The sequence below is a fragment of the Thioalkalivibrio sp. AKL6 genome (assembly GCF_000376905.1).
Classification (GTDB): domain Bacteria; phylum Pseudomonadota; class Gammaproteobacteria; order Ectothiorhodospirales; family Ectothiorhodospiraceae; genus Thioalkalivibrio; species Thioalkalivibrio versutus.
Window position 1 is genome coordinate 510,544 of sequence record NZ_AQXS01000010.1, and the last position, 57,671, is coordinate 568,214.

46 protein-coding genes (2 of these 46 only partly in view) are annotated in these 57,671 nt (G+C 67.0%); 18 read left to right on the forward strand and 28 right to left on the reverse strand.

From position 1 onward, the window contains the following. The 8 genes from D575_RS0110385 to leuC all read right to left on the reverse strand — a co-directional run. On the reverse strand, window positions 1–367 hold the 5' portion of the coding sequence (locus D575_RS0110385) for a phosphoribosylanthranilate isomerase (RefSeq protein WP_018145855.1). 275 nt of this gene lie to the left of the window's left edge; the window shows 367 of its 642 coding nt (coding positions 1–367); its start codon is at window positions 365–367; its stop codon lies off the left edge, out of view. Between the two features lie 71 nt (window positions 368–438). Beyond that, window positions 439–1,290: a tRNA pseudouridine(38-40) synthase TruA gene (truA, locus tag D575_RS0110390; protein WP_018145856.1), complete on the reverse strand. Its 852-nt coding sequence runs from the start codon at window positions 1,288–1,290 to the stop codon at window positions 439–441. Between the two features lie 11 nt (window positions 1,291–1,301). Further along, the gene (locus tag D575_RS0110395) at window positions 1,302–1,964 is read right to left on the reverse strand and encodes a hypothetical protein (RefSeq protein ID WP_018145857.1); all 663 of its coding nucleotides are present in this window, start codon (window positions 1,962–1,964) and stop codon (window positions 1,302–1,304) included. Window positions 1,965–2,161: 197 nt separating this feature from the next. Continuing rightward, complete coding sequence (locus tag D575_RS0110400; protein ID WP_018145858.1) at window positions 2,162–4,639, reverse strand: FimV/HubP family polar landmark protein; 2,478 nt, start codon at window positions 4,637–4,639, stop codon at window positions 2,162–2,164. A gap of 109 nt (window positions 4,640–4,748) precedes the next feature. Then, a complete protein-coding gene (locus D575_RS0110405) occupies window positions 4,749–5,774 on the reverse strand; it encodes an aspartate-semialdehyde dehydrogenase (RefSeq protein WP_018145859.1) in 1,026 nt (341 codons plus the stop codon). Between the two features lie 177 nt (window positions 5,775–5,951). Then, the gene (gene leuB, locus D575_RS0110410; RefSeq protein ID WP_196799820.1) at window positions 5,952–7,025 is read right to left on the reverse strand and encodes a 3-isopropylmalate dehydrogenase; all 1,074 of its coding nucleotides are present in this window, start codon (window positions 7,023–7,025) and stop codon (window positions 5,952–5,954) included. Between the two features lie 399 nt (window positions 7,026–7,424). Further along, window positions 7,425–8,072 (reverse strand): 3-isopropylmalate dehydratase small subunit, encoded by a 648-nt coding sequence (leuD, locus tag D575_RS0110420; protein WP_018145861.1) that lies wholly within the window; start codon window positions 8,070–8,072, stop codon window positions 7,425–7,427. Window positions 8,073–8,075: 3 nt separating this feature from the next. Continuing rightward, complete coding sequence (leuC, locus tag D575_RS0110425) at window positions 8,076–9,488, reverse strand: 3-isopropylmalate dehydratase large subunit (RefSeq protein ID WP_018145862.1); 1,413 nt, start codon at window positions 9,486–9,488, stop codon at window positions 8,076–8,078. Window positions 9,489–9,875: 387 nt separating this feature from the next. On the opposite strand from leuC, the gene D575_RS0110430 reads away from it, so the two are divergent. Further along, a complete protein-coding gene (locus D575_RS0110430; protein ID WP_018145863.1) occupies window positions 9,876–10,757 on the forward strand; it encodes a LysR family transcriptional regulator in 882 nt (293 codons plus the stop codon). A gap of 40 nt (window positions 10,758–10,797) precedes the next feature. On the opposite strand, the gene arsJ is transcribed toward D575_RS0110430, so the two are convergent. From arsJ to D575_RS0110445, 3 genes are all read right to left on the reverse strand, one after another. Continuing rightward, entirely contained in the window at window positions 10,798–12,033 is a 1,236-nt protein-coding gene (gene arsJ, locus D575_RS0110435) for an organoarsenical effux MFS transporter ArsJ (RefSeq protein WP_018145864.1), read from the reverse strand. 7 nt (window positions 12,034–12,040) lie between these two features. Beyond that, complete coding sequence (locus D575_RS0110440; protein ID WP_018145865.1) at window positions 12,041–13,054, reverse strand: ArsJ-associated glyceraldehyde-3-phosphate dehydrogenase; 1,014 nt, start codon at window positions 13,052–13,054, stop codon at window positions 12,041–12,043. Window positions 13,055–13,325: 271 nt separating this feature from the next. Then, a complete protein-coding gene (locus tag D575_RS0110445) occupies window positions 13,326–13,844 on the reverse strand; it encodes a TspO/MBR family protein (RefSeq protein WP_018145866.1) in 519 nt (172 codons plus the stop codon). 135 nt (window positions 13,845–13,979) lie between these two features. Between D575_RS0110445 and D575_RS0110450 the strand changes: the two genes are divergently transcribed. Genes D575_RS0110450 through D575_RS0110460 form a run of 3 tightly spaced genes read left to right on the forward strand, consistent with a single transcriptional unit; the run spans window position 13,980 to window position 19,841 of the window. Then, complete coding sequence (locus D575_RS0110450) at window positions 13,980–15,200, forward strand: efflux RND transporter periplasmic adaptor subunit (RefSeq protein ID WP_018145867.1); 1,221 nt, start codon at window positions 13,980–13,982, stop codon at window positions 15,198–15,200. Next, window positions 15,197–18,271: an efflux RND transporter permease subunit gene (locus D575_RS0110455; RefSeq protein ID WP_018145868.1), complete on the forward strand. Its 3,075-nt coding sequence runs from the start codon at window positions 15,197–15,199 to the stop codon at window positions 18,269–18,271. Before D575_RS0110450 ends, D575_RS0110455 begins: the two co-directional genes overlap by 4 nt. Continuing rightward, entirely contained in the window at window positions 18,264–19,841 is a 1,578-nt protein-coding gene (locus D575_RS0110460; protein WP_018145869.1) for a TolC family protein, read from the forward strand. The genes D575_RS0110455 and D575_RS0110460 overlap by 8 nt, the downstream gene beginning before the upstream one ends. Window positions 19,842–19,886: 45 nt before the next feature. Here the strand turns inward: D575_RS0110460 and D575_RS0110465 are convergent, their stop codons facing one another. Genes D575_RS0110465 through D575_RS0110475 form a run of 4 tightly spaced genes read right to left on the reverse strand, consistent with a single transcriptional unit; the run spans window position 19,887 to window position 21,349 of the window. Then, window positions 19,887–20,465 carry a histidine phosphatase family protein gene (locus D575_RS0110465; protein ID WP_017942129.1) on the reverse strand — a complete coding sequence of 193 codons (579 nt, stop codon included), beginning with the start codon at window positions 20,463–20,465 and terminating at the stop codon, window positions 19,887–19,889. Next, the gene (locus D575_RS14150; RefSeq protein ID WP_081602024.1) at window positions 20,462–20,614 is read right to left on the reverse strand and encodes a DUF2256 domain-containing protein; all 153 of its coding nucleotides are present in this window, start codon (window positions 20,612–20,614) and stop codon (window positions 20,462–20,464) included. Before D575_RS14150 ends, D575_RS0110465 begins: the two co-directional genes overlap by 4 nt. Beyond that, window positions 20,614–21,027 (reverse strand): thiol-disulfide oxidoreductase DCC family protein, encoded by a 414-nt coding sequence (locus D575_RS0110470; protein ID WP_026182120.1) that lies wholly within the window; start codon window positions 21,025–21,027, stop codon window positions 20,614–20,616. Before D575_RS0110470 ends, D575_RS14150 begins: the two co-directional genes overlap by 1 nt. Next, window positions 21,020–21,349, reverse strand: a complete 330-nt coding sequence (locus D575_RS0110475; RefSeq protein WP_018145871.1) for a hypothetical protein — start codon at window positions 21,347–21,349, stop codon at window positions 21,020–21,022. Before D575_RS0110475 ends, D575_RS0110470 begins: the two co-directional genes overlap by 8 nt. 238 nt (window positions 21,350–21,587) lie before the next feature. Here D575_RS0110475 and mtgA point away from each other — a divergent pair, with 238 nt between their 5' ends. From mtgA to D575_RS0110510, 6 genes are all read left to right on the forward strand, one after another. After that, window positions 21,588–22,310, forward strand: coding sequence for a monofunctional biosynthetic peptidoglycan transglycosylase (mtgA, locus tag D575_RS0110480; protein WP_017942132.1), 723 nt, complete (start codon window positions 21,588–21,590; stop codon window positions 22,308–22,310). Window positions 22,311–22,594: 284 nt separating this feature from the next. Further along, entirely contained in the window at window positions 22,595–24,907 is a 2,313-nt protein-coding gene (locus D575_RS0110485) for a mechanosensitive ion channel domain-containing protein (protein ID WP_018145872.1), read from the forward strand. Between the two features lie 107 nt (window positions 24,908–25,014). Then, entirely contained in the window at window positions 25,015–25,701 is a 687-nt protein-coding gene (locus tag D575_RS0110490) for a zinc metallopeptidase (RefSeq protein ID WP_017942134.1), read from the forward strand. Between the two features lie 26 nt (window positions 25,702–25,727). Next, window positions 25,728–26,378, forward strand: coding sequence for a class I SAM-dependent methyltransferase (locus D575_RS0110495; protein WP_026182121.1), 651 nt, complete (start codon window positions 25,728–25,730; stop codon window positions 26,376–26,378). Beyond that, a complete protein-coding gene (locus D575_RS14680; RefSeq protein ID WP_369772572.1) occupies window positions 26,368–26,583 on the forward strand; it encodes a PT domain-containing protein in 216 nt (71 codons plus the stop codon). Before D575_RS0110495 ends, D575_RS14680 begins: the two co-directional genes overlap by 11 nt. A gap of 433 nt (window positions 26,584–27,016) precedes the next feature. Then, window positions 27,017–27,604, forward strand: coding sequence for a hypothetical protein (locus D575_RS0110510; protein WP_018145874.1), 588 nt, complete (start codon window positions 27,017–27,019; stop codon window positions 27,602–27,604). Between the two features lie 107 nt (window positions 27,605–27,711). Here the strand turns inward: D575_RS0110510 and malQ are convergent, their stop codons facing one another. From malQ to glgC, 3 genes are read right to left on the reverse strand one after another with little or no spacing between them, the layout of a single operon-like run. After that, entirely contained in the window at window positions 27,712–29,187 is a 1,476-nt protein-coding gene (gene malQ, locus D575_RS0110515) for a 4-alpha-glucanotransferase (RefSeq protein ID WP_026182122.1), read from the reverse strand. 3 nt (window positions 29,188–29,190) lie between these two features. Beyond that, window positions 29,191–30,939 (reverse strand): glycoside hydrolase family 57 protein, encoded by a 1,749-nt coding sequence (locus tag D575_RS0110520; protein ID WP_026182123.1) that lies wholly within the window; start codon window positions 30,937–30,939, stop codon window positions 29,191–29,193. Then, a complete protein-coding gene (gene glgC, locus D575_RS0110525) occupies window positions 30,929–32,194 on the reverse strand; it encodes a glucose-1-phosphate adenylyltransferase (RefSeq protein WP_018145877.1) in 1,266 nt (421 codons plus the stop codon). The genes D575_RS0110520 and glgC overlap by 11 nt, the downstream gene beginning before the upstream one ends. 96 nt (window positions 32,195–32,290) lie before the next feature. Here glgC and glgB point away from each other — a divergent pair, with 96 nt between their 5' ends. Then, entirely contained in the window at window positions 32,291–34,504 is a 2,214-nt protein-coding gene (gene glgB, locus D575_RS0110530) for a 1,4-alpha-glucan branching protein GlgB (RefSeq protein ID WP_081612123.1), read from the forward strand. Window positions 34,505–34,520: 16 nt separating this feature from the next. Here the strand turns inward: glgB and D575_RS0110535 are convergent, their stop codons facing one another. Continuing rightward, window positions 34,521–35,918 carry a sigma-54 dependent transcriptional regulator gene (locus tag D575_RS0110535; protein ID WP_026182125.1) on the reverse strand — a complete coding sequence of 466 codons (1,398 nt, stop codon included), beginning with the start codon at window positions 35,916–35,918 and terminating at the stop codon, window positions 34,521–34,523. Beyond that, window positions 35,915–37,396, reverse strand: coding sequence for a HAMP domain-containing sensor histidine kinase (locus tag D575_RS0110540; protein ID WP_018145880.1), 1,482 nt, complete (start codon window positions 37,394–37,396; stop codon window positions 35,915–35,917). The genes D575_RS0110535 and D575_RS0110540 overlap by 4 nt, the downstream gene beginning before the upstream one ends. A gap of 211 nt (window positions 37,397–37,607) precedes the next feature. Between D575_RS0110540 and D575_RS0110545 the strand changes: the two genes are divergently transcribed. From D575_RS0110545 to D575_RS0110555, 3 genes are all read left to right on the forward strand, one after another. Beyond that, window positions 37,608–38,186: a hypothetical protein gene (locus D575_RS0110545; protein ID WP_018145881.1), complete on the forward strand. Its 579-nt coding sequence runs from the start codon at window positions 37,608–37,610 to the stop codon at window positions 38,184–38,186. A 92-nt stretch (window positions 38,187–38,278) separates the two neighbouring features. Next, complete coding sequence (locus D575_RS0110550; protein WP_018145882.1) at window positions 38,279–40,399, forward strand: SulP family inorganic anion transporter; 2,121 nt, start codon at window positions 38,279–38,281, stop codon at window positions 40,397–40,399. A 251-nt stretch (window positions 40,400–40,650) separates the two neighbouring features. After that, the gene (locus D575_RS0110555; protein WP_018145883.1) at window positions 40,651–41,121 is read left to right on the forward strand and encodes a PepSY domain-containing protein; all 471 of its coding nucleotides are present in this window, start codon (window positions 40,651–40,653) and stop codon (window positions 41,119–41,121) included. Between the two features lie 64 nt (window positions 41,122–41,185). Here the strand turns inward: D575_RS0110555 and lysS are convergent, their stop codons facing one another. The 4 genes from lysS to D575_RS0110575 form a co-directional block, all read right to left on the reverse strand. Continuing rightward, the gene (lysS, locus tag D575_RS0110560; RefSeq protein WP_018145884.1) at window positions 41,186–42,676 is read right to left on the reverse strand and encodes a lysine--tRNA ligase; all 1,491 of its coding nucleotides are present in this window, start codon (window positions 42,674–42,676) and stop codon (window positions 41,186–41,188) included. A gap of 24 nt (window positions 42,677–42,700) precedes the next feature. Further along, a protein-coding gene (gene prfB, locus D575_RS0110565) for a peptide chain release factor 2 (RefSeq protein WP_155984856.1) occupies window positions 42,701–43,799 on the reverse strand; the annotation gives its coding sequence in 2 pieces (ribosomal slippage) (window positions 42,701–43,726 and window positions 43,728–43,799; 1,098 coding nt in all). 87 nt (window positions 43,800–43,886) lie between these two features. Further along, entirely contained in the window at window positions 43,887–44,675 is a 789-nt protein-coding gene (locus tag D575_RS0110570; protein WP_018145886.1) for a hypothetical protein, read from the reverse strand. Between the two features lie 170 nt (window positions 44,676–44,845). Further along, window positions 44,846–45,310: a phosphate-starvation-inducible protein PsiE gene (locus tag D575_RS0110575; RefSeq protein ID WP_018145887.1), complete on the reverse strand. Its 465-nt coding sequence runs from the start codon at window positions 45,308–45,310 to the stop codon at window positions 44,846–44,848. A 115-nt stretch (window positions 45,311–45,425) separates the two neighbouring features. Here D575_RS0110575 and D575_RS0110580 point away from each other — a divergent pair, with 115 nt between their 5' ends. Next, window positions 45,426–46,979 (forward strand): DUF255 domain-containing protein, encoded by a 1,554-nt coding sequence (locus D575_RS0110580; RefSeq protein WP_018145888.1) that lies wholly within the window; start codon window positions 45,426–45,428, stop codon window positions 46,977–46,979. A 98-nt stretch (window positions 46,980–47,077) separates the two neighbouring features. Here the strand turns inward: D575_RS0110580 and D575_RS0110585 are convergent, their stop codons facing one another. After that, window positions 47,078–48,307, reverse strand: coding sequence for a methyl-accepting chemotaxis protein (locus tag D575_RS0110585; protein ID WP_018145889.1), 1,230 nt, complete (start codon window positions 48,305–48,307; stop codon window positions 47,078–47,080). A gap of 482 nt (window positions 48,308–48,789) precedes the next feature. Continuing rightward, complete coding sequence (locus D575_RS0110590; RefSeq protein WP_018145890.1) at window positions 48,790–50,109, reverse strand: DEAD/DEAH box helicase; 1,320 nt, start codon at window positions 50,107–50,109, stop codon at window positions 48,790–48,792. Between the two features lie 306 nt (window positions 50,110–50,415). On the opposite strand from D575_RS0110590, the gene D575_RS0110595 reads away from it, so the two are divergent. Together D575_RS0110595 and D575_RS0110600 are read left to right on the forward strand one after the other, a co-directional pair. After that, entirely contained in the window at window positions 50,416–51,999 is a 1,584-nt protein-coding gene (locus D575_RS0110595) for a PAS domain-containing methyl-accepting chemotaxis protein (RefSeq protein WP_018145891.1), read from the forward strand. A gap of 17 nt (window positions 52,000–52,016) precedes the next feature. Next, entirely contained in the window at window positions 52,017–54,542 is a 2,526-nt protein-coding gene (locus tag D575_RS0110600; RefSeq protein ID WP_018145892.1) for an EAL domain-containing protein, read from the forward strand. Between the two features lie 317 nt (window positions 54,543–54,859). Here the strand turns inward: D575_RS0110600 and D575_RS0110605 are convergent, their stop codons facing one another. Beyond that, window positions 54,860–55,231 (reverse strand): hypothetical protein, encoded by a 372-nt coding sequence (locus tag D575_RS0110605; protein WP_018145893.1) that lies wholly within the window; start codon window positions 55,229–55,231, stop codon window positions 54,860–54,862. Between the two features lie 206 nt (window positions 55,232–55,437). On the opposite strand from D575_RS0110605, the gene D575_RS0110610 reads away from it, so the two are divergent. Continuing rightward, window positions 55,438–56,085 carry an ERCC4 domain-containing protein gene (locus D575_RS0110610; protein ID WP_018145894.1) on the forward strand — a complete coding sequence of 216 codons (648 nt, stop codon included), beginning with the start codon at window positions 55,438–55,440 and terminating at the stop codon, window positions 56,083–56,085. Between the two features lie 258 nt (window positions 56,086–56,343). Here the strand turns inward: D575_RS0110610 and recD are convergent, their stop codons facing one another. Continuing rightward, window positions 56,344–57,671: the 3' portion of an exodeoxyribonuclease V subunit alpha gene (recD, locus tag D575_RS0110615; protein ID WP_018145895.1), read on the reverse strand. Its footprint extends 784 nt past the window's final position; the window shows 1,328 of its 2,112 coding nt (coding positions 785–2,112); its start codon lies off the right edge, out of view; the stop codon is at window positions 56,344–56,346.

The following is a 57,671-nucleotide window of genomic DNA, read 5'->3' on the forward strand; positions in this document are numbered from 1 at the left end:
CCTGGGCATCCGGGTGCTGCTCCATCGCCGGGCGTGGATCCTGCCCCTTGCCCATGGCGATGGCCTTCAGATAAGGCCGCCCGAAGCGCGCGCAAAACGGCGCCGTCTCGTGCCCGTGAAACTGCAGGCAATCCAGCCCTACCGTCTGCAACACCGTTTCGACTCGTGACGGATCCGGGTCCACGAACAGACCCACCGTGGTCACGAACGGCGGCAGCGCGGCCGCGATGGCCGCGGCCTGCGCCGGCTCAACCGCCCGCCGACTCGCTGCATGAAACACCAGCCCGATGGCATCGGCCCCGGCCGCCGCCGCGGCGCGTGCCTGTTCCGGGCTCGTCACTCCGCAGATCTTCACCCGATAACGCATGCGCCCGCCGGCCTCCTCTGTCCGGTCGCAAAGCCTACCAGAACCCGGCACGCGATCCGGCTTTCCCGCAATCACCCCGGCGCATTCCCCGGGACGCCATCGAGGACCGGCCCCGCGGTGATCGGCAGCTCGAACTCCACCGGATAATCCACATGCACGAAATAGAGCCCGCCGGCCGGCGCGGTGATCCCCGACGCGCGCCGATCACGCGCCGCCAGAACCTCCGCCGGCCAGCCGGGATCGGCGCGCCCATCCCCTACCGCCAACAGCACGCCGGCGATGTTGCGCACCATGTGATGCAGAAAGGCATTCGCGTGGATGTCCAGGATCACAAGGGCCCCGCGCCGGATCACCGACAACGAATGCACGCGCCGCACCGGCGATTTCGCCTGGCAAGCCGCCGCCCGCAGGCTGCTGAAGTCATGTTCGCCGACAAAGGTCTGACCCGCGCGATGCATGCGCTCCGCATCCAGCGGACGCCGCCACCAGGACACTCGTCCGGCCTCCAGTGCCGGACGCACCGCTCGATTCGCAATGACGTAGCGATACCGTCTGCCAAATGCGCCGAACCGGGCGTGAAACGCCCCCGGAACCGGTTGCGCCCAGGTCACGGCAATCGCGTCAGGCAGGCGACTGTTGGCGCCCAGGATCCATGCACGCGGCTCGCGCTCCGCCGGAGTATCGAAATGCACCACCTGCGCCGTGGCATGGACTCCCGCATCGGTGCGCCCCGCACAACTCAACGCGACCGGATGATTCGCCACAAACCCCAGTGCCGCCTCCAACTGCTGCTGCACGCTGGGACCGTCCTTCTGGCGCTGCCAGCCCAACAACCCACGCCCGTCATATTCGACCCCCAGCGCCCAGCGTTGTACCTGCTCACCCGCATCATTGAAGCCCGGTTGTGCGTGCGCCTCACTCAAATGTCCGCTCCTCAAAAAAACCACCAAGTGAGCCAGGCCGCCAGCACCCCGAACCACAAGCCGATGACTGCCCAGCGGGGCACTGCCCGATTCTCCGTCCCAAGGTCGGCCGGGCCGTCCTCCGCCCCGCTCGGTCCGGAAAGGGCCTGATCCAGACGCTGCACCAGCCACTCGCGCACCGCTTCCAGCCGAGCCTTTCTCGCCCCCCCAAGCGCCTCCCGGCGCGCCTTGATCGCCGCTCGATCCCCCTCGAAATACATCAGGGCGAGAAACAGTCGCCGGGCGAAACGCTCGCCCCAGGCACCGAACACCTGCCAAGGTCCGCCCAGCACCAAACCGAGACTGCGTACGAGCACAGGCCTTGAAAACCGCTCGGTAAGCCAGACCACCAGCAGCAGCACCAGGACCAGGGCGAGGATACGAGTCCCGGCCTCCTGGAGCCCAGCGGCAAGATCGCCACCCTCCATCGGCCATAGGCCATAGAAGATCAGCAGGGAGAGGTAGAACCACTTCATGCGCAGGATCAAGCGACCGGCACGGCCCCAGGCAAACCCGCCGGGCCACGCCAGCCCGCCCACGAGCACGGCCATCACCACGAGTACCCGTGGCTCGGCCGATACCAGCGCAGCAGAAGCAGCCAGCACCCCCAGAAACGCCCACACCGCCCACACCACGCCCGGCGGGTGCGGTACCGATTCTGGCGGCAATTCGGAGGTCTGAACCAAGCGTGAACCGCCCTCGCAGCGATTAATGAACCACAAAAAAGGCCCCGCCCGGGGTTTTGCCCCCGGGCGGGGCCGGTCTGCACATTCCGGGGGTCAGCCGAGACCGAACCGGGAACATCCGGTCCGGAACTCCGACTTCCCGACGGTCACGAGCCCTGAATCTGCTCGCGGATCCCCTCGGCCTCGCGTTTCTGATCATCGGTGCCCGAGGTCAGGACCTCGTCGATCAATTCCTGGGCACCTTCCTGATCTCCCATGTCGGCATAGGCCTGGGCCAGACTCAGACGCGTGACGTTCTCGTCCGCGTCCGCTCCTGCGGAACCATCGTCGGTTTCATCCTGACCGGCAACAGGCGCATCGGAACCACCCGGGCCAAGCAGGTTCTCGTCCAGATCCAGGCCAGCTTCCGGCTCCGCCTGTTCCCCGCCACTCGCGGTGGAATCTGTCTCCGGAAGCTCGTTCTCGTCGATGTCGAACGCAAGATTGTTCAAGTCCCCATCAGCATCCGCGCTGGAAACATTACCTTCCGCGGCGTTCGCCAGATCCGCTTCCAGATTCTCGTCGAGGTCGAACGACAGGCCCTGATCATCCGCAACCGGCTCGCTCCCCAGGCTTTCCGCCGCCTCGTCGGTCTCGGGAAGCTCCAGACCCGAGAAATCGATCTCATTGCTGTCGGATTCCGTCGCGCGGCTTCCTTCCGCAGAAGGCACATCACCGAGATCGCCGGCCATCGCGCCACCAGCTGCAGTGGCGCCAAGACCGGCCCCCTCCCCAATCCGGGATTCAAGATCGGACAGGCGATCACGCGTAGCCGTATCACCCGCATCCAGCCGACCGCGCAGCGCACCGGCCGCCTGCCTTGCGCTCTCCTCATCCTCAAGCGCGAGATGTGCCTCGACCAATTTCAGGCGGTACTGCTTGTTATCCGGATCGCGCTCGATCGCCGCATTGAGCGTCTCGACCGCCTGATCGTTCATGCCGTACGCCAGGCAGACATCCACCTCTGCCAGTACGTCATCTGTCGCCTCGCCTCCCTTCTGACTGGTGCTGGCGACCACGACCTCGCCAACCTCTTCCCCCGAATCGGCCGACAGATGGGAAGCGTCTTCCTGTTGCCCATCATCGCGTTCCGCGCCACCCGCCGCCGCGGCCGTGCCAACCACGGTGGCAGCGGCGGCACGGGTCGTCGAGCGATCTGGCGAACCCATCTCCCCGGTCTCGTAACTGCGGGCATCGAAGCCGGTCGCCTGCACCTTGCTGTTGTCCGCACGCGGCTTCAGGCCGGAACCGTGATCGTCGACCATCACCTCGCGGCGGCCGCCGCGGGCAAAAGCCAGCAACACCAGCAGCAGCAGAATGACCAGCGCAATCGCCATCATCAGCAGCAACGGGTCATTCATGATGCGTTCGTGCAGCGGGGCATTGCGTTCAGCATCCGCACGATCCAGACGGGTGCGCAGCTGTTCGCGCTCGGCGCGCAGCTGGCTCAGCTGTTCCTCGAGCCCGGCCATGTTCTCGCTGGAGATCTCGGCCAGACGCCCACGCTCGCCAAGCTCCTCGCGCAATTCGGAGAGCTCGGCGCGCATTCCGTCCATTTCGGCGCGCTGGGACAGCAGGGCTTCCTGCAGCAGCTCCTCGGAACCCCCCTCGGTTGCCCCGGCTTCGGCATCTTCCGGCAGCAGATCGGCGACGATCTCCAGGCGATCCTCGGGCGCCACCGCCTCGGTCGCGGCCTCGTCGCCCACCGCCGTTTCGTCCTCGGTCACGGCCGAGTCCGATTCGGCCACTGCGGATTCGTCGTCCGCAACCGCCGCGGCAGCGTCCTCCGTAACAGCCGATTCTTCGTCCTCGGCGAGCGCCTCGCCCTCGACACCCTCCTCAGCCGCGGCCGGAGCCGGCTCCGGTTCTTCGCGAGCCGCGCGAGTGGATTCCTGCCAGGAGCGCGTCTGATCGGCAACCTCGGCCCGCGCCTCGGCGGTACTGCGCGCGTCCAACTGTTCGCGGGACGGCGTACGCAATTCCGCGTCCGCGCGCAGCGAATTGATGTTGTTACCCATGAAGGCCTGCGGATTGGCGTCGAGGAACGCGAGCATGGCCTGCTCGTCGCTGTATCCCGAGACACCGCTGCGGCGCACGACCGCGTAGAGGGTGTCGCCACTACGCACCCGGATGGTTTCGCCTTCGCGGGTCGCACGCGGCGCCGCGCCGGGGTCCCCGCTCACGGCCGGCGCAGAAGTTCCGGAAGGCATCGTGCCGGGCGGATCCAGCAACAACGAGACCTCGCGCATGGCGCGCCCGCCATCCCAGCGCGCCTCCAGCAGCATGCCCACATAGGGCTCGCGCACCGGCCGGCGTGTGGTCAGGATGATGCGGTCACCCTCCACCTGGATGTTCAGGTCCCCCGGAACACCGCCACGGTTCAGACCGGCGCGGCGGTATGCATCCTCGGAAGCCTGGCGAATTCGCAGGGAATCGCCCGCAGCTGCCGCTCCCCGCAAGGGAATCTCCGCCCGCAAGGGCTGATTCAGGAAGGATTGAAGATTGATTTCGCCGAAGCCCACGGAACTCGAGGACGCCGGGGCCACCAGCAGCAAGAACAAAAACCCAACCAAAAACTTGCGCACGAATTCCCCCTGAAAATGCCACGTGGCCGTACTGCCTCGGCCGACACGGCCGATGACCCCCTGGCCACGGATGTACCGGGTAGTGTCCCCGGCGTTTTCCCGGATTAAATCACAGGTAATCGCGGATCAAAACCTCCGCGATCTGAATCGTGTTCAACGCGGCCCCCTTGCGCACGTTGTCCGAGACCACCCAAAGGTTCAGTCCGCGGGGGTGGGAAATGTCCTCGCGGATGCGGCCGACGAACACCGCATCCTTGCCGGAACCCTCGGTCACCGCAGTCGGATAGCCCCCGTCCTCGTGCTTGTCCAGCACCGTGATCCCCGGTGCGCCGGAGAGGATTTCGCGCGCCTTCTCCGCACTGATCTTCTCGCGCGTCTCGATATGCAGGGCCTCGGAATGCCCGTAGAACACCGGAATGCGCACCGCGGTCGGGTTCACCAGGATGGACTCGTCGCCCATGATCTTCCGGGTCTCCCAGACCATCTTCATCTCTTCCTTGGTGTAGCCATTGTCCTGGAAGACGTCGATGTGCGGCAGGGCATTGAACGCGATCTGCTTGGGATACACGTTGCACTCCACCGGACGGCCATTCAGCAACGCCGCCGTCTGGTGCGCCAGCTCCTCGATCGCCTCTTTTCCAGTACCGGACACGGCCTGGTAGGTTGCCACGTTAATCCGTTCGATGCCGACCGCATCGTGCAGCGGCTTCAGCGCCACCAGCATCTGAATGGTGGAGCAATTCGGGTTCGCGATAATCCCGTGTTTCGTGTAATCGCCCACCGCGTCCGGGTTCACCTCCGGAATCACGAGCGGGATCTCCGGGTCGTAGCGGAACTGGGAGGTATTGTCGATCACGACGCAGCCGGCCGCCGCCGCCTTGGGCGCATATTCCGCGGACACCGAGGCGCCCGGCGAGAACAGCCCGATCTGCACCGTGGAAAAATCAAAAGTCGCCAGGTCCTCGACCTCCAACTCGCGCCGGCCGTAGTCCACCGTCTTGCCCACCGACCGCGAGCTGGCCAGGGCATGCACGCGCCCGATCGGCAGGTCGCGCTCGGCCAGGATGGACAGCAGGGCCTCGCCAACGGCGCCCGTTGCCCCGACCACGGCCACGTCAAATTTGCGGTCACTCATCGTTAATTCCCGGTTTAATTTTGATCTTCAAGCTATTGATAGTTCTATTGAACCGTAGGATGCGACGAGCGCAGCGAATCGCATCAATCTCTTCCCCAGCGGAGGCAATGATGCGTTTCGCTGCGCTCAACGCATCCTACACTTGCGCGTGATACAAGCCCCGTTCGTGAGGCCGCCTCAATCGTCCAGCGCAGCCACCAGGGCATCCCCCATCCCCTGGGTACCCACCAGTGTCATGCCTTCACCGAAGATGTCCGGCGTGCGCAGGCCCTGATCCAGTACCCGACCCACAGCCGCCTCGATGCGTTCGGCCAGGTCGTTGCGGTCCAGACTATGACGGAGCAGCATCGCGACCGACAGCACCGTCGCCATCGGGTTGGCCTTGCCCTGCCCCGCAATATCCGGTGCCGAACCGTGGATCGGCTCGTACAGACCCACGCCCTCGCTGTTCAGCGAGGCGGACGGCAGCATGCCGATGGAGCCGGTCAGCATCGCCGCTGCATCGGACAGGATGTCCCCGAACATGTTGCCGGTCACCATCACGTCGAACTGCTTCGGGTCACGCACCAGCTGCATCGCGGCGTTGTCCACATACATGTGAGACAGCTCGACCTCGGGGAATTCCTTCCCGACACGCTCGACCACCTCGCGCCACAGCTCGGAGACTTCCAGCACGTTGGCCTTGTCCACCGAGCACAGACGCTTGCCCCGCTTCATCGCCGCCTCGAAGCCGACTCGGGCGATCCGCTCAATCTCCGATTCGCTATAGACCAGCGTATTGAAGCCGACCCGCTCGCCATTGCGTTCCTCGATCCCGCGTGGCTGGCCGAAGTAGATCCCCCCGGTCAGCTCGCGCACGATCAGGATGTCCAGCCCGCTGACCACCTCGGGCTTCAGCGTGGAGGCCGAGGCCAGCTGCGGATACAGGATCGCCGGGCGCAGGTTCGCGAACAGGCCGAGATCCGAGCGGATGCCAAGCAACCCACGCTCGGGGCGCAGGTCGCGCTCCAGCGACTCGTACTGCGGGCCACCCACCGCCCCCAGCAGGATCGCGTCTGCACGACGCGCCGCCTCGCGGGTGGCCTCCGGATAGGGGTGCCCGGCCGCGTCATGCGCCGCGCCCCCGATCAGGCCCTGCTCGATCTCCAGATCCAGACCGCCGATCTCGCCCACGCGCTCCAGCACCTTCAGCGCCTCGGCCACGATCTCGGGCCCAATCCCGTCCCCGGGCAATACCAGAATTCGGCTCACAAACCTCTCCCAAGTAACTATTATTCTTTACCTATACATTCCTAGTGGCAACGTCATTGCGAGGAGCCGCAGGCGACGTGGCAACCTCCGGTCGCAACCCCCGACGTTTACCCGAGCCAGCGCCGGGGCTGCCCTGGGAGATCGCCACGTCGCTGCGCTCCTCGCGATGACGGTGCTTCCTGCCCCCCGTCATTGCGAGGCCCCGCCAGGGGCCGTGGCACAAAAGCGCGAAGCGCGTTGAACGGCCGCAGGCCGGCCCGAAGGGCGAGCGCAGCGAGTAACCTCCCAAAGCTGCCAGAGCGCCGGTACGGGGATCCGGTGGTTCCGGACGGAGGTTGCTTCGTCGCTTCGCTCCTCGCAATGACGGTGCCCGGATCCAGGCCGTGCCAGACGCACCGTCTACCGTTGTTGTTCCGCCATCCACGGCCATTCGCGGCGCTGGCGCTCCTCGAAGGCGCGAATATCGTCCGCAAACTGCAGCGTCAGGGCGATATCGTCCAGCCCGTTCAGCAGGCGATGGCGGCGGTCCTCGTCCAGCGTAAAATCGAATACGGTACCGTCCGGCGCGGTCACGGTCAGCTCGTCCAGGTTCACCTCGACCTGGGCACCCGGGTTCGCCTCCACCTGGTCGAACAGGCTTTGCACCTCGTCCTCGGCCAGCACCACGGGCAGCAGCCCGTTCTTGCAGCTGTTGGAGAAGAAGATGTCCGCGAACGACGGCGCGATCACGGCGCGAAAGCCGAAGTCCGTCAGCGCCCACACGGCATGTTCCCGCGAGGACCCGCAGCCGAAGTTCTTGCGCGCCAGCAGGATGGTCGCCTGGTCAAACGGCGCCTGGTTGAGCACAAAGTCCGGGTTCGGCCGGCGCTTCGAGCCATCCATGCCCGGCTCGCCCGGGTCCAGGTAGCGCCAGTCGTCGAAGGCATTGGGGCCGAAGCCCGTGCGCTTGACCGACTTCAGGTACTGCTTGGGGATGATCGCATCGGTATCCACGTTGGAGCGGTCCAGCGGCGCGACGATCCCCTTGTGTACAGTAAAGGCCTGCATCGCTTACGCCTCCTTCAACGCGGACGGTTCAATGAAGTGCCCGGCGACGGCCGCCGCGGCGGCCAGGGACGGGCTGACCAAATGCGTGCGCCCACCCTGCCCCTGACGCCCCTCGAAATTGCGGTTCGAGGTCGAGGCGCAGCGCTCGCCCGGTTCCAGGCGGTCGGCGTTCATCGCCAGGCACATCGAACAGCCCGGCTCGCGCCACTCGAAGCCGGCATCCAGGAAGATGCGGTCCAGCCCCTCCTGCTCCGCCTGCTGCTTCACCAGCCCGGAGCCCGGCACCACCATCGCCAGCTTGATGTTGTCGGCCTTCTTGCGGCCCTTCACCACCTCGGCGGCGGCGCGCAGGTCTTCGATCCGGGAATTCGTGCAGGACCCGATGAACACCTTGTCCGGACGGATCTCCGTCATCGGGGTGTTCGCCTTCAGGTCCATGTACTCCAGCGCCCGCTGCATGCCCTCGGCGCGCACCGGATCGGACTCGGCCGCCGGGTCCGGCACCCGCCCGTCGATCGGCGCGACCATCTCCGGCGAGGTGCCCCAGCTGACCTGCGGGGCGATCTCGGCGGCATCCATCTCCACCACCGCGTCGAACTCGGCATCCGGGTCGGAGACCAGCGTGCGCCAGTACTCGGCCGCCCGCTCGAACATCTCGCCGGTCGGCGCCTGCGGCTTGCCGCGCACGTATTCGATGGTCTTCTCGTCCACCGCGACCATGCCCGCACGGGCCCCGGCCTCGATCGACATGTTGCAGACGCTCATACGGCCTTCGATCGACAGGCTGCGGATCGCGGAGCCGGCAAACTCGATCGCGTAGCCGGTACCGCCAGCGGTGCCGATGCGGCCGATGATGGCCAGCACCACGTCCTTGGCGGTGACGCCCGGGCGCAGCGCGCCTTCCACACGGATCTGCATGGCCTTGGTCTTCTTTTGCCACAGGCATTGCGTGGCCAGCACATGCTCCACCTCGGAGGTGCCAATACCAAAGGCCAGCGCGCCCAGCGCGCCATGCGTGGAGGTATGCGAGTCGCCGCAGACTACGGTCATGCCCGGCAAGGTCGCGCCCTGCTCCGGGCCGATCACGTGCACGATGCCCTGGCGCACGTCGGCCATCGGGAAGAATTTCAGCCCCAGGCTCGTGACGTTGCTCTCCAGTGTTTCCACCTGGATGCGCGAGACCGGATCCGCAATCCCCTGGTCGCGGTTCTCCGTGGGCACGTTGTGATCCGGCACCGCCAGCACGGAATCGCCGCGCCATGGCTTGCGCCCGGCCAGCCGCAGCCCCTCGAAGGCCTGCGGACTGGTCACCTCGTGCACCAGGTGGCGGTCGATGTAGAGCAGCGTCGAGCCATCCGGCTCCTCGCGCACCCCATGCGCCTCCCACAACTTGTCATACAGGGTCTTGCCAGCCATTACCTACTCCCGCGGCCGTGCCGCGTTCTATCGTTCTTGCGTCCCACCGCCGACGATCCACCGGCGCTATACAGGCTCGCCCTTGCACCGCGTCGCCAACTGGCACCGTCATTGCGAGGAGCGTAGCGACGAAGCAACCTCCGTCCGAAACCACCCGATCCCGGTACTGGCGCTCTGCCAGCTTCAGGAGGTTGCCGCGTCGCCTTCGGCTCCTCGCAATGACGTCGTTTCATGACGCCCGTTGATCTAGAGTCTGGGCCCGCCCCGGTATTCTTTCAAATCCGATTTCTTATCCGTATCATTCCATACGGTTATATAGGTGCCGGGTCATGCCGAGCCCGACCATCGAACGAACCATTATCTCACGCGGGGACTGGAGAGACACGGATGCGCCCAGAACAACTGAGTGTCGAATCCCTGCAGGCCTTCGTCGCGGTCGTCGACACCGGCGCCTTCTCCGCCGCGGCCGAACGGCTGCACCTGACGCAGCCCGCCATCAGCAAGCGCATCCAGTCGCTGGAGGCCACGCTGGAACGTCCGTTATTCGAGCGCCAGGGTCGGCGTGTACGGCCGACCGAGGTCGCCGAACGCCTGCTGCCCGAGGCCCGGGAAATCCTCGCCCGCCTGCGCGCCATCGAGCAGCAGGTCGCCGACCTCGACCAGGTGGTGCGCGGCCGCATCCGCCTGGCCACCTCGCACCACATCGCCCTGCACCGCCTGCCCACGCCACTGTCGGCCCTGCGCGAGCGCTACCCGGAGCTGGAACTGGAACTGGCATTCATGGATTCCGAGGCCGGCATCGAGGCCGTCATGCACGGCGACGCCGACCTGGCCCTGGCCACCCTGCCCGAGGATCTGCCGAAGGGCGCCGAGGCGCACACCGTATGGACCGACGAGCTTGTTCCCATGGTCGCCCGCAACCGCGCTGACGATACCCCGCTGGATACCCTGCGGCGCCTGCACGACTGGCCAGCCATCCTGCCGCCCGGGGATTCCACCACCCGCCGCCAGATCGACCAGGCCCTGGCCGCACAGGGCCTGCACCCCACTGCCGCCCAGGAAAGCCCCTACCTGGAAGTCATCCGCATGCTGATCGCGGCCGGCCTCGGCATCGGCTTCCTCCCCCGCACCATGGCCACCGACGACCTCGCCGTGCTCGACTGGCCCGGCGGGCCCGTCACCCGCCAGCTCGGCTGGGTCCGCCATGCCGAGCGGTACCGCTCCCGCACGCTGGAGGCTGTCATCGAGGCGTTACAGCGGCCGCAGTAACCCGATGCCGCCGCCCCCTTCCAGGCCGGCAGCCGCGCGGTCAGGCGCGGGCGGCTTCGCGGGGGAGGAGGGACGAGATCATCCAGGTGGCGAAGATGAAGAAGGTGGAGGCGATCAGGGCGCCTTCCAGGCCCCAGACCATGAAGATCGCGCCGGAGGCGACAGTGCCGACCAGGCGCCCGCCGGCGTTGGCCATGTAGTAAAAGCCGACCTTCATGGCGACGCGGTCGGCCTCGGCGTAGTCGAGGATCAGGAAGGAGTGGACGGCGGAGTTGATCGCGAACACCACGCCGAACACGCCCAGCCCGACCATCAGCACCCAGGCCGGGTTCAGGCCCACCTCCAGACCGATTACGATGGCGATCGGCAGCAGCATCAGGATGAAGGCCCACAGCCGCGCGGTGAGGCCGGTCGGGTGCACCCCACCCTTGCCCAGCAGGCGCGGCACCGAGGCCTGCACGATGCCGTAGCCGATCACCCACAGCGCGAGGAACGCGCCGACCTGCATGTGGTTCCAGTCCAGCGTGGCGCTGAGGAATACCGGCAGCGCGACCACGAACCAGACATCGCGCGCGCCGAACAGGAAGAAGCGCGCAGCCGAGAGTACGTTGATCGCGGTGGAGTTGGAGAACATCTGGGTGAACTTTGGCTTGCCACCGACCTTCCCCAGGCCGCGCGGCAGGCCGACCACCGAGAACAGCATCACCACGGCCAGCATCCCGGCGAGGATCACCAGCGCCATCTGAAAGCCCACGCTGTAGAGCAGCGCCCCGCCAACGAAGAAACCGACCCCCTTTAGCGCGTTCTTGGAGCCGGTGAGCACCGCGACCCAGCGAAACAGCCGTCCCTCCCCGTCGCCGGCCACCAGCTTCACCCCGGACTTGGCACTCATCTTGTTCAGATCCTTGGCGATGCCCGATAGCGCCTGCGCGAACATCACGTAGGCCACGCCCAGCCAGGCCTCGGGCACCGTGAGCATCAGCAGGGCCGCCACCTGCAGCAGCGTCCCGCCAATCATAGTGGTGTTCACCCCCAGCCGCGCGGCCAGCCAGCCGCCGGTCAGGTTGGTGATCACCCCGAACAGCTCGTAGAACAGGAACAGAAAGGCAATCTCCAGCGGGCTGTAGCCCAGCTGGTGGAAGAACAGCACGACCAGCATGCGGATCGCGCCGTCGGTGACGGTGAACGCCCAGTAGTTCGCGGTAATCCGCGCGTAGACACCCAGCCCCAGGGCGGGCGGCCCGCCCGGGTTTGGCTGGTCGGCCGCTCCGCTCACGACGGCCTCAAACCCCCAGCTTGGCGACGCGGGCGACCAGCTCGACCAGTCGGTTCGCGTAGCCCCATTCGTTGTCGTACCAGGCCAGCACCTTCACCTGGGTGCCGTCCACGACCATGGTCGACTGTGCATCCACGATGGACGAACGCGGGTCGGTGCGGAAATCGCTGGAGACCAGCGGCCGGTCTTCATAGCCGAGGATGCCCTTGAGATCACCGTTCGCGGCCTCGCGCAGCAGGCCGTTGACCTCCTCCGCCGTGGTCTCGCCCGCGACCTCGAAGGTGAAATCGGTCAGCGAGGCATTCATCAGCGGCACGCGCACCGCGTGGCCGTTCAGCCGCCCGTTCAGCTCGGGGAAGATGTCGCCGATCGCCTTCGCCGACCCGGTGGTGGTCGGGATCAGGTTCAGCCCGGCCGCACGGGCCCGGCGCAGATTGTCGCGCGGCAGGTCCACCGGCGACTGGGTGGCAGTCATGTCGTGCACGGTCAGAATCGTGCCGTGGCGGATCGACAGCGCCGGGTGCAGCACCTTGACCAGCGGCGCCAGGCAGTTGGTGGTGCAGGAGGCGGCCGTCACCACCGGGTGCTTCGCCGGCTCGTAGGCCTCCTCGTTCACACCCATCACCACGTTCAGCGCACGCGCGTCCTTCACCGGCGCCGCGACCACCACGCGCTTCGCACCCCGGGTGAAATGCGGCTCCAGCGTATCCATGGTGCGAAAGGCACCAGTGGAATCGATCACGATGTCCACCCCCGACTCGTCCCAGGGCACCTGCCCCGGCTCGGCAAGGCTCGTGTGGCGCAGCTCGCGCCCGCCGATGCGGATCTGCTCGGCCTCGGCGTCGGGCTCGCGGCCCCAGCGCCCGTGCACCGAGTCGAACTCCAGCAGATGCCCGGTGACCGTTCCGTCCGCCGCGACCTCGTTCAGGTGCACGATCTCGATGTCGTCCCGATCCCAGGCCGCACGCAGCGCCAGCCGACCGATCCGCCCCATCCCGTTGATCCCTACGCGCACCGCCATGGCCCCCTCCCGCGAAAAATCGCGTCAGCATACCCCGCCCCAATGACAAACGCATGACGCCCGACCACGGGCAACGGCACCACCACCAGCGCACGAATGCACAAAGACGGTCAAGAGCGATTCACAGGAAGAAGGGAAGAACGGAAGATTTTTTGTTGATTGGACCGGGCGAGGCGCAAGGCTGTTGCCGCACCCGTGTTTCCCATCCAGCACTTCTTCCAGTCTTCCAACCTTCCTGTGAATCGCTTTTGAACTCGTTCGTGATGGCTCGTCAGGTATTGAGCCAGACGATGCCGGCGTTGAGGTAGATGGCGAAGGCAACCCACAGCAGGTATGGCACCAGCAGGGCGCCGGCGATGCGGTCGATCCGCCAGAAGGCCACCAGGGTCGCCAGGATCAGCGGCCACAGGATCAGGATCTCGGCGAGCGCAAGATCCGGGCGTTGCATGCCGAAGAACAGCACCGACCAGCCGAGATTCAAGGCGAGTTGAGCCAGGAACAAGCCCAGCGCAACCGGCGCACCGGTCAGACCGACCCGCCGCCACACATGCCAGGCCGCCAGCCCCATCAGGCCGAACAGCACGCTCCACACCGGGCCAAACACCGCATCCGGTGGATTCAACGGCGGCCGGGCGAGGGTTGGATACCAGTCGCCCACCGACAGACTGGTCGCCCAGCCGCCCAGACCGGCCACGGCAAAGACCAGGACCATCCAGGCCAGCAGGCCGAGCATGTCCCCACCGAAGGAACGTCGTCGCGGGCGCGCTGCCCTGACCGTGTCGCGTGTCATTACAGAATTCTCCTGGAGATTGGCGGTCCCATCGCAGGATGCCCCGAACAGAGCCCGGATTCCGAACCGGATTCATTCAGGATTCAGTGAACCACGCCACACTCCCGCTGACCATCCCGAAAAAAGCGAGCTCCAATGCCCCGCCCCGCCACCCTGATCACCGCAGTTCTGTTCCTCCTGGCCGCCGGCCTGCTGGGCTGGATGCTGCTCGGCCCGGAGGACGACACCGCCCCTTCCGGCCGTCCCGGCGGCGGCGAGACGCGACCGGTGGCCGTGGCCGTGGCCGCCGTCGAGAACCGTGATCTGATCGAGCGCCGGCGGTTCACCGGGAGCATCGAGGGTGCCGACCGCATCGAGATCACCCCCCGCGTGGGTGGCCGGATCGCCGAGGTCTTCGTCAATCTGGGCGACCGCGTGGAACCGGGTGATCCCCTGCTCCGCCTGGATACCGAAGAGTTCGAGCAGGACGTCGCCCAGGCGGCGGCAGAACTGGAGGTCGCCGAGGCCAGTCTGGCCGAGGCTCTGGCCAGCCGCGATGCCGCCCGGCGCGATCTGCAACGCACCCGGGAGTTGCGCGACCAGGGCATTGCCTCCCGCTCCGAACTGGAGGCCGCGCAGACCGAACTGGCCCTGGCGCAGACCCGGGTGACCCTCGCCGAATCGCAGATCCGCCAGCGACGCTCCGTACTGCGTACCCGCGAGATCCAGCTCGGCTACACCCGCATCGAGGCGGACGCCTCCAGCGGCACGCGCTGGGTGGCGGAACGCCATGTCGATCCCGGCACGGTCATCAGCGCCAACGAGTCGGCCCTGGCGCTCGTTCGGCTGCAGCCGGTCCGCGCGATCCTTGCCGTGACGGAGTCCGACTACGGCCGGCTGTCTCCCGGTCAGGAGGCGCAGGTGCGCACCAGCGCCTACCCCGAAACCACGTTCGCCGGGACCATCGCCCGAATTGCACCCGAGTTCCGCCCCGGCTCGCGGCAGGCACGGATCGAGGTGGAAGTGCCCAACGAGGACGCCCGCCTGCGCCCGGGAATGTTCGTCGAAGCCGCGATCACTCTGGGCCGGCGCGACGGCGCACGCGCCATCCCGCGCGACGCGATCATCCAGCGCGAGGCTGGCCCCACCGTGTTCAGTGTGGACCCCAGCGGCGAGCGCCCGCGGGCCCGCCGCCACCAGGCCGTCACCGGCGTCCGTGACGGGGACTGGGTCGAGTTGCTGGAACCCGATCTGCCACCGGGCACCGAGGTCGTGATCCTTGGCCAGCACCTGCTCGCGGACGGCACCCCACTGCGGCTGAGCGAACCGGACCGCATCGCGGGCCATGGTGACGCGCCCGAGGCGCAGACGCCGTGAATCCCGCCCGCCTGACCGTCCACCGCCCCGTGCTGACCAGCATGGTGGCGCTGATCGTGGTGATCCTGGGCCTGACTGCCCTGACCCGCCTGCCGGTGGACCTGCTGCCCGACATCACCTACCCCGTGGTCACGGTGATGACCTCCTACCCCAATGCCGGGGCCGAGGAGGTCGAGCAACTGGTCACCCGCCCCGTGGAGCAGGCCGCGGCCGCCATCACCGGCGCACAGGAGATCCGTTCCACCTCCGCCGAAGGCAACAGCAACGTCCGCATCAACTTCGCCTGGGGCACGGACATCCGCCAGGCCGTGGACGACCTGCGGGACCGCCTGGCACGCATCGAGGACCGCCTGCCCGACGACGCCGATCGCCCGCTGGTGCGTCAGTTTGACACCCAGGATTCACCGATCATGCGGCTCGGCATCGGGACGAGCCTCGACCCGATTCATCTGCGCACCCTGATCGACAACCGCATTGCCCCGCGCCTGGAGCGCATACCGGGGGTGGCGGCGGTGGATGTCTGGGGCGGACTGGAACGCGAGATCCGGGTCGAGGTGGATCCAGCGCGCCTGCAGGCCATCGACCTCGGACTGGACGACGTGCGCAACCGCATCCGCGACGCCAACGTCATCACCCCCGGCGGTCCCATCCTGGATGGGCGCCGCGAATACCGCCTGCGTACGCCGGCCGAATTCCGCACGGTGGAAGAAATCCGCGACACCGTGGTGCAACGCAGCGACGAGGGCGTCACCCGCCTGTACCAGGTGGCCGACGTGCGCGATACGCATCAGCGCATCACGCGCCGTTTTCGGGTCAATGGCGAGGAAGGCGTCCAGGCATCGCTGCGCAAGCTGGCCGACGCCAACACCGTCGAGGTCTCCGAGGCCGTGCACGCGGAACTCGCGCGCCTGAATCGCGACTTCCCGCAAATCGACATCCGCGCCGTCACCGACGAGGCCGGCTTTATACGCAACTCCATCACCAATGTCGGCCAGTCCATCCTTTACGGCAGCGCGCTGGCAGTACTGGTGCTGCTCGTGTTCCTGCGCAACATTCGCTACACCCTGGTGGCCGCGACGGCCATCCCGCTAGCCGTGATCTCGACTTTCGGCCTGGTGTACTTCGGCGGGCATTCACTCAACCTGATGACCATGGGCGGGATCGCGCTGGGCGTGGGGCTGATGGTGGACAACGCCATCGTCGTGATCGAGAGCATCGCCCGCCGGCGCGAAGAACATGCCGAGCAGACCGCCGCCGAGGCCGCGATCAGCGGCACCGGGCGCGTCGCCCCCGCCATCGTCGCCAGCACCCTGACCACCGTGGCCATCTTCCTGCCACTGTTCTTCGCCGAGGAACTCGCCGGCCAGTTGTTCAAGCCGCTGGCGGCGGTGGTCGCCTTTTCCCTGGCCGGCTCGCTGATCGTCGCCCTGACCCTGGTGCCGATGCTGATGGCCCGCGCGCCCATGCCGAAGCGGGACACGAGTGCCCTCGCACGCATGGAGCAACGCTACCAGGGGCTGCTGCGGCGCACCCTGACGCAGCCGTGGATGGTCATCGGCGTCAGCCTGTTGCTGATGATGATCGCCCTGACCGGTCTGCGCGGCGTGGGTACCGAGTTTCTGCCCGCCACGGACGAGGGCGAGATCCGGGTGCATGTCACCATGGAACCCGGCACGCCCCTGAACGAGTTGTACACCACCATGGCCGGCCTCGAGGCGATCATCCGCGACGAGGTCCCCGAACTGGAAAACCTGGTCTCCAGCTCCGGCGCCTCGGCGTTCCGGGCCTCATCGCCCGCCTCGGGCAACATGCGCGTGATGGTCGGCTCGCGCGACAGCCGCAGCCGCTCCTCCGACGCGATCGCCGCCACCCTGCGCGAGGCGCTGGGCAGCCCGCCCGGGGTCGAGATCCGCGTGCGGGCCTCCAGCGGGATCTTCTTCCGCGGCTTCGGGCGCGGCGCGGACGAGGAAAGCCTGTCCATCGAGGTGCGCGGGTTCGAGCTGGATACCATGAAAGCGGTGGTCGAGCGTTTCGAGGCGGCGCTGGGCGACATCCCCGGCGTCACCGACACCCGCGTCGGCTCCGACGGCGGCCAGCCCGAGTTCGCCACCCGCATCCACCGCGACCGCGCCGCCGATCTGGGGGTGGACGTACGCACCATCGCCCAGACCCTGGAGACGGCCCTGGGCGGCTCCAGCGCCGGGCAGTTGCGCGCGGGCGGCGACGAAACCCGCATCTGGGTGCAGCTGCGCGACGCCGACCAGAGCTCCCTGGACGACCTGCTGAACCTGACGGTACGCAGCGAAGACGGCGAGCGCGTCGCCCTGCGCAGCCTGGTCTCCTTCGATCCCGCAATGGGTCCGGACAGCATCCAGCGCCGCGAGCAGGCGCGCATCAGCACGCTGTTCGTCCACATCGGCGACCGTTCGCTGGGCGAAGTCGCCGCCGACGTGCGCGCGGCCCTGACCGACATCCCGCTGCCGGAGGAGATCGACTTCTCCATCACCGGCGACATCGAGGAGCAGGAGGCCGCGTTCTCGGAGCTCCTGCTGGGCACCCTGCTCGCGACGTTACTGGTCTACATGGTCATGGCCAGCCTGTACGAGTCCCTGCGCGACCCGCTGATCGTGATGTTCTCCATCCCGCTGGCGATCATTGGTGTAACCGGCGCACTGCTGGTCACCAACACCACCCTCAACGTGCAGTCGCTGATCGGCATCCTGCTGCTGGTCGGCATCGTGGTGAACAACGCCATCCTGCTGGTGGACCGCATGGCGCGACGCCACCGCGACGACGGCATGGAGCTGCAGGCCGCCATCGTCGCCGCCGCCGGCGAGCGTCTGCGCCCGATCCTGATGACCACGCTCACCACCATCCTCGCGCTGTCGCCGCTGGCGATCGGCATGGGCGACGGGGGCGAGGCCCAGGCCCCGATGGCACGGGTCGTGATCGGCGGGCTGCTGTCGTCTACCCTGATCACCCTGGTGCTGATCCCGACGCTCTACCTGCTGTTCCACCGCCGGGGCGAACAGCCGCAACCCGTCTACCGAGGCGCCACCGAACATGCCTAGAACGGCCCTGCCCTTCCTGGTCGCGCTCGCGCTGGCCCTCCCGGCCCACGCCTCTGAAGCGCCGGATGCCTCCGACGGGCTGCGCCTGTCACTGCCCCCGGATGCACTGACGGACGCCCGGCCGTTCGAACGCGAAGCGGTGGCGGAGGAGACCCTGTCTTTGGAAGAGGCCGTCGCCCGCGCGCTGGAGAACAATCGCGGCCTGCGCGCCGAACGCCTGCAAACCGCGATCCAGGGCACCTTTGAGGCGCAGGAACGCGCGGTGTTCGACCCCGAGCTGTTCGCCGAGCTGGAAATCAGCCGCGACCAGAGCGTGCGCCAGCTGGAACAGATCGGCGAAACCGACGAAGTCACCACCACCCGTCGCTTTGGCGAGGCCGGCCTGAGCCAGTCGCTCCCGACCGGCACGGATCTCACCGTCTCGGTGCGCAGCTCGCGCAGTTCCAGCTCGCGCGTGGAGACGCCCCAGTTCACCACCCGCGCGGGGCTGACGCTGACCCAGGCCCTGCTCCGGGGCGGGCGTATCGAATCCAACCTGGTGCGCCTGCGCCAGGCCAGCCTGGACGTGGATGCCTCCGAATACGAGGTTCGCGGATTTGTCGAACAGCTCATCACCGACGTGGAGGGTCGCTACTGGGATCTGGTGCTGGCCGACGAACGGATCGCCATCTTCAAGGAGGCCCTGGCCGTGGCCCGCGAGCAGCTCGACCAGACCGAGCGACGCATCGCCGCCGGCGACCGCCCCGAGACCGAGGCCGTGTCGGCCCGTGCCGAGGTGGCGCTGCGGCGCCAGGGCCTGATCGATGCCCGCGCCGAACGGGCCCGTGCGCAGGACAGTCTCGCCCGGCTCCTGCAGGGCGGCAACGGCGGGCTCTGGGATACCCGGCTGGAGGCCAGCTCGGAACCCGGGCTGGAACGCTACGCACTGGAACCGCTGGACACCTACGTCGCTCTGGCCCGCGACCACCGCGCCGACATCAACGAGACCCGCCTGCGGGTCCAGCGCAACCAGCTGGAGGTGGTGCGCACCCGCAACGGCCTGCTGCCGCGCCTGGATTTTTTCGTAACCCTCGGCCAGTCGGGCTACGCCGACAGCTTCAGCCGCACCTGGCGCGACCGCCAGGGCGATGGCTACGACCTGGCGGCCGGGTTGCGCTTCGAGATGCCGATCGGCAATCGCGCCGCCGAGGCCGAGCACACCCGCGCGCGCCTGACCCGCCAGCAGATCCAGGAGACGCTGGCCAACCTGGAACAGCTGGCGATCGAGGACGTGCGCGGCACCTGGTTCGACGCCGCCCGGGTCCGCGAACAGATCCAGGCGCAGGAAGAGACCATCGAGTTGCAGGAAGAACTCCTGCGGGTGGAACAGACGCGCTTCCGCGTCGGCGCCGGCACCGCCCTGGCCGTGGCCCAGGCCCAGCGCGACCTGCTGGAGAGCCGCCTGAACCTGACCGAGACGGTCGTGCGCTTCCGTCAGCTCACCACCGAACTGCTGAACGCCAGCGGCACCCTGCTGCTGCACCGCGGCATCGACGCCCCGGGCGCCGAGCGGGTGGAAATCCGCCTGTAACCCAATAGAGAGGCGCAGCCGACGAGCCCCGACCGGGACGCCCGGCTAATTCTCCACCAGCCGGGCGTTGCCCTGCGCGTCGATCTCGACGACCAGCATCGCCCCCGCACCAATGCTGCGGCCACTCAGCTCCATGATGTTCGCCCGGTGCGTCACGTAAACCGCGGGCCCTTGTGCCTGCCGGTATTCCTCCGCCAGGTGTTCGCGCCACGCCCGCATGCGCCGCTCCCGATGCGGGGCATTGGTGCGGAACACCGAGCCCAGCGCCTCCAGGACCTCCGGTTCGCCATAGCCCAGCAGCTTGGCGGTATCCCGGTTCCGGCACCAGGGCCCCGCAAACACGCGTATCGAATCCAGCCCGGCGGCGCGCAGGCGGTCGCCGGTCTCGCGGGCCTGTGCGCGGCCCTCGTTGGAGAGATTGCGCTGGGTGGCGCAGTCCGTGACGTCGAAGCCCGCCGGGTCGCCAATCCCGGGCGCGATGGCATGACGCATCAGCAGGATGCGGTGCGGCTCCTGCAACTGCTCGGCAATAGCACGTTCCGCCGCGAGATCATCCGCCATCACCGGCGCCGCGAGCGCCAGCACCACCACGACCCAGAACCCCGGGAATACAGAGCGCTTCATGACGCCGATTTCCTCGTACGGCGACGCCGGCAGGCGTCGGAACAGTAGCGCACCTCATCCCAGCAGCGGGCCCACTTTCGTCTCCAGGAGAATGGCCGACCGCACACCGCGCAGATCTTCTCGGGCGGGTGCGGCTTGGCGTGCGCCATCAGCGATCCGGGTGACAGACCCCGTCGTCGCAGCGCGAGCGCCAGCGATAGCGGGCGATCACGTTGTAGACGCGATCCATCAGCCACACGACCGGCGGCAGGCGATGCAGCACGGCACCCATCCAGCGATAGTAGGGCAGATGCCGCCAGACCATTACGAAGGCCCACGCCCCGCTGCGAATACGGCCCTCGGGGCTGACGGCATGCATGCGCTGCATCGCCTGGTCCCACGTGATCCCCCAGTCGGCCAGCGGGGTCGCATCGGCGTGGACGTCGCGCCAGTCGATCGCCCCGGCGGCGTCCAGCCGCCGGTAATGGCCGATCTCGCGGCGGCACAGGGGACAGCCGCCGTCGAAGAACACGATCGGCCGGCCCGGAGCCTCCGAGCGCGGGTCCCGTAAAGGCTCAGGCATGTCCCACCGGCCCGGTCTGCTGGTGCCGAGCCTCGCCCAGCGAGCGGAGGGCACGCTCGACCACATCCCGCGCGAGTCCCTGGGTCATCTCGGGATCGGCCGGGATCATCTCGGTGCGTACCGCCAGGGCCATTGCAAGCGCCTGCAGCACGTCACCATTGCAGGTATCCCCGAGCACACCGATCTCGTTATCCAGCGTATCGGTCAGGCGATCCAGCAACTGCTGCACCCGCACGGCAGAGCCGGTCTCGGGGTGCAGGCGAAACTCGAAGGACACGGCCTCGCCACTGGGTGTGACATAGCGATAGGGCAATACGTCCATGGCTCTCTCCTTCGCGAACGGTCGGGTTGTCGGGGCGGATTTCGGGGCGGTCGGGCATCCCCTTCGCCATTGGGCCACGAAACCGGAAAACAGTTCGACCAGCAACGGGCCGGCAGACCGGATCGCATCGCGAAACCCGCCCCGCTCGGCACGCGCAGGCGTTATCCTTGCGCCTCATGGAGACCCGCGACCGCAACATCGACTCCGCCGGCGCGCCCCGCGAGGCAGGGGGCCGGTAATGGGGGCGCGCCGCAAACGCCGCCCGTTGCGCCGCCTGCTCTACTGGACGGCCGGGCTGGCTGCGTTTCTTCTGGCGCTGGGGGTCGGGGCCATGCTCGCGCTGGTGGTGCTGTTCGCCCGCGTCGACCCGCCCTACGGCATGGCCATGGTGGTGGCCACCGACTGGCAGACCGCCTCGAACCGGCGCCCGGACTGGCAGCGGCTGGATGATCTGCCCCGCCACCTGATGCTCGCGGTCATCGCCGCCGAGGATCAGCATTTCCCGAACCACCGAGGATTCGACTGGGGATCGGTACGCCAGGCCGTCAGCGATCACGTGCGCGGCGGACGCCTGCGCGGGGCCAGCACCATCAGCCAGCAGACCGCGAAGAACCTGTTCCTGTGGCATGGCCGTTCGTGGGTCCGCAAGTCGCTGGAGGCAGGCTTCACCCTGGGTATGGAGTCCCTGTGGCCGAAGCGGCGAATCTTCGAGATCTACCTCAACCTGGCCGAATGGGGCCCCGGCATCTACGGCATCGAGAATGCCGCGCAACACTATTTCGGCGTGCCGGCGACGGAACTGACCCGGCATCAGTCCGCACGCCTGGCCGCCATCCTGCCCAGCCCGGGACGCATGAACCCCGTCCAGCCCGGACCCCAGCTGGATCGACGCATCGCCTGGGTCGAGCAGCAGATGGCCCAGCTCGGCATCGCCTGGCTGGACCCAATGCTGCTGGAGTAAGCTTCGTGCCCGACCAACGCCGAGGTCGGTCACGAAGATCGCCACGCGCCTCTGGCGCTCGCGATGACGGTGCTTTTCCACGTCATGGCGAGGCCCCGCCAGGGGCCGTGGCCATCTCCGGACGCACCCGCCCACGGTCGCCTGGCCCGAATTGTGGCGGGGAACTTCCAGCCTTTAGACTGCTCGCACTGACTGCACGGGCGAACCGCCGATCAATGGGTCCATCGGCATGGACGCAATTATGGGCGGTTCCCATGGATGCCCCCCGAACATTGAGGTTTGCCGTGACCCACCCGCGATCGCCGTTTCGCTTCTTCTCCCGCCTGCTCGTCCTCGCCGCCCTGCTGTTCTCCGTGCCGCTGGGGGCCGTCTCTGCCCAGGATGCCGGCGCGACAGAATCCGGCAGCGATCTGCGCCAGATGCTCATCCACGCGCTGGAGAACGAGGAGGCGCGCGAAGACTTGCTCGAGGCCCTGCGCTCCGGCGACCGCTCCAGCGCGGACGACTCCGTCACGGATGACCTCCCGGTCGACACCGGCGAAAGCGAATCCGTCGCCCGCCAGATCGCCCAGCTGACCCAGTCGCTGGCCGAGGGCACGGTGGCCGAAGTCCGGGCTCTGAACGACATTGCCACGGACATCGCCGAGCGCGTACGCGCGATCGAACCGACCGTGTTCGGCATGGCCGTGCTCGATCTCGCCATCATCATCGTGTTCACCGTGGCGGTGTTCCTGATCCTGCGACGGCTGGGCGCCCCGATGTTCACGGCGCTCGACCGCTGGGCACTGAATGCCGCCGAGCACATGCGCCTGATGCGCGCGCTGCCGGCGGTCACCCTGGCCGCCATCATCGATTTCCTGATCGTCATCCTTGCCTGGCTGGCCGGCTATGCCCTGGCGCTGTTCGTGCTGGGCGAATCGGGCGAAATGAACACCCGCCACTCGCTGTTCCTCAACGCCTTCCTGCTGATCGAGGTCACCAAGGCGGCGCTGCGCCTGATCTTCGCCACCCGCTACCACGGCCTGCGCCTGCTGCCGATGGCCGGGGACGAGGCGGCCTACTGGAATGCCTGGCTGGCCCGCATCGTGGGCTATATCGGGTACGGCCTGTTGCTGCTGGTGCCAATTGCCAACAACCAGATCTCGTCCGAGGCGGGCCGCTCGCTGGGACTGCTCGTGATGCTGACGGCCTTCCTCTACGCCGCCGTGATCATCCTGCAGAACCGCACCCGGGTACATGACCGCCTGATGGCCCTCGCCAACCGGGCGGAATTCGCCTTCACCCGCATCGTGACCTCGCTGCTCGCGAAGTCCTGGCACTGGATCGCCCTGCTCTACTTCCTGGCCCTGGCCGTGGTCAGCATCACCCGCCCGGAAGACGCCCTGCCCTTCATGGCCAAGGCCACCGGACAGACCCTGCTCGCCGCGTTCGTCGGCATCTTCGTGGCCAACCTGCTGACCCAGCTGATTGGCCGCCAGATCCGCGTGCCGGAGGAGACCCGGGAGAAATTCCCGTCGCTGGAACTGCGCCTGAACTCGTACATCCCGAAGGCGTTGCGGGTAATGCGCCTGGTGATCCTGCTGATCGTGCTGGCGGTGGTCGCAGATGCCTGGGGTGCCTTCAGCCTGACCACCTGGCTGGCCTCCGATACCGGCATGGCGTTGCTGGGCACCGCGATCTCGGTGGCCCTGATCGTGCTGGGTGTGCTGGCCATCTGGCTGGTGTTCGCCAGCTGGATCGAGCACCGCATGAACCCCAACACCGGGGACGGCGGCCCGACCGCGCGCGAGGCCACACTGCTGACCATCTTCCGCAACGCGGTGGCCATCGTGCTGATCGTGATGACCACCATGATCGTGCTGGCCGAGATCGGCGTGAACATCGGCCCGCTGCTGGCCGGCGCCGGTGTGCTCGGGCTGGCGATCGGATTCGGTGCCCAGAAGCTGGTCCAGGACGTGATCACCGGGGTCTTCATCCAGCTGGAGAACGCGATCAACGTCGGCGACGTGGTCACCGTCGCCGGTACCACCGGCGTGGTCGAACGCCTGACCATCCGCTCGCTCGGCATCCGCGACCTGTCCGGGACCTACCACCTGATCCCGTTCTCCTCGGTGGATGCGGTCGCCAACTACATGCGCGAGTTCGCCTACCACGTGGGCGAATACGGGGTGGCCTACCGCGAAGACATCGACGAGGTCATCGTGCGTCTGCGCGAGGCCTTCGAGGAGCTGAAGGAAGACCCGGACCAGGGTCCGAACATCCTCGACGAGATGGAGGTCCACGGGGTCACCGCACTGGCCGACAGCTCGGTCAACGTGCGGGTCCGGATCAAGACCCTGCCGGGCACCCAGTTCGGTCTGGGGCGCGCCTTCAACCGTCTGGTCAAGCGTCACTTCGACGCCGCCGGCATCGAGATCCCGTTCCCGCACCAGACCATCTACTTCGGTCAGGAGAAGGACGGGTCGGCCCCTGCGGCGAACCTGCGCATGATCCAGGCCGCCCCGGAGGGTGGCACGGACGACCAGGACTATTCGAACGACCGGCGCGCGCGCCCGAACCCGAAGCACAAGGGCGACTACGACGAGACCGACGACTGATGCGCACGGTTGCCGCGGAGGCCGATCCTGGCCTCCCGGCAACCGGCATCCTGTCCTGAGCCGTCTTACCCTTTCCGACAGGGAGGGATTTGGGTCAATATAGGTCCATGCGACTGTTGATCCTGCTCGCGCCTCTGTTGCTGCTCCTCGCCTGGGCACCGGGCCTCTGGGTGCGCCACGTCATGAAGAAATACCACCAGCCGGCGGACCGCTACGACGGCACGGGCGCGGAACTGGCCCGCGACCTGCTGGACCGTCACGGGCTGCACAAGGTCAGGGTGGAGACCACCACCAAAGGCGATCACTACGATCCGGACGCCCGCACCGTGCGCCTGTCGGAGGAAAACCACGACGGACACTCGCTCACGGCGGTCACCGTGGCCGCCCACGAAGTGGGCCACGCCATCCAGCATGCGGAGGGTTACGCCCCGCTGCGCATGCGCAGCTACCTGGTCTGCGTCGCGGGATACGGACAGCAGATCGGCGCCTGGCTGCTGGTCGCCATCCCCTTTATCACGATCCTCGCCCGTCACCCGGCGCCCGCGATCCTGTTCCTGCTGGCCGGGGTGCTGTCCATGGGACTCGCCGCACTGGTCCATTTCATCACCCTGCCCACCGAACTGGATGCCAGCTTCCGGCGTGCCATGCCGATGCTCCGCGACGGCAAGTATCTGCACCCGCCCGACTACCCGCATGCCGAACGCATCCTGAAGGCCGCTGCCTATACCTACCTGTCACAATCGTTGATGAGCCTGCTGAACATCGCCTCGTGGTTCCGGTACCTGCGTCGATGAGGTCGTCCGCACCGGACACCTGCATGCTGTGCAAACATCCCACCCGACCGTTTCACCACCGCGGCGTCGGCGACCCCTCGCCCGGCGACTACCGCCGCTGTCCTAACTGCCACCTGGTGAGTCTCGAACCCTCTGACTGGCCCGACCGCGAGGCGGAACGTGCGTATTACCGCACCCACGAAAACCGCCCCGACGATCCGGGCTACCAGGCCCATTTACAGCGGGTGATACAGCCACTGCTCGAGGCTCTGCCGCCGCCCGCTCGCGGCCTCGACTGGGGCTGCGGACCACAACCGGTCCTCGCAACCCTGCTGCGGCATCAGGGCTACCGGATGGACACCTGGGACCCCGCCTTTGCGCCCGACCGGCCGGACCCACCCGGCCCCGGCTGGGATTTCGTCACCTGCACCGAGGTCCTGGAGCACATGCACCGGCCCCGGGAGGCACTCCAGACCATGCTCGGCCACCTGCGCCCCGGCGGCGTCCTGGCCGTGATGACCGAATGGCCTCCCGAGGCGGCCCGCTTTCGCCGCTGGCATTACCGCCGCGATCCCACCCATGTCGCCTTCTACGGGCCCGAGACCCTGCACTGGATCGCGGACCGGCTGGATTGCGCACTGAAGCTGCCGTCGCGTGACATCGCCCTGTTCACCCGTACCCGGGATTGTGCGCAATGATCGACCGCCCGCGCGGGGCTTGTCCGGACGACTTCGGGTACACCCATCCGCGCTAGCAAGCGAGCCATGCCGGCTCCGGAGCCAACCAGCCAACCAGCCAACCAGCCAACCAGCCAACCAGCCAACCAGCCAACCAGCCAACCAGCCAACGGAGATGCTGCCGCTGGGCGTGGTCATCCGCGAAGCGGACTACGGCCGATGGTGAGGCCTCTCGCCGCGGCCACTGGCATGCGGCCACAAGCGACCCGGCCAATCGGATCGCCGCCCCCGGACTGGAACGGGCGTCACACCGATGCGGTTACCCCATCACGCCCGGGGAACAACGCCGCCTCATGCCGTTCTTTGACTGGTACCGTAACCCTTCAGCGTGGCTTCCCGAACAGCGGAGAGTCCTCCCGGAAGGCCGTACGCCCCCAACGTCCATATGGGCATGTCAGACGGCTCACCGGCGACAAGGCGCGCCCACGTGGCCGGGCGCGACAGCGCATTGGCCTTGATGTGATGCGTTTCCGGGGCGTTGCGGCTCGGCACCCGGGGCACCTGGCGCATGCGGCCGCCGGCATCACCGGGCCACGCTTGTTAAGCTGGGGTTAAGTGCGATTGTCTACGCTATACCTGTACTTACGAGGAGAAGTTTTATGAAGATTCGTTCGCAGTCCCTCGCCGGACTGATCGCCGCCGCTGCGCTCGCCCTGGCCAGCCCGCTCGTCATGGCCCAGGGGATGGGCCAGCAAGGCCAGGGTGGTATGGGCATGCAAGGCGGCCAGGGCGGTAACCCGCAGATGGAGATGCAGCAGCTCCAGCAGACCCTCGCCGAGACCCAGCAGCAAGCCATTCAGAACAACCCGCAGCTGGAGCAGAAAGGCGAAGAACTGGAAAACCTGGTGCTGGACAAGATGGAGTCCGCCGGCTACCAGCCGCGCCGCGATCTGGAAACCCTCGAATCCGCCGAGGAACGCCTGCGCGATCCGGACCTGAGCTCCGAAGAGCGCCAGCAGGTTATCCAGTCCGAGGACGTGCAGCAGGCGCAGATGAACCTGCAGGAGGCCCAGCAGGCGGTCGCGCAGGATCAGGAGATCCGCGAGGCCCAGGAATCCCTGCGTGACGACCTGATGGCCGCCATGCGCCAGGAGAACGCCGATATCGACAACGTGATCGAGCGCATGCAGAGCCTGCAACAGCAGATGCAGCAGCAACAGGGTGGGCAGGGCGGCATGATGCGCTGATCGCGCAGCCCTCCCCTTCCGCCCGACGAAACGCCCGGCTCCCGCGAGGGGGCCGGGCTTTTTTGTGTTCGACCCGGGCGCCCGCAGGACCCCAACGGGGGCTGCCGTCAATCGAGGCGTCCGGTCTCCTGCGCCAGTGCGCGCAATGCGTCCGTCTGCCCCTCGGGCAGCTCGCTCCATTCGAAGCGCCAGCTCCAGTTGCGCTCGTCCACCGTACCGGGGATGTTCATGCGCGCATCCGACCCCAGCTGCAGGGCATCCTGCATGGGCAGGATCGCCAGCTGCGCCGGCGAACGGAACGCCGCGCGGATCAGCGGCCAGGGCATCTCTCCGGCCGGGCCCTCGTCCAGCGTCGCGATTACATGCTGCTGCATCTCCAGGTCCAGGCAACGGAACCAGCCCAGGGTAGTGTCATTGTCATGGGTGCCGGTGTACACGGCACTCAGTTCGTCGTGATTGGCCGGCAGGTAGGGGTTGTCCGGCCCGCCCTCGAAGGCGAACTGCAGGATGCGCATGCCGGGCAGGTCGAAGCGCAGACGCAAGGCCGTCACCTCCGGGGTGATCACGCCCAGGTCCTCTGCCAGCAACGGCAGTACGCCCAGACGGTCCTGCAGCTGTTCAAAGAAGTCGGCACCCGGCCCCGCCACCCAGTGGCCCTGCGTGGCATCCGGCTCGCTTGCCGGCACGGCCCAGCTGGCCTCGAAACCGCGGAAGTGGTCGATCCGCACCGCATCCACCGTCTCCAGCGTCCAGCGCATGCGCTCGACCCACCAGTCGTAGCCCCGTTCGGCCAGACGGTCCCAGCGGTAATGGGGATTGCCCCAGCGCTGGCCGGTCTCGGAGAAGTAATCCGGCGGCACGCCGGCCACCGTCAGGGGGTGCCCCGTCGCATCCAGATCGAACAGGTCGCGGTGGGCCCAGACCTCCGCGGAGTCGTGGGCCACGAAGATGGGCATGTCGCCGAGGATCAGGATATCCCGTGCGCGCGCATGCTCGCGCACGTCCTGCCACTGGTCGAACAGCACGAACTGGGCGAAACGCACGGCCTCCAGGGCCTCCCCCGACTCGGTTTCCACGGCCACCAGGGCCGCCGGATCACGGTCGCGCAACCCCGCCGGCCATTCCCACCAGGGACGGTCGCCCTGGCGTGCGCGAATGACCACGAAGCGCGCGAAATCCTCCAGCCACACCGGCCCCTGAGCGTCGCGAAACGCCTGATAGGCCTGAGCCCAGCCGTCGGCCATCTGCTCCAGCCGTTCCCGCGCCTCGTGCAGCAGGGTCTCGACGGGCGAATCCGGCCCATCCAGGCCCGCGCGTTCGCCAAGACGTTGCGAATCGATCAGACGGACATCCCCCGCGAAGGCGGAGATACTCGCATACGGGGAGCCGTCCTCCTGGGGCGGATGCAGCGGGAGAATCTGCCACAGGCTGAACCCGGCGTCCCGTGCCCAGTCGAGGAAGCGGAAGGCCTCCTGCCCCAGCGTGCCCACCGGGCCCGGACCCGGCAGCGAGACCGGATGCAGCAACACGCCGGCCCGGCGCCGCTGCATCAGGGGGTTACAGTGCTCTTCACCCGCCTCCATCGACTACTGTCCCTTCCGCATGGTCCCACCCGCAGCCGGATCACCACCACCGACCGAAAGCACCTCGCCCAGGGACTCCGGCACTTCCAGGTCGGCCAGCTGGTACAGGCGTGCGAGGTGGCGGCGGTAGAGTTGTTCGAAGTCACTCACTGAGCCGGCCGGGTTGTATTCCCCGAACCACCAGCACCAGTCGGACCCCTCGCAGACCGCCAGCTGCTTGCGCAACTCCGGCGTATCCAGGGCCGGATGCCGTGCGATGGCCTGATCCACGGCCGTCCAGGCCTCGATCAGGCGATCCCAGCCCAGGTTCTTGTCCGGATCGCCGATCCAGGTGGAGAAGGTCCCGTACACCCAGGAACCGGCCACCATGCCCGGCAGTTCACCACGTTCCGTCCGCGGGCCGGTACGCTGGCAGACGTCGGAGAAGGTGCACAGGTTCAGCCGCGGGTTTTCCGCCAGCCGCTCGTACAGCGCCCGCAGGAAGTAAAATCCGTTATCCGGGTAGTACTCCCAGGCATTCTCGCCATCCAGGATGACCGGCACCACGCCACCCTCGGGAGAAGCCTCGGCAATATTTTCCAGGTGTTGCACGAAATCCCCGACGGCATCGTCGGCATGCCAGTCGGCGTAGCGAAACCCGATGGCATCGGACAAGCCGTCATCGCGAAAGAACAGCTCGGTCCTTGCACCTTCCAGGCAATAGGGCCGGTGCAGCCAGCCCTCCTGTTCCGCCGAGCCGGTATGCGACTCGGCCGTCTGCCCCGCCGCGGCCAGGCTGTTGCCCAGCACGGTCTGGCCGCTGGCCGTCCAGCAGATCCCGTAGTCATCCAGCAGGCGCACCGTGGCTTCGCTGAGACTGCCCTCCGACGGCCAGCAGCCGCGTGGACGGAAGCCGAAGTACTGCTCGAACACCTCCAGACCGCGTTCGATGTGCCAGCGCACACGCGCCTCGCCCTCCGGATATGCCGGCGCATTCGGCAACTCGACATCCGGCATCGCCTCGCGTGCCGAGTTCAGGTCCAGAAGCAACGGCATGATCGGGTGCGCATAGGGTGTAAAGGAGAGTTCCACACGCCCCTGCTCCGCCAGTTCACGATAGCGCGGCAGGATCGCCTTCACCTCGTCGCGGATCAGCTTCAGCAGACGACCGCGAACATCGCGGTTGAAACCCGTCTCGGCCTTCAGCCAGCCCTGTACCTCCGGATAGGCGCGGCGCACCGTCTCCCCTAGCCAGGCCAGGTGGTAGCAGGTGGCCAGGTCCTGGAAATAGCGGGTGTCCAGGTGCGCCAGCAGCACCGGGTCCTCCAGCGCCTGGCGCGCCAGCGCCGCCAGGCGCTCGAACAGCGGGAAGGGCTCGATCATCCGCGGGGCATGCGCGCGCAGGCAGACGCGCAGGATCTCGCGACGCTGCACGGGATCCACCGGGACAATGTCCATCTGCAGCAGGTCGAGTACCGGATCGCCAAAGCTCGAGTGACTGCCGATGCCGGCATCCAGCCGTTCACCATAGTCCGCGATCTGCTCCAGCAGGATCGGCGCGAAATTCACCACCGCCCGAGCCTGGGGACAGGCCTCCAGGTGGGCCGCCATGTCGGTGTAGTCCTTCAGCGCATGCAGATAGGTCCACGGCAGCACGTACTCGCGCGCGCCCGAGTCGTAGTACTGCGGCTGATGCATGTGCCAGCACAGCACCACGTCGAGCTGTGGTGCCTGCGTAGCGAGGGCCGTCCTTGCGTCGGATTCAGCGGACATGGTGGGTCGCCTGTCCAAGCATCTCCGGCGTCACCACCCGCACCCCGCCCGGGGAGACGAAGTAGTCGCGGGCATCGGCCTCGTCGTCCACCCCGATCTCCGTCCCGTCCGGCACCCTGCAGCCCTTGTCGATCACCGCGTTGCGGATTACGCAGTTCTCGCCAACGGTCACGCTTGGCAGGATCACCGAGTCCTCGACCGTGGCACAGGCATTGACCTGCACATTCGAGAACAGCAGCGAGTGACGCACGGTACTGCCGGAGATGATGCAGCCGCCGGAAACCATGGAGTCGATCGCCATGCCGCGGCGGTCCTCGTCATCGAACACGAACTTGGCCGGCGGCAGCTGCTCCTGGTAGGTCCAGATCGGCCATTCCGAGTCGTACAGATTCAGTTCAGGGGTCACGCCGATCAGCTCCAGGTTCGCCTGCCAGTAGGAGTCGATCGTCCCCACGTCGCGCCAGTAGCCCTGGCGCACGCCCTGCTCGTCGCGGAACGGATAGGCCATCACCTGGTAGCGCTCGATGATGCCGGGAATGATGTCCTTGCCGAAGTCGTGGCTGGAAAAGGTGTCGTCCGCATCCTTGATCAGCTGCTCGAACAGGAATTCGGTGTTGATCACGTAGATCCCCATGGAAGCCAGCGAGTGGGTCTTGCTGCCGGGGATGAGCGCCGGGTCCTCCGGCTTCTCGGCAAACGAGGTGATGCGGCTGGCGGCATCCACGCCCATGACGCCGAAGGCCTTGGCGCGCTCCTGCTCCACCTCCAGGCAGCCCACCGTCATGTCGGCCCCGCTCTCCACGTGGAAGGCGATCATCTGGCCGTAGTCCATCTTGTAGATGTGGTCGCCGGCCAGGATCAGCACATAGCGTGGGTTGTGCTGCCGGATGATGTCGATGTTCTGATAGACCGCATCGGCCGTCCCGGCGTACCAGGAGGTCTCGATGCGCTGCTGCGCCGGCAGCAGCTCGATGAACTCGCCAAACTCCCCGCGCAGGAAGCTCCAGCCACGCTGCATGTGCTGGATCAGCGAATGTGCCTTGTACTGGGTGACCACCGCCACCTGGCGAATCCCGGAGTTGATGCAGTTGGACAGGGGGAAGTCGATGATGCGGAACTTCCCGCCGAAGGGCACGGCCGGCTTGGCCCGCCACAGTGTCAATTGTTTCAGTCGCGAACCACGTCCGCCGGCCAGGATCAGGGCGAGGGTCTCCCGGGTCAGGCGGCTAACGTAACGTTGCGGTTGTGGAGTCATGCATCCATCCTTGCCAAAAAGAGTGATACCCACGTGTTCGGCCAATCCAACCCGAACCCTGCTGTTCCACCTCCGAAACGCGAGCTTGATCCGAGTATGGCAACAGCCCCCGACAAATGCACCCGCTCCGTCGCCGATTCATTGGGACGTCTGGCCGAGGCGCGACACCATGATCCCCATAGCGTCCTCGGCCGCCATGCGCTGGATCAACAAACCATCTGCTACCGAGCCTGGCTGCCGCACGCGGACGCGGCGTCCATCACACTTTGTGACGGTCGCCCCGCTTCACTGGAACCCGCCGCCGGGTACCCGGGGCTATTCCTGTGGCAAGGCCCGTCGGCCGACCTCCCCGCGCACCCGCAGCTGGAGTGGCACGCCGAGGGTGGCACAGCCACGTTGCAGCACATTGACCCTTGGAGTTTCGCCCCGGATATTGCCGAATTCGACCGCCACCTATTCGCCGAGGGCCGTCACTGGCACGCCCACCGCATGCTGGGCGCCCATCTCGTCACGCGCGAAGGCGTCGCGGGCGTGCGTTTCTCCGTCTGGGCACCCAATGCGGAACGCGTCTCCGTGGTCGGCGACTTCAACCGCTGGGACGGCCGTTGCCACCCGATGACGGTCCACTCCGGGAGCGGCATCTGGGAGCTTTTCGTCCCCGGATTGACCGCGGAAACGCTGTACAAGTTCGAGATCCGCAATCGTGAACACGGCAGCCTGCACCTGAAGAGCGACCCGTATGCCCGGTCCTATCAGCTGCGGCCCGAGACCGCCTCGCGCATCCAGCCCGCCAGCACCCATGCCTGGAACGACGAGCACTGGATGCGCAACCGCGACCCGGAGGCCTGGAAACACCGCCCGATGAGCATCTACGAGGTGCACCTGGGGTCCTGGCAGCGAAGCCCCGAGGGCGAATGGCCCAACTACCGCGATCTGGCCGAGCGCCTGGTGCCCTACGCGCGGGACATGGGCTTCACCCACCTCGAGCTGCTGCCGGTCACCGAGCACCCGTTCGATGGCTCATGGGGCTACCAGAGCACCGGCTTTTTCGCCCCCACCTCGCGCTTCGGCGACCCGGACGACTTCCGCTACCTGGTCGACCAGGCGCACCAGGCCGGTCTCGGCGTCATCCTCGACTGGGTGCCCGGGCACTTCCCGCGCGACGAGTTCGCGCTGGCCCGCTTCGACGGCACCGCGCTTTACGAGCACGCCGACCCGCGCATCGGTGAACACCGCGGCTGGGGCACGCTGATCTTCAACTACTCGCGCCCCGAGGTCCGCAACTTCCTGCTCTCCAGCGCCCTGTGCTGGGTCGAGGACTTCCACCTCGACGGCCTGCGCGTGGATGCCGTGGCCTCCATGCTCTACCGCGACTACGACCGCGAGGGCGAAGACTGGCTGCCCAACATCCACGGCGGCAACGAGAACCTCGAGGCGATCGACTTCCTGCGCCACCTGAACGAGACTGTCCAGACCAGCCACCCCGGCGTCGCCATGATTGCCGAGGAATCGACCGCTTGGCCGGGTGTCAGCCGCCCGCCGTCCATGGGCGGGCTGGGCTTCACCATGAAGTGGAACATGGGCTGGATGCACGACACCCTGACCTACTTCGGCATGGACCCGATCTACCGCACCCACCACCATGGCCAGCTCACCTTCGGCCAGCTCTACGCCTACAGCGAGAACTTCGTACTGCCGTTCTCGCACGACGAGGTGGTGCACGGAAAACGCAGCCTGCGCGGGCGCATGCCCGGCAACGAGTGGGAGCAGCACGCCAACCTGCGCCTGCTCTACAGCTGGCAGTGGCTCTACCCCGGCAAGAAGCTGCTGTTCATGGGCCAGGAGTTCGGCCAGGGCCCCGAATGGTCCGAGGATCGCGAGCTGGACTGGTACGTGCTGCAGTACCCGCTGCACCAGGGCCTGCAGAACCTGGTGCGCGACCTCAACCGGGTGTACCGCGAAGACCCGGCCCTGCACGCCCGCGAATTCGAGCCGGACGGCTTCGACTGGCTGGACTGCGACGACGCCGGGCACTCCACGCTCAGCTTCGTGCGCCGCGACCACCAGGGTCGCCAGGTGGTCGTGGTGCTGAACCTGACGCCCATGGAACGCGCGGCCTATCCGGTACCCGCACCGCATGCCGGGCGCTGGCGGGTCACCCTGAACACGGATGCGGAAGTCTACGGCGGTGGCTCACGCGGCCCGGCAGAGGCCTACGCCGAGCCGCTCGAACGTCACGGCCATCCCGCCACGCTCTACCTGCACCTCCCGCCGCTCGCGGCGCTGCTGCTGGAACCGGTCGCAGACTGACATCACGCCGCCTCGGCTACTCGATGCCCAGACGCTTGATCTTGCGCCACAGCGACACGCGGTCAATGCCCAGCAGCCGCGCAGCCCGGGTGCGGTTGCCTCCGGTCTGCTCCAGCGCCTGACGGATCTGCAACACCTCCTGCTCATCCAGCGTCCGCAGCGGGGCCGCGTCCTCGTGCACTACGCGGGCGCGGGTCTCGCGCAGGGCGCGCGGCAGATCGGCCAGGGTCAGATTCGCCGTACGTGCCAGTGCCACCCCGCGTTCGATAATGTTGGACAGCTCGCGCACGTTCCCGGGGTAGTCATGCTCGACCAGGCGCTCCAGCGCCTCCGGCTCGATGTCGTCGATGCGCTTGCCCATCGACAAGGCGTGGCGCTTGAGGAAGTAGTAGGCCAGCAGCGGGATATCGTCGCGCCGATCGCGTAGCGGTGGCAGCAGCAGGTTCACCACGTTCAGACGGAAATACAGGTCCTCGCGCATCTCGCCACGATCCACCGCACGATCCAGGCGCCGGTTGCTGGCGGCGATCACCCGCACATCCACCGGGATCGGCGTCCGCCCGCCGACCCGCAGCACTTCGCGTTCCTGCAGGACCCGCAGCAGGTTCACCTGCATCGCCGGACTGGTTTCCGCGACCTCGTCGAGGAACAGTGTGCCCCCCGCCGCGGTCTCGAACAGGCCCTTCTTCTGCTGGGTGGCCCCGGTGAACGCGCCCTTCTCGTGGCCGAACAGCTCGCTGCTCAGCAGTTCGTCCTGCAGTGCCCCGCAGTTGACCGCGAGAAACGGCCCCTCGGCCCGCGCGCTGTGGTTATGGATGTAGCGCGCCAGCAATTCCTTGCCGGTCCCGCTCTCGCCCGTCAGCACCACATTGCAGTCGGTGGGCGCAATCTGGCGCGCGGTCTCCAGCAACCGCTGCATGGCCGTGTCCTGTGCCACCAGGGTCGCCTTGCGCCCGCCCTGGTCCACTTGATCGCGCAGGGTGCGGTTGTCGCGCCGCAGGCGGGTGAATTCCACCGCCTTGGCCACGACCTCGCGCACCTCGTCGATACGAAACGGCTTGGCAATGTAGTGGAAGGCCCCGGCCTTCATCGCCTCCACCGCGGAGTCCAGGGTGGCGTGCCCGGTGATCATGATCACCGCCAAGTCCGGATCCAGCTCGCGCGCCCGGCGCAGGATCTCCATACCGTCCACCCCGACCATGCGCAGGTCGGTCAGGACGGCGTCAAAGCGCTCCTGCTCCAGTGCGCGCAAACCCGTCGCTCCCTCCTCGCGGGTCGTCACAGAATACGGGGAATGCCGAAAGACCTGCTCCAGCTGGCGGCAGGCAATCGGCTCGTCGTCAATCACCAGCAGGCGCGCCTCCCGCATTTCGCCGGCCGGAGACGTCCGACGACCGTTGTCCTCGCGACTCATGCGCGGTCCCCGCATTCGCAGGGCAGCCAGACCTGGAACCGCGTCCCGCCCATCGGGCAGCGACTGACGCCGATTGCCCCTCCGTGGTCCTGGACGATTTCCTGGGCCACGAACAGGCCCAGGCCCGAACCGCTCCCCTCGTCCCGTCCGCGGTAAAACGGCTCGAATACGTGATCCAGCGCCGCGTCCGGGATCCCCGGACCGTCGTCGTCGATCGAAATCCGCACGACTGGAGTCAAATCCTGGCCGTGCACCACAAGATCGCCGACCACATGCCCGCCGGGACCCGGCCTCAGGTCCGCCAGGCGGCCCCGCTGGGCCTGGATGTGGACTTCTACGTCGTCGCCCCCTGCCTCGAAGGCATTGCGTAACAGGTTCACGAACACCTGCTGCAACCGCTCGGGGTCCACGGTGACCTGGAGGGCATCATCCACTCGCATGGTCACCTGATCCGCAGGGAGCGTGGCACGGATCAGATCGAGTGCCCCGTCCAGGATGGTCTTCAGCGAGCGGCACTCCTCCCGTTTGGGGCTCCGAGGCTGCTGGCGCGAATACATGAGCAGTCCGCGCACGATGTTCTGCGCCCGCGCCGTCTCGCCCTCGGCCTGCTGCAGCCACTCTTCAAGCAAGGCCGGATCACCGCCCCGCCCTTCCTCCGCGACCAGCTGCAGTGCCGTGGAGATATTGCCCAAGGGGTTGTTCAACTCGTGGGCCACACCCGATACCAGCACCCCCAGGGCCGCCAGCCGCTCGGAACGGCGCAGATCCTGGCTCCGCGCATCCAGCTCATCCAGCATCGCATTGAAGGCGTGGGTAAAGGACACCAGTTCGCGATCCTGGTTGGGCGCAGTCAGACGCCTGCGCGACCCCGCCCCGATCGCCCGCAGCTGGTCCTCTACCGAGCGCAGCGGGGCGAGGATCCGCCGCGCCAGCCACCAGCCGCCCAGAAGGACCAGCACCAGCACGATACTCGTCGCCAGCAGCAATTCCGTACGTGATACCTGAACCCCGGTGCGCAGGTTCTCGCGCTCGCGCTGACTCAGCACCTTGGTCAGCGCCGAGGCCTCGCCGCCGGCGTTGCGAATGGACTCGACCAGCTGCTCGCGCTGCTCACCCGCCAGCCCGGGATACCGGCCCAGCCCCGTGCGATACAACTCCAGAACGGCCTGTAACTCGTCGAGCTCGCCGGGGCGCGCATGTTGCGCCAGCGCCGCCTCGTTCTCGCGCACCCGTTCCAGCGCCGCCTCGGCATGGTCCCGCGCCGCAGCCAAGTCCCCATGCTCCCCGGAGCCATAGAACTTCTTCTCGAAGCGGCGCATCTCGAGACTGTCCTGCAACAGCTCGGCTACCACGTCCCCCTGTTGCAGCCGCGTCTCGATGGTCGAAAGCGCGATGTACTGCGCGAGCACCAGACCCAGCACCAACCCAACCACTCCGGCATACACCCAGCGGACCTTGCTGCGCAGACTGCGCCCCATAACGTTACTCGTTGCAATAGCGAACGCTACATTCTGCAACGCCCGGATGGTCGCCCGCAACGCTATTCGCGGCCCCTCACATAGTCAAACGTTACATGGTGCAACACACGCCTCCTCAACACCCCATCACAAATCGGATAAGTCATTGTTTTTACGAAGTGGCACGCGATCTGCATAGAGGCTTCGTGGACGAACCACAACGGAGACATCGATGCCTGCCCTGAGCCACACCATGAAACAGATCCTCGAAGGCCTGGCCTATGCCGACCTCGCCGAGATGCAACCGATGGGCGACAAGTATCGTGCGCTCGCAAACGATAACCCGACCGCGAATCCGCCATCAGTCAGCGCACCTCAAGCCGCTGCGCAGCCCGCACCGCGCCGGCGGATTGGCCTGTTCGTCGGGCCATTCGCCCCGCGCCCCGTGTTCGACTATGCCGCCGACAGCTGCGAGCGCCTGGATGCCGAGCTGGTTGTCCTGACCTTTCTGGGCAAGGCCGAGGCCGGCGCGCTGATCGACGGCTTCATTCGTGACACCGGCCCCCTGCCGCACGGCGTTCACATCGAGGCCCTGACCGGCGACCCGGAACGGGCCCTGCGCCGGGTCCTCGGTCGCGGTCTGCGTCTGGACTTCCTGGTCTGCGACGAACAGGGCTACCTCGGCCACCAGATCCTGGCCACCGAGACGGCCGCGGAATTGCCGGTGGTCATGGTCGCCGCACCCCGCAAACCGCGGCCGGGCGACACCCGGACCGCGCCGTCCGGCGCCGCGCTCCCCTCCGCGGGCTAGTCATCCCCGTCGAGTTGCAGACCCGGCCGTAGCGCATCGCGGCCGGGCCGAACGCGTTGGCCCGAATCCGAAACAAGGAACACCCCACCTACATGAATACCGACCGGATCTACCGCCTGTTTCCCTTTCTCGCCTGGTTTCCCATGTCCGGGAAATCCGTCCGTGCCGACGTCATGGCCGGCCTCAGCGTCGCCATGATCCTGGTGCCCCAGGGCATGGCCTATGCCACACTCGCGGGCCTCCCGGTGGTGTACGGGCTGTACGCCTCGGCGATCCCGGCGATCGTCGGCTCGCTGTGGGGCTCCTCGCGCTTTCTGCATACCGGGCCGGTCGCGATGCTGTCGCTGCTGTCGGCCGCGTCGCTCGCGCCGTTCGCGGTGGCCGGCACGGAATACTTTATCCAGCTCTCGATCCTGCTCGCGCTGATGGTCGGCATCATGCGCCTTCTGCTGGGCGTATTCCGCCTCGGCATCCTGATGAACTTCGTCTCCCAGCCGGTCATCGTCGGCTTCACCAACGCGGCGGCGCTGATCATCGGACTCTCCCTGATCAACACCTTCTTCAATGTCCCGAAGCCCGATACCGGCGCCTTCCTGACCGACTTCGCCGGCGTCATTGCCCAGCTGGGGGAGGCCCACTGGCCGACCATCGCCTTCGGCGCCGGCACCCTGGTCACCCTCATCGTGATGCGACGGATCATGCCCCGCCTGCCGGGCGTGCTGGTGGTCGTCGTGCTGGGTACGCTACTCAGCGCCCTGACCGGCTTCGAGAACAACGAACGCATCACGCATGGGCAGATCCAGGCCACCGACGTGCGCAACCTGTACCAGGAGCTCGCCGCAACCCGCACGGAGATGGGTACCACGTCGGAAGAGCTGAGCGAGGCCAACAGCGCACTCAAGGAGGCCGAGAAGGCGGGCGAGGAATCACCCGACCTGGCGGTGCGCGTGGCCCGCCTGGAGGTCCGCGAGTCGCAACTCAAGCGCGAACTGAGCGACCTGCGCATAACAGCCCACCAGGTGCGCCTGGAGCGCACCGAGACCGCAGACGGCCAGGCGCGCTACCGCGCCTGGCATGCCGATGCCGAGGGCCGCCCATGGCGGCTGTCCGGCTTCGACGAGGAGCGCATCATTGTCGCTTCCGGCGGCCAGGTCGTCGGCACGATCCCCCAGGGACTGCCCAGCCTGCAGCTACCGGTGCTGGACTGGAAGGTCATCCCGGCCCTGCTGCCCGCCGCGTTCGTGATGGCCCTGATCGGCTTCATGGAGGCGACCTCCATCGCGCGCGCGCTCGCCGCCCAACGGCGCGAGAAGCTGAACCCGAATCAGGAACTGATCGGCCAGGGTCTGGCCAACATCGTCGGGAGCTTCTTCCAGTCCTACTCCGTCAGCGGCTCGTTCTCGCGCTCGGCGGTCGCGGCCCGCTCCGGCGCACAAAGCGGACTGTTCGCGGTGGTCAGCGCGATCGGCGTGCTGATCACCATGCTGTTCCTGACCCCCTATCTCTACCATCTGCCCCAGGCAGTGCTGGCGGCCATCGTGATATCGGCGGTGTTCGGCTTGCTCGACTTCCGGGCCCTGGCGCGGTCGTGGACCATCAACCGCGCCGATGGCCTGGCCGGGTTCCTGACCTTCTTCGTCACGCTGTACATGGCCCCGGATCTCGCCAATGGCGTGATCGTCGGCGTAATCCTGTCATCGCTGCTGTTCCTGGTCGGCACCGTGCGCCCGCGTTCCGAGATCCAGGGCCTGCGCCCCGACGGTTCCCTGGCCGGGGCGATCAGCAACGACCTGCGTCCGGCCGGCCCGAACTTCACCGTACTGCGCTTCGATGCCTCGTTGGTGTTCATGAACGTCGCCCACTTCGAGGACGCGGTCATGGACGCCGTCGCGCGCAACCCGAATGCCCGGGCGGTGCTGGTGCTCGGCAACAGTATCAACCGCATCGACGCCTCGGGCGTGGACAAGGTGCGCGCCCTGATCGGCGACCTTGCGGCCGCCGACTGCAAGCTGATGTTCAGTGGTCTCAAGAAACCCGTCCGCGAGGCCATGGAACGTGCCGGCCTGCTGGACGAGATCGGCCGCGGAAACATCTTCCCCAACAAGCGCGTCGCCCTCGCCGAACTGCAGCAGCGCGCCCTCGGCACCCCGGACCGAGTGGAAACCGCCAACCCGGCACCACCCGGCGCTCGAGGCGACGATAATCCATCGTGAAGGGAGGCCGGGACTCGCCCATGCAAGGCCGGCCTTCCCGTCTATACTCGGCAGAAAGCGAGCATGCAACCCGTGGCGAACCCGAATTGACGCGTTTCGAGGAGATCCAGCTGGACGGCGCACACGCGATTGGGCCTTTGCGTGGGGGCCGCCTGATCAGAACCTTTCCTGACGCGCCCGGGGCGCAATGCGATACTGACGCGCAGCCGGTCCTTGCCACTCCCCAGAACCCACCATCAGGTCTCGAACTCATGAATCTGCGCCTTCTCTCCCTTGCCGTCGCCCCGCTCATCGTCCTGCTGGCGGCGTGCAGCCCCGGTCAGTCCGACACCATCCCGCTCGAGTCGATACAGGCCATCGTCGACATCGGCCAGGAACACGGTTTCGACACCTTCGAGGAACTGGAGGCAGAAAGTGACCGGGAATTCGTCCTCAAGGGCTGGGACGACGCACAACTGCGCATGGAGACCCGGTTTAATCTGGATGGTGATCTGCTTCGCGAAGAACGCGTACGCGACCCCGATCACGCGGCGGGCATGACCGCCCAGATGATCCTCCGCTCAGCGGCCGTCGCGCGGGATCACGGCATGCTCCGCTTCAAGGAGATCGAGTTCGAAGACGACGGCGTCATCGAGCTCGAGGGCATCACCGAAGACGGCGACGAGCTGAACATCCGACTCGATGGCGAAGATTTTACGCTGCTGTCACTCGAACGCGACTGACGAAACGCTGCCCCCTTCGCCGCCCTCGAACCGAGCCCGGTCGGCATGACCGACGTGCGAGGGTTCAGGCCTCCGGGCGCAGGTGCGGAAACAGCAGCACGTCGCGGATCGACGCGCTGTCGGTCAGCAGCATCACCAGGCGGTCGATGCCAATGCCCTCCCCGGCGGTCGGCGGCAGGCCGTACTCCAGCGCGCGGATGTAATCGGCATCAAAGTGCATGGCCTCGTCGTCACCGGCGTCCTTCTCCGCGACCTGGGCGCGGAAGCGCTCGGCCTGGTCTTCCGGATCGTTCAGCTCGGAGAAGCCGTTCGCGATCTCGCGCCCGCCGACAAACAACTCGAAGCGATCGGTGACGAACGGGTCATCGTCGTTGCGCCGCGCCAGTGGCGAGACCTCGGTCGGATAGGCGGTAATAAAGGTCGGGTGACGCAGCTGGTTCTCGGCGGTGTACTCGAAGATCTCGGTCCACAGCTTGCCCAGACCGAAGCTCGGCTTGATCGGGATCTCCAGGCGCTCGCAGTGCGCGCGCACCTTCTCGATGTCGTCCAGGTCGGCGTCCGCGATCTCGGCATTGTGGGCCAGGATCGCCTCGCGCACGCTCATGCGGGTGAACGGCTTGCCAAAATCGTAGCTCTCGCCCTGGTACTCAATGGTGGTCGTGCCCAGCACGTCCTCGCACAGCCCGCGCAGCAGGGTCTCGGTGCGATCCATCAGCGCGCGGTAGTCCACGAACGCCTCGTAGAACTCGAGCATGGTGAACTCGGGGTTGTGCCGCGTGGACAACCCCTCGTTGCGGAAATTGCGGTTGATCTCGAAGACCTTCTCGAAGCCGCCGACCACCAGGCGCTTGAGATACAGCTCCGGCGCGACGCGCAGGTACAGCGGCATATCCAGCGCGTTGTGATGGGTGGTGAACGGCCGCGCGGTCGCCCCGCCCGGGATCACCTGCATCATCGGGGTCTCCACCTCGATGAAATCCTGATCCTCGAAGTACTCGCGAATGTAGCGCACGATCCGGGTACGGGTGCGGAACAGCTCGCGGCTGTCCAGGCTGGTGATCAGGTCCACGTAGCGCTGGCGATACCGCTGTTCCTGATCGGTCAGGCCGTGGAACTTCTCCGGCAGCGGACGCAGGCTCTTGGTCAGCAGACGCAGCTCGTCGAGCTGGACCGTCAATTCCCCGGTCTTGGTCTTGAACAGCGTGCCCTGGCCACCGACGATATCGCCCAGATCCCACTGCTTGAACGCCGGGTACACGCCCTCCGGCAGGCTGTCACGCTGCGCGAACAACTGGATGTCGCCCGACTGATCGCGCAGGCGAATGAAGCTTGCCTTGCCCATCACGCGCTTGCCGACCATGCGCCCGGCGACCGTCACGCGAATCCCCTGGGCCTCCAGCGCCTCGCCTTCGGTTTCGTCGTGCGCGGCGTGCAGCGCACCCGCCAGCGCATCGCGACGGAAATCGTTGGGGAACGCCGGACCGGCCGCGCGCAGCTCGTTCAGCTTGCTGCGGCGCTGTGCGATCAGCTTGTTCTCGTCAGTGGTTTCGGTCATCAGAAATCCATGCAATAGATAGACTTACAAGCCACTCTTGAGACTGGCTTCAATAAAGGGGTCGAGGTCGCCGTCGAGCACACCCTGGGTGTTCCCGACCTCCACGCCGGTGCGCAGATCCTTGATCCGCGACTGATCCAGCACGTAGGAGCGGATCTGGCTGCCCCAGCCGATGTCGGACTTGGTGTCCTCCACCGCCTGCTTCTCGGCATTGCGCTCCTGCAACTCGCGCTCGTACAGCTTGGCGCGCAGCTGGTTCATCGCCATCTCGCGGTTCTTGTGCTGCGAACGCCCGGCCTGACACGCCGCCACCACTCCGGTCGGGACGTGGGTAATGCGCACCGCCGAGTCGGTGGTGTTCACGTGCTGACCACCGGCGCCGGAGGAGCGATAGGTATCGACCCGCAAATCGGCCGGATTGATCTCGATCTCGAAGTTCTCGTCGATCTCCGGGGAGGCGAACACCGACGCGAACGAGGTATGCCGGCGGTTGCCGGAATCGAACGGCGACTTGCGCACCAGCCGGTGCACGCCGGTCTCGGTGCGCAGCCAGCCGAAGGCGTACTCGCCCTGGATGTGCACGGTCGCACTCTTGATCCCGGCGGTCTCGCCCTCGGAGAGCTCGGTGACCTCCGCCTTGAAACCCTTGTGCTCGGCCCAGCGCAGGTACATGCGCAGCAGGATGTTGGCCCAGTCCTGGGCCTCTGTGCCCCCGGAACCGGCCTGGATATCGAGATAGGCGTTGGCCTCGTCCATATCGCCGGAGAACATGCGGCGAAACTCCAGGCCCTCGATACGCGCGGTCAGCGCCTCCACATCGGCCTCGACTGACGCCGCCGTCTCCTCGTCGCCATCCGCCTCGGCCATCTCCAGCAGGTCCCGGCTCTCGTCCAGCTGGGTGCCGATCTCGCGGATGTTGACCACCACGCCCTCAAGCTGGGCCCGCTCCTTGTTCAGCGCCTGGGCCTGCTCCGGGTCGTTCCAGATATCCGGGTTCTGCTCCAGCTCGCGCTGGACTTCCTCTAGCCGTTCTTCCTTGGCAGGGTAGTCAAAGATACCCCCTAAGGCCTTCCAGGCGGCCTTTCAGGTCATCGATCAGGGAATACAGCGCGTTCAGTTCCATGGCAGTTTCCGTCGGGTGCCGTGGCGCGCACGGCAGGTTCGATCACGTGGCGAGAAAAGCCGGGCAGTATAACACCCGACAGCGGCTTCAGGGCCGGCGGGGACGGCGCCAGAACGCCAGCGCGTCGCGGCGTTCCAGCACCAGGGCGCCGGCGCCCGACCCGGCCGTGGATTGCGGATCAACAAATTCCAGCGCGCCCAGGCCGCCACGGAGCAGAGCCCGCAGCTTCGGTGCCACCACGTCGTCGGCAACCGACTCCAGAAGCTCGAGCCGGCGCTCGAGCGACGGGGCCGCCTCCAGTGCCTCGACGACGACCACGGTATCGCCGGATTCCGCCGGGTCGGCCGCCGGGTCGGCTGCCCAGTCGATGCCGGCACCCCGCGCCAGCCAGTGCGCGACCACACCGCCGCCACACACACGGCCCACACTCGTTGGGCCACCGGGATGCCCGGGCGACCAGGGCCAGAGGCCATGCACGGCCCCACGCCCCTCCCGCTCGCGCGCCAGATTCACCGGGTGCTGGAACCAGGCCATCTGCAAGGCGTTGGCCAGTACCTGCAGGCGCCGAGCTACATCGCCCTGCATCGACGGCGCCACCATGGCGCGCCCCATGCCGATCGACGGTGGCGGGCCCGACGCATCGCCCTCGGCGTCCATCCGCATCTCCCACAAGCCGTCTTCACTCAGCGCCAAGGTCGCCCCGGCCACCTCCAGTTCCGGCTGTGCAGCCGACCACAAGGCCTCGCGCTCGGCCTCCGACACCGGATCCACCGGATAGGCCACCAGGTCCTTCATCCCCGCAGTCAGCTGCACCGGCTGGACCAGCCAGGTTCGCCATCCGGAAGCGGTTGGCCGGTATCCCAGCCGCTCGGCCAACGCGGCCTCCCATCCTGGTGCTTCCGTGCCGCTGACCCCGCTCCGCGCCCGTCCGAGCCAGCGCGCCAGACGTCGCACAGAGAGCGGAGGCGCCCCGGCCACCGTACCCTCGGGCGCTGCCCACAGGCCGGGCAACAGGTGAATCACCCGCCGGCTTGCACCCGGCCGCGTCATCGATCGGACCCGTAGCGCCCCTTCGGCACGTCGCGCTCCTTCGCCGGATCGTCCTCGATCCCCGGCGTCATGCGACCTTCGTCGTCATACGGGAGCCGGACATGCCCGTAGCGAAGCACCAGCACTGCGCCCGCCAGAATCAGGACCCCGGCCGTCACCGCGATCAGCTCCCATACGTCCATGTCCTTCATGTCGATGATCACGTAACGCGCCAGCGCGACGATCGCGATGTAGATCGGCAGGCGCACCGGGAGACGCCCGGAACGCAAGTAGATCCCGACCATCGCCAGCACCTCAAGAAAGATGAACAGCAACAGCAGGTCGGCCAATCCCACCCACATCGCCGAGACCATGGTGGCGATCTCCTGCAGGATCGCGATCACGGTGGCGATGGCGATCACCACCAGCACGGCCACTTCGACATGATGCAGGGCGCGGCGCCCGGCGCGTTCGACGTTCATGCATTCACCACAATTGCCCCAATAAGTCCGGCCATCCTATCACCCGCCCCGGGCACGAACGCTCAATTCTCCCATTGGTCTATACCAATAGGCACAACGATCTGAAGCACCCGCCATGACTCGATCCATCGACATCAAGAAGCTGCCCGCCATACGCCGCATCCAGTGGTCCGCCGCATGCGGACTCGGCGCAGGACTCGTCCTGCTGTTGCTCGCGCTGCCGGCCGCCGCGGAGGACTACCCCGCCGATTCCGCGATCTCTTGGCAGGACTGGGACAGCCAGCTTTTCGAGGAATCCGAGGCACGCGAGCGGCCCATCTTCTTTTATTTTCACGGCCAGTGGTGCACCTGGTGCCGCGACTTCCAGGACGAGTCCCTGGAGAACCCCGACGTGGTGGACACCATCGACCAGCACTACATCCCGGTCCTGGTCGATCTGGACGAACGTGCGGATCTGTTCCGGCGCTACGGTGGCCGCGGCCTGCCCTTCGTGGTCATCGTGAATCACGAGGACGAGATGCTGACCCGCTTTACCGGTCACGTGAATGCCCGCGACCTGCAGAGCATCCTGGTGGCCCAGCGGGACATGTTCTCGGTCACCGGTCGCGAGATCACGCCGGACGATGCCGCGATCGACGATCTTGAAGCCTTCATGGAGATGCTCGACGAGGTCTACGATGCCCGCGCCGACCGCCTGAGCGGCAGCGCCACCTTCGGCACCCTCAGCAAGCGCCCGCAGCCCTGGACCTATCGCTTCCTGCTCACCGCCGAAGGGTGGCGGGATCGCATGCCCGGGCTCCTCGACCAGATCGCGGAGGACCTCTACGACGAGGTCGAAGGCGGCTTCTTCTTCTTTCACGACCCGGACCAGCGCGACCCGGTCCTGGCACTGGAGACCTCCAAGCGCCTGGACCAGAACGCCGCCTTCCTGTGGCTGTTCTCGAACGCCTACGAGACGCTGGGTGACGAGCACCACGCCGAGATCGCCCGCGGCATCCGCGACTACCTGCGCAATCAACTATGGGACGAGCGTCAGCTGCGTTTCGGCAACAGCCAGTACGCCGACCGCGACTACTACCAGCTGGACCCGGAGACGCGCACGCAAACCGACCCGCCCCGGGTCGACCGCAACACCTACGCCGACACCTCGGGCCAGGCCATCGCCGCCCTGGCGAACATGGCGCGGGTAATGGAAGACCGGGAAACGCTTGAGTGGGCGCGCGAGGCCCTGACGGCGCTGGATCGCTACCTGCAGACCGAACAGGGTTACCTCCACGGCATCTCGGCTACCGGCCGCCCGGCAATGGGGGGCTACCTGCCCTCGCAGATCTGGCCGGAGATCGCCCGCCAGGAACTGGCGCGCGCCACGGAGGCACTGGACGGGGAGCGACCGGAGATGCCCGACCCGCTCGCGGCACTGGACCGGCTGGAACCGTTCTTCAACAAGGAGCTGGGCGCCCACGCCGAGCGGATCGGCACCGATCTGGAACCCTGGTCGGAGACCCGCACCCAGGCGGCGCTGGCCTGGTGGCTCTACCGCCTGCCGGACGCCGCCATCGAGGAATCCCACATCGATCGCAACATGGTGCGCGAACGCCTGCGCATCGAGCCCGGTGCCGACCCCGACGACGTCGCTCTGGGCTTCGACGCCCTGCGCCGGGGCTTCTGAAGCCCCGTTGCAAGGCCTTGCGGTCGCTTATCCGGCGTCACACCACCCCCGGTTTCCCAGGATGGCGAGCCGAACCTGCGCTGCGCCTGGCTCGGCCGTTACGCCTGTTGACGGAACCCCGCAACCTCGCCCTGTAGCTGCTGCGCCAGGGCCTCCAGCGCCTCCACCGCCTGCTGCATCTCGTTCGCCCCGTCGGCGTTGCGCACGGCAATATCGTTGATGTGGTGGATGTTGCGGTTGATCTCTTCCGCCACCTGGCTTTGCTCCTCGGTCGCGCTGGCCACCTGGCGGGTCATGTCGTCGATGGCGGTCACCGAGTCGTGGATGTACTCCAGGGTCTCGCCGGCCTCGCCCGCCTTCGCCACGGAGGTCTCCGCATGCTGCTGGCTGACCTCCATCGCCTGCACCGCGCGGGTGGCCCCGCCCTGCAGGCGCTGAATGATCTCGCGGATCTCCCCGGTCGAGTCGTTCGTGCGCTGTGCCAGGTGGCGCACTTCGTCCGCCACCACCGCGAAGCCCCGCCCGGCCTCGCCGGCCCGCGCCGCCTCGATGGCCGCGTTGAGCGCCAGCAGGTTGGTCTTCTCGGCGATCTCCTCGATCACCTGCAGGATCGTGCCGATGTTGTCGCTGTCCCCTTTCAGTTCCACGATCACATTGTTCGCCTGACGAATCTCGCCGGCCAGCGTGTTGATCGCACCCTGGGTCGCCTGCACCACGGTGCGCCCGCCTTCCGCCGCACGCGTCGCCTGCCCCGCGCTCTCGGCCGTGCTCTGCGTGTTGTTGGCGACCTCTTGCACCGTGGCAGACATCTGGTTCATCGCCGTGACCACCTGCTCCACATCACCGCGCTGTTCGTGGGTGGCACGCGTCAGTTCATTGCTGCGCCCATCCAGCTGCCGCGCCGAGGCGGCAATCCCGTCCGCCGCGTCGGCAACCTGGCGAATGAGCCCGGAAAGCCGGCCCATCACCGTGTTGAAGGCCGCGCCGGTGCGCCCGATCTCGTCGTCGGTCGTCACCTCCACTCGGTGCCCGAGATCCGCTCGGCCCTCGCCGATCGCCTCCAGCCCCTCGGCCAGTCGCTCCATGGGGCGCGTCAGCACATTGGCGTAGAACCAGCCAATACCCAGCGCCACCACGAACGCGACGATCCACAGCACCCACAGCAGCCACCACAACTGGGTCACCAGCGCCGCGTCCACACCCGCGGCCAGATCACCCTTCATGGTGTGGAAGGTCACCCCGCCCATGATGGACAACGGCACGGTGCTCACCACGATCACCAGGATAATCAGCTTCAGTCGCAGCCCACCCAACGGTCCAATCTTCATCGACGCCCTCCTTTAGAATCGTTAACGACCATCAGGCCCCCGCCTTGAGTCCGGCGCAGTATCCGCCAGCCCTCGCAGCCACGTCATGATCAAGCTCAATCCGAACCCCTGGCCGCAAGTTCAAAAGCGTTGCACCACAGAGAGTGCCGAGGGCACAAAGAGGAAAAACGACAGGTTCACCACGAAGCGCACGAAGACGCGACGTCAGACGATTATTTTGTGGGGCGCCCGGGCAGCCGATGCGTCGAAATCGGCATCACGCCGCCCGTGATCTACCCGGCGCGCAACACCATGTGCCTACCCGCGTTTTGATCTTCATGGGAATGCTGGCTGCCCTTGCATTTCATCGTGCCTTCGTGCGCTACATGGTGAATAAAGCCCTTGAGCGGGCGCTCGCCTCACCCCCGATACCCAGACACAAAAAAACCCGCGGGCCCGAGACTCGGGACCGCGGGTTCGCGGTACTGCGTTAGCGGATCCGCTTACCGGCTGCGGGCCGCGCGGTTGCCGTTGGCGGACGGGCGACCGTTGCCGCCGCGACCACCACCGGGCTTGCCGCCGCGACCGTTGCGCGGGGCGCCGTTGCGGGCACCACCGCCCGGCTTGCCACCCCGACCGCCACGGCCATTCGCGTTGCCGTCATTGGCGGCGGGCTTCGGCGTGGCGAAACCCTCGGTCTCGATACGGTCGATCGGACGCTTGATCAGGCGCTCGATGCCCTTCAGCAGCTTGATCTCCTCGCCATCCACCAGCGACAGCGCGGCACCGGCGGAGCCGGCACGCCCGGTGCGACCGATGCGATGCACGTAATCCTCCGGCACATTCGGCAGTTCGAAGTTGACCACCTGCGGCAGCTGGTCAATGTCCAGGCCGCGCGCGGCGATATCGGTGGCCACCAGAACCGGCACCTGACCGGACTTGAACTGCTTCAGCGCCTTGGTACGGGCCGCCTGGCTCTTGTTGCCGTGAATCGCCTCGGAGCGCACGCCGTCCTTCGACAGCTTCTCGGCCAGGCGATTCGCGCCGTGCTTGGTACGGGTAAACACCAGCACCTGTTCCCAGTTGTTGGTGCGGATCAGGTGGCTCAGCAATTCGCGCTTCTGGCTGGTCTCGACCAGGTGCACGCTTTGCTCCACGCCCTCGGCGGCCGTGTTGCGCGGCGCGATGTCGATCTCCGCCGGGTTGTTCAGCAGGCCGTTGGCCAGCTTGCGGATCTCGTCGGAGAAGGTCGCCGAGAACATCAGGTTCTGGCGGTTCTTCGGCATCATCGCAATCAGCTTCTTGATATCACGGATGAAGCCCATGTCGAGCATGCGATCGGCCTCGTCGAGGACCAGGATCTCCACACCGGACAGGTCGATGGTCTTCTGATTGGCGTGATCCAGCAGACGCCCCGGCGTCGCCACCACGATGTCCATGCGATCACGCAGGGCCTTGATCTGCGGGTTCATGTTGACACCGCCGAAGATCGTCATCGAGCGCATCTTCAGATTGCGCCCGTAAGTCTTCACGGATTCGTGAACCTGCGCAGCCAGCTCGCGGGTCGGGGTCAGCACCAGGCAACGCGGGCGGCCATTGCCGGCCTGCGGCGCATCCGAGGTGGAAAGGCGCTGCAGGATCGGCAGGGTGAAGCCGGCGGTCTTGCCGGTGCCGGTCTGGGCGGCGGCCAGCAGGTCGCCTCCCTTCAGGACTTCCGGGATGGCCTGGGCCTGGATCGGGGTCGGGTGCTGGTACCCGGAGGTTTCCAGCGCACGCAAAAGGGTATCGGCCAACCCGAGGTCGGCAAAGGTCGTATCAGTCATGGAATGCTCCAACGCCACCCGCCACTCGTTCAACACAGAGCACCCATCGGGGGAAACGAAATCAGGGGGATCACTGCGAGCCGGAAGGCTCTGGATCAAATGAACGGACGCTGACGGGCGGGGCGTTCGATCCGGGCACTATACGCCTTTTGTCAATGAAAAGACACCGCTCCATACCCCATCGGATATATATTTGTTTTGTGCGGGAATATCCGCTAGCTTCATCTCAAAAAAACCGATGCCAACGCAGCACCGGTCAGGCCGACGCGACCCCAAATAACAACGATCGGCCATCAGGGGAACAAAATGAAACGCAACCTGCCTGTCACCGGGATCGAGGCGGACTACCCGGAGAGTGCCAATATCCTCTCCACCACCAACCTCAAGGGGGCCATCAGCTACGTCAACCCAGAGTTCATCGACATCAGCGGCTTCGAGGAAGAAGAGCTGCTGGGCAAGAATCACAACGTGGTTCGTCACCCGGACATGCCCCCTGTCGCATTCGAGGACCTCTGGCAGACCGTTCAAGGCGGACGATCCTGGATGGGAATGGTCAAGAACCGCTGCAAGAACGGCGACCATTATTGGGTCAGCGCGTACGTCACACCGGTGACCGAGGACGGTCAAACGGTCGAATACCAGTCCGTCCGCACCAAGCCGCAACGCGAGCTGGTGGAAAAGGCCGAATCCGTCTACGCCGCCCTGCTCGAGGGGCGCATGCCCCTGTCGCTGCGTCTGCCACGCATTGGCATCAAGACCCGGGCCGTCGCCTCGGTGGCCGGTGGCGTGCTGCTGGGCCTGATTGCCAGCCTCGCCCTGACCGGCATCACCTGGGGCTCCGCACTGATCTTCACCCTGACCACCCTGCTGGTCGCCGGCCTGCTCGTCTGGACCAGTCTGACGCCGCTTTGCCGCGCGGTGGCCCACGCCCGCCGCATCGCCAACAACCCGGTCAGCCAGTACATCTACACCGGGCGTACCGACGAGGCCGGCGAGATCCTGTTCGCGATGCAGATGCTGGAGGCAGAGGCAGGCTCGGTCGTCGGGCGCATGGGGAACGCGGCCGAACGCCTTACCCGGACCGCCGACGCCCTGGTCACTGCGGTCGGTGACAGCCGGCAAGCCTGCAACCATCAACAGACCGAGACCGAGCAGGTGGCAAGCGCCACCCAGCAGATGGTGAACAGCGTGCAGGAGGTCGCCCGCAGCGCCCAGGGTGCGGCCGATGCAGCCGACCGGACCGACCGCGAAGCCGGTGCCGGAAGCGGCGTCGTGGCCGAAAGCACGCAGGCTATCGAAAACCTGGGACAGCATATTCGCGATGGATCGGGTGTGATGGCCGAACTGGAACGCCACAGCCAGGACATCAGCAGCGTTCTGGACGTGATCCGCGGCATCGCCGAGCAGACCAACCTGCTCGCCCTGAACGCGGCGATCGAGGCCGCACGCGCCGGCGAACAGGGGCGAGGCTTCGCCGTGGTGGCGGACGAGGTGCGCACACTGGCCAGTCGAACACAGGATTCCACCGCCGAAATCCAGCAGATGATCGAGCGTCTCCAGGATCGCGCGCGGGCTGCGGTGGCGTCCATGGAGCAAAGCCGCACGCAGGCCGAAACCAGTGTCGAACAGGCCCGGCAGGCGGCGGCGGCACTCGAAAACATCACCTCGGGCGTCGGACAGATCCGCGACATGAGCACCCGGATTGCGGCCGCCGTGGAACAACAGGGGACCGCCGGGGAAGAGATCCGCCGGGGGGTCGACTCGATCCGCAGCGCCGCCGACACCACCGCGAACCGGGCCGATCAAAGCGACACCGCCGCCCGCGAGGTCGCGCAGCTCGCAACCGGACTGCAAGGCCTCGCCCGGCAGTTCTGGGCAAGACATCGCTGAAAGGGAAAGCTCCCCAGATGACTTCCCCATCCGATCGGTACCTGCGGCAACATATTGCCCTCGCCTCCGGCGTTCTGCTGGCGCTACTGCTGTTACCGCTGGCGATCTGGATGCTCGGGGTGGAGCTGCCGCGGATCCTGCCCCGCGAGCACCTGACCGCCTTCCACACGGGCGCGGAGTTGTTCGCGGTGGTTGTGGCCGTACTGGTGTTTGCGGTGGGCTACCACGTAATCGACCGCCGCCGCGTGGCCGCTTCTCTGCTGCTGGCGTGCGCCTTCCTGGCGGTCGCGTTGCTTGATTTCCTGCACCTGATGACCTATCCGGCCATGCCGGATTTCATCACCCCGAACTCGCCACAACAGACATTGTTGTTCTGGCTGGCCGCGCGCCTGGTCGCGGCGGCGGCGTTGCTCGCCTACGTGGCCCTGCCCATGGTCTCGCAAAGCGACGGTCCACCACGCCATGTCTACCTGATCGGGAGCCTCCTGCTAGTCGCCTTGCTGGCGTGGATCGGGCTTTGGCATGCGGAGAGCATCCCGCCCCTGTTCGACCCGGTCAGCGGGCTCACGCCCATCAAGGTGGGGCTGGAGGCGCTGGTCATCGGCCTGCACCTGGCCACCCTGGCCCTGCTCGCCCTGCGCCGTGAGCTGCTGCAACGTCCGGGCATGCCCCTGGTCGCCGCCGCCCTGGTCATCAGCATCGGCAGCGGGCTGTTCTTCATGTTCTACGAAGACCTGACGGACACCCCGTTTGTACTCGGCCATTTGTACAAGCTCGCGGCGTATCTCCTGATCTACCAGGGCCTGTTCCTGGAAAGCGTACGCTCGCCCCTCCAGCGCCTGCACCAGGCCCACCGCGATATCGAGATGCGCGAGCAGCGTTACCAGCAACTGGTGGAGACGGCCCCCGACGGCGTGCTGGTCACCGACATGGACGGCCGTATCGTGATGGCCAATCGCAACATCGAACGTCTGTTCGGCTATCCACGCCAGCAATTGATCGGGCAACCGGTGGAGCGGCTGGTCCCCGAGCGCCTGCGCGAACGCCACCGCATGCACCGGCGGGCACATGCCCACACCATCAACCGGCGCACCATGGGGCAGGTGCCCCACCTGCGCGGGCGCCGCATCGACGGCACCGAGTTCCCGCTGGACATCAGCCTGAATGCTTTCGACGACAGCGAAGGCCGCCGCATCACCGCGTTCATCCGCGACATCACCGACCGCCAGCGCCGCGAGGCGCGGATCCAGCACCAGGCCACCCACGACAGCCTGACCGAACTACCCAACCGCTGGCTCCTGCACGACCGCCTGACGCAGGGGATCGCCCAGGCCGAACGTCACGGCCACCCGATCGCTGTGATGCTGCTGGATCTCGACAACTTCAAGATGGTCAATGACACCTTCGGCCATCACGAGGGCGACCAGCTGCTGAAGGCCGTGGCCGCCCGACTTCAGGGCGCCCTGGACCAGGAGGCGACCATCGGGCGTTTCGGCGGCGACGAGTTCATGATCCTGCTGACCAACGTCGAGGACGAACAGGCCATCGGCCAGGTCGCCCAGCGCATCCTCGGCATCTTCGGCAGCCCGTTCCAGACCGAACACACGCGCAACCTCGCCTCCACCGGGAGCATCGGTATCGCCCTGTTCCCGCGCGATGCCCGCGACGAATGCACCCTGGTGCGTTACGCCGACATGGCGATGTATGAGGCCAAGCACTCCGGACGCAACACCTATGCCTTCTTCTCGCAGCACCTGGACGCCCAGGTGCATGAGGAACAGCGCCTGCAGCAACGCCTCCAGCAGGCGCTGGAGAACCACGAACTCGAGCTGCACTACCAGCCCCTGCTCGATGTCGCCTCGAACCGCATCATCGGCGTCGAGGCCCTGGCACGCTGGACGGACACCGAACTCGGACCGGTTGCTCCGGCACGCTTTATCGCCAGCGCCGAGGCCAACGGACTGATCCTGCCGCTGGGCGACTGGGTCATCCGCACGGCCTGCGAGCAGCTCGCCCAGTGGTCCCGCGCGGGTCTCGACCTCCGCGTCGCGATCAACATCTCCGCCATTCAGTTCCGCCAGCATGACCTGGTGGACCATCTGGGCAGGGCTCTCCGGGCCACCGGCGCCCCACCCGAGCACATCGAAATCGAGGTCACCGAAACCGTGGCCATGGCGGACGTCGCCTTGACCCGCGATCAGCTGCGCGGACTAAAGGCCTTGGGCATCCGGGTCGCACTGGATGATTTCGGCACCGGCTATTCCTCCCTCGCCTACCTGAAATCGCTGCCGATCGACAAGCTCAAGATCGATCGCTCGTTCATCGCCGACATCGGCCAGGACCCGGAATCCGACATGATCCTGCGCTCCATCGTCCACCTCGGCCACAGCCTGGGCCTGACCCTGGTGGCCGAGGGCGTGGAGACCGAGGCGCAGCGCGACTTCCTCCGGACGATCGGCTGCGACCTCTACCAGGGCTGGATTCATTCAAGGGCCATGGCGCCTCTCGCCCTCGCCGACTGCCTGGAGACACGCCTGGTCTGAAGCGGGGCCCCCACACCACCCCGTCGTCCCGGACACCACGCAACACACACCTCGTCATCCCGGACACCGCCCAACCCCACCCCGTCATCCCGGACACCGCGTAGCGGTGATCCGGGATCCCTCGGCCGGGATGACATCAAGGGGACGGGCACCCACCATCAGCTCGAACCAGCAAGCAATCATTCCGCGTGTCGTTTCGCCTCACTTCTCAACGCCTGCGCGCCAGCCAGCAACAAAAAGGCCGCCCGAAGGCGGCCTTTCGTGACCGAATCCAGCCGTTCGCGCCGCCATCGAACCCCCGGCGACGCGGCGCTCGATCAGTACCCCGTACTGCCGTGCACGTCCGGCGGGGCCTCGCGCGTCAGCATCGCCCACGTCAGGTGCGCCATCACCTCGGGCGCCACCACCGTATGACGGTTCCCGCTGTTCTGCATCCCCTCGCGCAGCTCCTGGCGGACCTGCGGCTGCCCGGTCAGATCGAAGATCACGTCCACCTGATCCCCGCGCGCCACGAGATCCGCAACCGACTCCAGCGGGATCCCCTTCGCCTCGGCCAGCCGGCGCCCCTCGGTCTCGCCCTGCTCCGAGGCCGCGCAGATCGTCATCCCCGGCAGACCGGACTCCAGCAACATCTCGAGGAAGCGACCGCCCACCCGGCCCAGTCCCACCACTGCAATCTGAATCGACATATGCACTCCATCCTTTTCTGTTTTTGTTGTTTCCATGCATGCCCACGGTTGCCATCCGCCGGGCACGCTCCCCGACTGTAGGCCATGTGCGGCGCCCACGCACGCCACCCCGTGCACCGGGCCGCCCCGCCCGCCATCCGGCCATTTGGAGCGGCCCGCGGCACGCCCTAGAGTGCCCTGAGTTTGCCAACCAACCGGAGCCCCCCATGGAAAACGTTCACCTGCCGATCCGCGCAGACCGCCGCGAGCAGGGCAAGATCATTCAGCGCATCGAACGCCTGGAGGGAGTGGAGCTGGAATTCACCGACCTCGACGTCGGCGACTACCTGCTGCCGAACGGCGTCGTGGTCGAGCGCAAGTCCGCCACCGACATGGTGCTCAGCGTCGTCGACAAGACCCTGTGGGAGAGCGCCGCCAAGCTGAAGGCCAACTACCAGCAGGTCGTCTACATCGTGGAGGGGGACCTCTACGAGCCGCGTTTCCACCAGCAGGCGCTGGACATCCACCGCGCCCTGGCCCACCTGACGATCGCCCTCGGGATCAGCGTCCTGCCCAGCTCCGATGCCGACAACAGCGGCATGCTGATCTACCTGCTGGGGCTGAACGCACAGATCGAGCCGGACCCGTCTGACCGCCCGACCAAGCCCGACACCCGGCGCAAGGCTGCCGAATTCATCGTCAGCGGCCTGCCCGGCGTCGAGGCCGACCAGGCCCGCGACCTCCTGCGCGACATCGGCAGCGTGCGCGACATCGTCAACGCCGACGCCGCCACCCTCGCCCAGACCGACGGCCTCGACGCAGAACGCGCCCAACGCATCGAATCCGTCGTCACCTACGGCAGCCGCACCACCTGAACACCCCCCGAGCGGCCAGCCGCACGACCCTCTGTGGGAGCCTAGTTGCAGGCGAAGCCCCCGCCAAAGCCGGACCTGGACAGCGGACGATTGGCGAGGTGATGCGAGTCGCGGGGCTCATCGCATCCGACAATGCTGCCAACCCCGGACACGGGCAACGGACGTAGGATGCGGATGAGCGCAGCGAATCGCATCAAGAGGGCGGGTGTTGTCCCGTGAACGGTGCGTTTCGCGATGCTCAACGCACCCTACGACGCTCTACGACGCGTTCCCCAGCCACCGCCGCAGGCCGCCGCTACGGCGGATCTGGCGCTGGCTGGCCGCAACCAGCGTGCCGGCGCGCGGCTCCAGCAGACTGAACCAGCGGCTGGCGCGGGTGATGGCGGTGTAGGCCAGCTCGCGGGTCAGGATCGGGCTGTCCGCGTCCGGCAGCACCAGGGCCACATGCTCGAACTCCGACCCCTGGGCCTTGTGCACCGTCAGGGCAAACGCGGTCTCGATGGCCTCCAGGCGGTTGGGCAGCACCCAGCGCACACGCCCGCCGTCCCCGGCGGCCAGGAACGCCACCCGCAGCACCGAGTCTTCGCCCTTGGTGGCATCCGAGTCCGCCTCCGGCTCGCCACGCGCCAGCCAGGCCGGGACGGCCAGGGCAATGCCGATATCGCCGTTGATCAGCCCCAGCGCGTAGTCATTGCGCGTGACGATCACCGGGCGCCCCTCGACCCATTGTCCGCCGGCCCCGGGCCCGTCCATCCGTCCCGCGTCCCCCTCGAGCAGTCCGCGCGCCTGCAAGGCCGCGGCGACGCGCCGGTTCAGCGTCTCCAGCCCCCACGGGCCGCGGCGCACCGCGCACAGGAGCTGGAACCGCCCGTGGGCCGCCAGCACGTCGCGCGCCCAGTCCTCCCAGGCCGCGCGCGGGGCCGCCGGGGCCGGCCGCGCCGCCCGCAGGCCCTCGAGATAGCCCGCATAACCCACCGCCTCGCCCTCCGGCGTGTCCGCGCGCCCGTCCACCGCGAGCGTCACCAGTGCCGGGTCCTCGGGCCCAGCGAGTACCTTTTGCCGGACGGCATCGTCCCCGTCCGGCCCATTCAATGCCTCGCCCGTGTTCACCGCCGCGGCCAACCGCCCGATCCCGCTGTCCGCGCCGAAGCGATGACTCTCGCGCAGCATCACGATGTGCTGGTCCAGCGCCTGACCGGCCGCATCCTGCATCGCCGCCGGTACGGCCATCCCGGTCACGGCCTCCAGCCAGTGCGCGGTCTGCGGCGTGTAGTGCCCGCCCCCGGCGCGGTGGCACAGTTCGCCCAGCACCGCGCCGGCCTCCACGGAGGCGAGCTGATCGCGATCCCCCAGCAGGATCAGGCGCGCCGTGCGTGGCACGGCCTCGACCAGGCTCGCCATCAGCTCCAGGTCGATCATCGAGGCCTCGTCCACCACCAGCACATCCACCGCCAGCGGGTTGCGCGCCCCGTGGCGGAAGTGCCGGGTATCCGGGCGCGCCCCGAGCAGACGGTGCACCGTCACCACCTCGGCCGGCAGGCTCCGGCGCAGCGCGTCGCCATCGGGCAGCTGGTCCAGCCCCAGGC

Excerpts from the sequence above, each read along its gene's own strand:
- D575_RS0110405 (WP_018145859.1), bottom strand. The coding sequence starts at position 5,774 with ATGAGTGACCGCAAATTTGACGTGGCCGTGGTCGGGGCAACGGGCGCC.
- leuD (WP_018145861.1), bottom strand. The coding sequence starts at position 8,072 with ATGCAGGCCTTTACTGTACACAAGGGGATCGTCGCGCCGCTGGACCGC.
- leuC (WP_018145862.1), bottom strand. The coding sequence starts at position 9,488 with ATGGCTGGCAAGACCCTGTATGACAAGTTGTGGGAGGCGCATGGGGTG.
- D575_RS0110430 (WP_018145863.1), top strand. The coding sequence starts at position 9,876 with ATGCGCCCAGAACAACTGAGTGTCGAATCCCTGCAGGCCTTCGTCGCG.
- D575_RS0110440 (WP_018145865.1), bottom strand. The coding sequence starts at position 13,054 with ATGGCGGTGCGCGTAGGGATCAACGGGATGGGGCGGATCGGTCGGCTG.
- D575_RS0110445 (WP_018145866.1), bottom strand. The coding sequence starts at position 13,844 with ATGACACGCGACACGGTCAGGGCAGCGCGCCCGCGACGACGTTCCTTC.
- D575_RS0110450 (WP_018145867.1), top strand. The coding sequence starts at position 13,980 with ATGCCCCGCCCCGCCACCCTGATCACCGCAGTTCTGTTCCTCCTGGCC.
- D575_RS0110460 (WP_018145869.1), top strand. The coding sequence starts at position 18,264 with ATGCCTAGAACGGCCCTGCCCTTCCTGGTCGCGCTCGCGCTGGCCCTC.
- D575_RS0110465 (WP_017942129.1), bottom strand. The coding sequence starts at position 20,465 with ATGAAGCGCTCTGTATTCCCGGGGTTCTGGGTCGTGGTGGTGCTGGCG.
- D575_RS14150 (WP_081602024.1), bottom strand. The coding sequence starts at position 20,614 with ATGGCGCACGCCAAGCCGCACCCGCCCGAGAAGATCTGCGCGGTGTGC.
- D575_RS0110470 (WP_026182120.1), bottom strand. The coding sequence starts at position 21,027 with ATGCCTGAGCCTTTACGGGACCCGCGCTCGGAGGCTCCGGGCCGGCCG.
- D575_RS0110475 (WP_018145871.1), bottom strand. The coding sequence starts at position 21,349 with ATGGACGTATTGCCCTATCGCTATGTCACACCCAGTGGCGAGGCCGTG.
- mtgA (WP_017942132.1), top strand. The coding sequence starts at position 21,588 with ATGGGGGCGCGCCGCAAACGCCGCCCGTTGCGCCGCCTGCTCTACTGG.
- D575_RS0110490 (WP_017942134.1), top strand. The coding sequence starts at position 25,015 with ATGCGACTGTTGATCCTGCTCGCGCCTCTGTTGCTGCTCCTCGCCTGG.
- D575_RS0110510 (WP_018145874.1), top strand. The coding sequence starts at position 27,017 with ATGAAGATTCGTTCGCAGTCCCTCGCCGGACTGATCGCCGCCGCTGCG.
- malQ (WP_026182122.1), bottom strand. The coding sequence starts at position 29,187 with ATGGAGGCGGGTGAAGAGCACTGTAACCCCCTGATGCAGCGGCGCCGG.
- D575_RS0110520 (WP_026182123.1), bottom strand. The coding sequence starts at position 30,939 with ATGTCCGCTGAATCCGACGCAAGGACGGCCCTCGCTACGCAGGCACCA.
- glgC (WP_018145877.1), bottom strand. The coding sequence starts at position 32,194 with ATGACTCCACAACCGCAACGTTACGTTAGCCGCCTGACCCGGGAGACC.
- glgB (WP_081612123.1), top strand. The coding sequence starts at position 32,291 with ATGGCAACAGCCCCCGACAAATGCACCCGCTCCGTCGCCGATTCATTG.
- D575_RS0110535 (WP_026182125.1), bottom strand. The coding sequence starts at position 35,918 with ATGAGTCGCGAGGACAACGGTCGTCGGACGTCTCCGGCCGGCGAAATG.
- D575_RS0110540 (WP_018145880.1), bottom strand. The coding sequence starts at position 37,396 with ATGGGGCGCAGTCTGCGCAGCAAGGTCCGCTGGGTGTATGCCGGAGTG.
- D575_RS0110545 (WP_018145881.1), top strand. The coding sequence starts at position 37,608 with ATGCCTGCCCTGAGCCACACCATGAAACAGATCCTCGAAGGCCTGGCC.
- D575_RS0110550 (WP_018145882.1), top strand. The coding sequence starts at position 38,279 with ATGAATACCGACCGGATCTACCGCCTGTTTCCCTTTCTCGCCTGGTTT.
- D575_RS0110555 (WP_018145883.1), top strand. The coding sequence starts at position 40,651 with ATGAATCTGCGCCTTCTCTCCCTTGCCGTCGCCCCGCTCATCGTCCTG.
- lysS (WP_018145884.1), bottom strand. The coding sequence starts at position 42,676 with ATGACCGAAACCACTGACGAGAACAAGCTGATCGCACAGCGCCGCAGC.
- D575_RS0110575 (WP_018145887.1), bottom strand. The coding sequence starts at position 45,310 with ATGAACGTCGAACGCGCCGGGCGCCGCGCCCTGCATCATGTCGAAGTG.
- D575_RS0110580 (WP_018145888.1), top strand. The coding sequence starts at position 45,426 with ATGACTCGATCCATCGACATCAAGAAGCTGCCCGCCATACGCCGCATC.
- D575_RS0110585 (WP_018145889.1), bottom strand. The coding sequence starts at position 48,307 with ATGAAGATTGGACCGTTGGGTGGGCTGCGACTGAAGCTGATTATCCTG.
- D575_RS0110590 (WP_018145890.1), bottom strand. The coding sequence starts at position 50,109 with ATGACTGATACGACCTTTGCCGACCTCGGGTTGGCCGATACCCTTTTG.
- D575_RS0110595 (WP_018145891.1), top strand. The coding sequence starts at position 50,416 with ATGAAACGCAACCTGCCTGTCACCGGGATCGAGGCGGACTACCCGGAG.
- D575_RS0110600 (WP_018145892.1), top strand. The coding sequence starts at position 52,017 with ATGACTTCCCCATCCGATCGGTACCTGCGGCAACATATTGCCCTCGCC.
- D575_RS0110605 (WP_018145893.1), bottom strand. The coding sequence starts at position 55,231 with ATGTCGATTCAGATTGCAGTGGTGGGACTGGGCCGGGTGGGCGGTCGC.
- D575_RS0110610 (WP_018145894.1), top strand. The coding sequence starts at position 55,438 with ATGGAAAACGTTCACCTGCCGATCCGCGCAGACCGCCGCGAGCAGGGC.